Genomic DNA, 57,671 nt, shown 5'->3' with positions numbered 1-57,671 from the left:
GACACGCAGCGCGTCGTCGAGCGAGGGGTGTGTCATGCGGACCGGGCGACGCGGGGGATCGCCCGGTCCGTCGTGGCGCCCCGCCTCCCGACACGCGTCCGGGTTGCGGAACGCCGTGTCCGTCCGGGACGCCCGGGGACCTCCGGGGACGTCGCCGCAGGACCGGAGCGCGCGTGCCCGCGAAGGCGCCGGGGGTGCCGGCACGAGGCCGGCAGGCGCTCGTCAGGGCGCGTCCAGCCTTCTGAGGACCGGACCGCGCCGTTCGTACAACCCCACCGCCACGGCCGCCAGGCAGCCGCCCAGGAACCAGCCGCCGAGCACGTCCGAGAACCAGTGCACGCCCAGGTACACCCGGGTCAGGCCGACGCCGACGGTCGACACCGCCCCGACCACCACCACCGCCCGCACCGTCACGGCGCCGGCCGCCCGGGCCGCCACCCACCACAGGAGCCCCCACACGACGGCCGCCGTCATGGCGTGCCCGGACGGGAACGCCGCGAACTCCGCCGAGTCCACCGGGTCCGGCCACCGCGGCCGCTCCCGGCCCACCAGCGCCTTCAGCACCTGCTGCACCAGCGCGGCCGCGCCGCACACCAACAGCAGCCACCGGGCGACCCCCCGCTCACCGCGCCGCCACAGCGCGGCCACCACCGCGAAGAGCAGGAGCCGCAGCGTCCACGGGTCCCACACCCAGTCCGTCAGGACGCGCGCCAGCCGTACGGTCAGCGGGCTGCGCACCGCGTCGGCGTGCAGCCCCTCGGCGACCGCCCGGTCGACGGCCATCAGCGGCTCCCAGGCGACCGCCACCAGGACCAGCGCCACCACCGCGGCCACCCCGGACCCCGCCGCGACGGCGTGGAGCAGCGGTGGACGGACGGTCGACGGGGCGTTCGTGGAGGGACGCATGGGACGATCCTGCCCGGCGAACCGCCGGGCAGACGTGCCCCGCCCCGATCAGGTGAGCGCGCTCAGCCCCGGCGCCAGCGCCACCAGCAGGGGCGCCGCGGGTACCAGCGCGGCCGCCGCCGTCAGCCGCAGCCGCCGCCCGGGGGTGAGCCGCGGCGCGGCGGTCAGCAGCCGGTTCACCCGCTGCGGCACGTGCGTGTGGTGAGGCGTCGGACAGGGGCCGAAGACGCCCCGGTCCTCGTTGAGCCCGACCAGGGCCAGCGCGATCGTCAGCCGGCCGAACCGCTTCGACGCCGAATCGTCGGCGGCCAGCTCCACCAGCCGGTGCATCTCCGCCCGGAACGCCGCGAACACCGGGACGCGCGGGAATCCCTCGGCCAGCGCGGCGGCGCAGTGCAGCAGCCAGTCGTGGCGCGCGCGGGCGTGCCCCTGCTCGTGGGCGAGCACCGCGTCCAGCTGACGGCCCTTCAGTCGCCGCAACGCCGCCGTCGTGATCAGCAGTTGGGGTCGCGCGCCCGGCAGCCACCAGGCGCCCGGCCGGTCGCCCTCCAGCAGGACCAGCGGCCCCGTGCCCGTCTCCTCGCCGGGCAGCAGCGGCGCCCGCACGAGGAGTTCCGCGCGCTGCCGCCGCCGGCGCGTCCACGCGCCGCGCACCTCGCGGGTCAGCATCGCACCGGTCCACAGCCCGCCGCACGCCAGCAGCACCGCGAGTGTGCCCGCCCAGGGGCCGAGCGCTCCCAGCGCGTACGCCTCCACCACCGCCGCCGGCACCGGGGCGAACACCCGGCCCCGCACCGCCTGCCACGCGGCGGCCGCGCTGAACGTCATCGACAGCGCGAAGCTCAACAGCACCGCCGCCACCGCGCACTGCCACACCCACAGCGCCACGATCGGTTCCCGCTCGGGCCAGTCGGCCCGCGCGAGCAGGCGCGGGGCCACGACGGCGATCAGGACACCGAGCGCGAGCAACGCGAGGGAGACCCACATGCCGTCAGCCTATGAGCGTGACGGCGCTCATCGGGTCGCGCCGGCGGTGAAGTGACGCACACCACGGTTTCGAGCGCCGCTCGACACGCCCCGGGTGCGCGCTGTTCCGCGCGCGGGGCACGTCGGCCCGGACCCGGGCCCCGCCGGGGCGGAACGGACACGGTCCCGGGACGATGCCCCGCCGGCGGCGGGGCGTACGCGGGCGCAGGGGCGTACGCGGGGGCGCGTTAGGCTCGGCGGGCGAAACCACGCACCGAGGGGAGACCGCTCACCATGGACACCGCCGCACCGCTCCAGGACGCACCGGAGACCTTCCGCGACGCCGTCGAGGCGGACGTCCCCGCGCTCGTCGCCCTCGTCGAGTCCGCCTACCGCGGCGACGCCAGCCGCGCCGGCTGGACCACGGAGGCCGACATCCTGGACGGACAGCGCACCGACCCCGAGGGCGTGCGCCAGGTCATCGCGGCACCCGGGTCGCGGCTCGTGCTCACCGAGCGCGGCGGCGAGCTCGTCGCCTGCTGCCAGCTGGAACACCGCGGGGACACCGCGTACTTCGGCATGTTCGCCGTCCGGCCCGGCCTCCAGGGCGGCGGGCTCGGCCGGCGCGTCCTCGGCGAGGCCGAGCGGCTGGCCCGCGAGGAGTGGGGCGCGCGCGAGATGCACATGACGGTGATCTCGGTGCGTGAGGAGCTCATCGCCTGGTACGAGCGGCGCGGCTACCGCCGTACGGGCCGGACGACCCCGTTCCCGTACGGCGACGAGCGCTTCGGCGTGCCGCGCCGCCCCGACCTCTGCTTCGAGCTGCTGGTCAAGGAGCTGGGCTGACCCCGTTCCCGCCACTGCCCCCGGCTCCGTCCGCTGGTCCGGTGGGCGTGGCGCCGGCGGCGGGCTCGGCGCGGAAGTCCAGCCGCCCGTCCGCGACGTCCACGGCGACCCGGCCGCCGGCCGAAAGCCGCCCGTCGAGCAGCAGCCGCGACAGCTCGTTGTCCACCTCGCGCTGGATCGTGCGGCGCAGCGGCCGGGCGCCGTACTCCGGCTCGTAGCCCCGCCGGGCCAGCCAGTCGACGGCCTCCGGGGCGAAGTCGACCGTCACGTGCTGGGCCCGCAGCCGGCGGCGGGTCTCCTCCAGCAGCAGGTCCGTGATCTGCCGCAGCTGCCCCTCCGCGAGGCGACGGAAGACGACGATCTCGTCGATGCGGTTGAGGAACTCGGGGCGGAAGTGCTCACGCAGCGGCCGTAGCACCCGGTCGCGGTCCACGCCGCCGTCGGACGACGCGTCCGTGCCGAACCCGAGGACGCCGCGGCCCGAGCCGATCGCCTCCGAGCCGAGGTTGCTCGTCATGACGATGACGGTGTTCTTGAAGTCGACCGTCCGGCCCTGCGCGTCGGTCAGCCGGCCGTCGTCGAGGACCTGGAGCAGGATGTTGAAGACGTCGGGGTGGGCCTTCTCCACCTCGTCGAGGAGGAGCAGGGAGTACGGGTGGCGGCGCACCGCCTCGGTGAGCTGCCCGGCCTCCTCGTGGCCGACGTACCCGGGCGGGGCGCCCACCAGCCGGCTGACGGTGTGCCGCTCCTGGAACTCGCTCATGTCCAGCCGCACCATGCGCTCGTCGCTGCCGAACAGGGCGTCCGCGAGGGCGCGGGCCAGCTCGGTCTTGCCGACGCCGGTCGGCCCGAGGAAGAGGAAGCTGCCGATCGGCCGGCGCGGGTCGGCGAGGCCCGCCCGGGAGCGCAGGACGGCCTCGGAGACCGCGGTCACCGCCTCGTCCTGGCCGATGACCCGCTCCCGCAGGTGCTCCTCCAGGCCGAGCAGCCGGTCCTTCTCCTCCTGCGTGAGCCGGCTGACCGGGATGCCCGTCTGGCGGCTGACGACCTGCGCGACGTCCTCGGCGGTGACCTCCAGCACACGGTCGTCGCGCATGACCGGCGCGTCGCGGCCCGCCTTGACGCGGGCCTGGAGCTCCTGGAGGCGGTCGCGCAGCTCCGTCGCCCGCTCGTACTGCTCGGCGGCGACGGCCTGGTCCTTGTCCCGGGTCAGCCGCTCGACCTCCCGCTCCAGGGCGCGCACGTCCGTGTCCTGGCTGCGCGAACGCAGCCGCACGCGGGCGCCCGCCTGGTCGATCAGGTCGATCGCCTTGTCGGGCAGGAAGCGCTCGGTGAGGTAGCGGTCCGACAGCTCGACCGCGGCGTCGAGGGCGTCGTCGGTGTAGCGGACCTGGTGGTGCGCCTCGTACCGGTCGCGCAGCCCGCGCAGGATCTCCACCGCGTCCTGTGGGCTCGGCTCGGGGACGAGGATGGGCTGGAAGCGCCGGGCGAGCGCCGCGTCCTTCTCGACGTACCGGCGGTACTCCTCCAACGTGGTCGCGCCGATGACGTGCAGCTCGCCGCGGGCCAGCGCGGGCTTGAGGATGTTGCCGGCGTCCATGGAGCCGCCCTCACCGCCCCCGCCCCCGCCGCCTGCCCCGACGGCGGTGTGCAGTTCGTCGATGAAGAGGACGAGTTCGCCGGAGTGCGTGCGGACCTCCTCGATGATCGCCGTCATGCGCTCCTCGAAGTCGCCGCGGTAGCGGGTGCCGGCGACGACGCTCGTCATGTCGAGGGCGACGACGCGGCGGCCGCGCAGCGAGTCGGGGACGTCGTCGTCGGCGATGCGCTGGGCGAGCCCCTCGACGACGGCGGTCTTGCCGACGCCCGCGTCACCGATGAGGACGGGGTTGTTCTTGCCGCGCCGGGAGAGCACCTCGACGGTCTGCTCGATCTCCTGTTCGCGGCCGATGACCGGGTCGATGCGGCCGGCCCGGGCGATGTCGGTGAGGTCGCGCCCGTACTTGTCGAGGGTCGGCGTCCCCCGCTGCGGAGCGGGGCGCTGGTCGGCGGCGGTGTTCTCCCATCCGCCGGACGGGCCGCCGGACGGGGAGGGGGAGCGCGACGGCGGGCCCGGGACCGACCCCGGGTCGAAGCGGGCGGCCCGCAGGATGCGGCCGGCGGCCGAGTCGGGGTTGGCGGCCAGCGCCGCGAGCACGTGCTCGGGCCCTATGTAGGAGGCGCCGATGTGCCGCGCCAGGTCGTGGGCGTCCAGCAGGGCGCGCTTGACGGCGGGCGTGACGGCGATCCGGGACTGCGGCGGCCCCTCCCCGGCGGTGCGGTCGATCTCCGCCGCGAGCTCGTCCGGGTCGGCGCCGGCCCGGACGACCAGGTCGCGTGTCGGCTCGGTCTCCAGCGCAGCCCGCAGCAGGTGCTCCGTCTCCAGGTCCGCGCTGCCGTGCTCGGCCGCGTAGGACGCCGCGTCGTCCACCATGCGGCGGGCCGGTTCGCTCATCATCCGGGCGATGTCGATGTACCGGGGGCCGCGGCGCGCCGCCGACGAGGCGGGGGTGCCCCCGAACAGGCGGCCGAGGAACTCGCTGAACGGGTCCGGGCCGAAGCCCTCGGGTCCGAGGAAACCGTTGCTCATGTGACCGCCCCTGTCGCGTCCGTCCGTGTGCGTCCCTGTCCTCTCGGGAGCTGCCGGGACCGGCAGAATCCAGCACGCGGGTTCCCCGGGGCATGCCGGTTACACCTGGGGCGGAAGTGGCCCGGGCGCCTCCGGGGGCGTGCCCGGCGGCGGGGCGCCACGACGGGGCGGTGGCAGGGGCGGTGGTGGGGAGGCGGCGGAGGTCAGGCGAGGAAGCGGCCCGTGCGCCGGATCTCCGGATAGTCCGTCGTCACGCCGTCCAGCTCCAGCGCGCGGGCCAGCCGGAGATGCTGCGGGGTGTTGACGACCCAGCCGATGAGCCGCAGGCCGGCGGCGCGGGCCAGGTCCGCCGTCTCCAGCGTGAGGCGGCGGATGTCCAGCGCGAGCGCGCCCGCGCCGGCCGCGCGGGCGCGCTCGGCGATGTCCGGCCCCCACTCCTCGGCGACGAGCACCGTCCGCGCGCCCGGCACCAGGCGGCCCACCTCCGCGACGGCGTCGTCGTGGAAGGACGACACCTCGACGCGGGCCGCCAGGTCGCGGCGGAGCATCAGCTCGGCCAGGACGCGGGCGGCGGCCACGTCCTTGATCTCCGCCTGGATCGGCGAGCGCACCGCGTCCAGCACCTCGTCGAGGACCGGGACGCGCTCGCCCCGCCCGGCGTCGAGGCCGCGCAGCTCGGCGAGCGTCAGGTCGGCGACCGGCCCGGTCCCGTCCGTGGTGCGGTCCACCTCCGCGTCGTGCATGACGACCAGCGCGCCGTCCTTGCTCAGGTGCAGGTCCAGTTCGATGGCGTCCATGCCCGCCCGCTCCGCGCGGACGAAGGACCTCAGGGTGTTCTCGGGCTCGACGCCCATCACTCCGCGATGACCGATGGTGAGGAAACTCAAGGTTCTCTCGCTTCCGTCGACGGCGGATCCCACGCGGATCGGCTGCCCGCGCGGCCCGTTCGCAGCGTAACCGCCCGGCTGCGCGGCGGAACCCTCCCCGCGCGGAACCGTCCGGCCCCCCACGACCCGGCTGCCGCCCTCCGGCCGCGACCGAACCGAGTGCACCGGCCACCCCGGACGGGAAAATTGGCGGCTCGGAGGGGGGTCGGGCAGGATAATTTACGTCAGGGCCCCTTGTGGGGGGTAAGCCCGGATGTATACGGTGCCTTGACGCGAGGTTCTCCTGTGGAGGAAGTGAAATGACGGAAATTCTTGTCCAGGACGTAGCCGGTGGAACGCCGGCCACCGACATGAGGGTGGTCGACCACCCCGCGTGGGCCGGGCTCAAGAATGCCGTGGAGGAGATCCGCGTCCTGCAGTCCGCGGACGGCTCCATCGACTTCAACGCCGAGGACGCCCCGGCCCGCGCGGACGCCGACACCGCGCTCGACCGGATCGTCACGGCCGTCGAGGAACTGTCCCCGCTGCTCCCGCACGGCGCCGACTACCACCGCGCCCTCGTCGCCGACCTGCGCAAGTGGGCCGCCGCCGGCTACGGCGTGCCGGACTTCCTCGACTCCCTGCTGGCGTTCCAGCCCGCCGCCGAGCGCGTCGACGGCCGGCAGCACCTCGTGGTGTTCCCGATGTACACGCAGAACGGCAACCCGGACCGCAACCTGGAAGCCGTCGTCCTGCGGATGGTCTGGCCCGAGTGGCTCGCCGAGCTGGAGGCCACCCGCTACGACAACCCGCTCTTCTGCGGCATCACCTTCGAGGACTTCACCGCCGGCTACGACACCAACTCCGCCGTCCTCTTCCCCGAGACCGTCGCCGTGCGCGAGGCCCCGGAGCGGTTCACGTGGGGCGGCATCTTCTGCGACCGCGAGGCCGCCCGCTTCCGCCGCGTCACCGAGGCCGCCGTCGACGTACTGGGCGTGGAGCTGCCCGAGGACATCCGGCGGATGCTCGGCGACCAGGCGCGCTGCGAGCAGGCGTTCGTCTTGTGGGACATGGTCCACGACCGCGCCCACAGCCACGGCGACCTGCCCTTCGACCCGTTCATGATCAAGCAGCGCCAGCCGTTCTGGATGTACGGCCTGGAGGAGCTGCGGTGCGACCTCACCGCCTTCAAGGAGGCCGTGCGCCTGGAGGCCGAGGGCAACCCCCACGGCCGCGACGTCCAGTACGCCGTGCTCTTCGACCGGATGTTCCGCTTCCCGGTCACCGGCGACCGCGTGCGCAACTACGACGGCCTCGGCGGCCAGCTGCTCTTCGCGTACCTGCACAAGAACGACGTGATCCGCTGGACCGACAACACCCTCCACATCGACTGGCGGCGCGCCCCCGAGGTCACCAACCGGCTCTGCGGCGAGATCGAGCAGCTGTACCGCGACGGCATCGACCGGCCCAAGCTGGTCCACTGGTTCGCCGCGTACGACTTCGTCTCCACCTACCTCGCCCCGCACCCCGGCTCCCGCTGGGCCAAGGGCCCGGACGCGCTGGACGTGACCCAGCCGCCGCGCCGCCTCGTCGACGACGTGCTGCCGGACGAGTTCCCGCTCAGCATGTTCTACGAGGCCCTCGCCAAGAAGCTGAAGTCCGTGATCGCCTCCACCAAGGGCATCACCGCCGCCGACGTCGAGGGGACCCCCGCGTGAGCGCGGACGGCACGCAGGGTAGGACCGGGACGTCCGGAACGCAGACGCAGGAGGCAGGGACCATGACCACTGACGGGAACGGCGCGGCGCTCGACGGAGCGGTCGTCGCGGTGGCCGGGGCGGCCGGCCCGGCCGGCCGCGCCGCCGTACTGCGGCTGGCCGCCGCCGGCGCGACCGTCGTCGCCGCCGACGCCGACGCCGGCCGCCTCGCGGAGGCCGTCGACGCGGCCCGGTCCGCGCACGGCGACGCCGCCGTCGCCGGTGAGACCGTCGACCTGCTCGACCCGGCGGCCACCCGCGCGTGGGCGGCGCGCACCGAGGAGGAGTTCGGGCGGATCGACGGGCTCGTCCACCTCGTCGGCGGATGGCGCGGCGGCAAGACCTTCGCCGACACCGACCTCGCCGACTGGGAGGTGCTGGACAAGCTCCTCGTCCGCACCGTGCAGCACACCTCCCTCGCCTTCCACGAGGCGCTCGGGCGCAGCGACCGCGGCCGGTTCGTCCTCGTGAGCCAGTCCGGCGCGAGCAACCCCACCGAGGGCAACGCCGCGTACGCCGCCGCCAAGGCCGCCGCCGAGGCGTGGACCCTCGCGCTCGGCGACGCCTTCCGCAAGGCGGGGGGCGAGGACGGCCCGACGGCCGCGGCTACGATCCTGGTGATCAAGGCACTGGTGCACGACGCCATGCGCGCCGAGCGCCCCAACGCGAAGTTCGCGGGCTTCACCGACGTCACGGACCTGGCCGATGCCATCGTCGGCGTCTGGGACCGGCCCGCCCAGGATGTGAATGGACAGCGCCTGTGGCTGACCCCCAAGCCGTGACCCCGGCCCTCCCGACCCGTACCGACGCGCGCCGCCACCACGACCCGTCCGTGCGCGGGTTCGCGAGCGACAACTACGCCGGGGCCCACCCGGAGGTTCTCGCCGCGATAGCCCTGGCCAACGGCGGCCACCAGGTCTCCTACGGCGAGGACGAGTACACCGACCACCTCCAGCGGGTCATCCACAGCCACTTCGGCCCCACAGCCGAGGCGTTCCCGGTGTTCAACGGCACCGGCGCCAACGTCACCGCCCTCCAGGCCCTCACCGACCGGTGGGGCGCGGTGGTCTGCGCCGAGAGCGCCCACATCAACGTGGACGAGGGCGGCGCGCCGGAGCGCATGGCCGGGCTCAAGCTGCTCACCGTGCCGACGCCGGACGGCAAGCTCACCCCCGAGCTGATCGACCGGCAGGCGTTCGGCTGGGACGACGAGCACCGCGCCATGCCGCAGGTGGTGTCCCTCGCGCAGAACAGCGAGCTGGGCACCGTCTACACGCCCGACGAGATCCGGGCCATCGTCGAGCACGCCCACGGGCTGGGCATGAAGGTGCACGTCGACGGCGCGCGGCTGGCGAACGCGGCCGCCTCGCTGAACATGCCGATGCGCGCGTTCACCAACGCGGTCGGCGTCGACGTGGTGTCCCTCGGCGGCACCAAGAACGGCATGCTCTTCGGCGAGGCCGTCATCGTCCTCGACCCCGAGGCCGGCCGGTACATGAAGCACCTGCGCAAGATGTCCATGCAGCTGGCCTCGAAGATGCGCTTCCTGTCGGTCCAGTTCGAGGCGCTGCTCGCCAAGGACCTGTGGCTGCGCAACGCCCGGCACGCCAACGCCATGGCGCAGCGGCTCGCGGAGGGCGTCCGCGCGGTCGACGGCGTGGAGATCCTCTACCCCGTCCAGGCCAACGCCGTCTTCGCGCGGCTGCCGCAGGAGGCGACCCTGCGCCTGCAGAAGCGCTTCCGGTTCTACTTCTGGAACGAGGCGGCCGGCGACGTGCGCTGGATGTGCTCCTTCGACACGACCGAGGACGACGTGGACGCGTTCGTCCTCGCGCTGAAGGAGGAGATGGCCCGCTAGGGCCGTTACCACCCGGCACGACGAGAGCGGCCGGCCGGGACGTCATTCGACGTCCCGGCCGGCCGCTCTCCGCCGTTCTAGCGCAGCTCCGCCGGGGAGGGCGCCGTGCCGCCGAGGTGCGCCGGGATCCACCAGGTGTCCTCCGCGTCCCGGGGGCGCACGGGGTAGGCGCGCTGCGCCGCCTCCAACAGCTCCTGCACCCGCTCGCGCAGCCGCCGCGTGAGGGCGCCGGCGTACTGGTCGGGCGAGGCCTCCAGCGGTGCGCCCACGCGGATGGTCACCGGGATGTGGCTGCGCTTGAAGTTGCGCGGGCGTCCCTTGGTCCACATCCGCTGCGTCCCCCACAACGCCATGGGGATCAACGGCACGCCGGCCTCCTGCGCCAGCCGCACCGCACCCGACTTGAAGCCCTTCAGCGTGAACGACTGGGAGATGGTCGCCTCGGGGAACACGCCCACGATCTCGCCGGAGCGCAGCGAGTCGAGCGCGTGCCGGTAGGCCGCCTCGCCCTGCTCGCGGTCGACCGGGATGTGCTTCATGCCCCGCATCAGCGGTCCGGAGATCTTGTGGCGGAACACCGAGTCCTTGGCCATGAACCGGACCAGGCGCTTCTGGGGGAGCGCGGCGAGGCCGGTGAAGATGAAGTCGAGGTAGCTGATGTGGTTGCTCACCAGCACCGCGCCGCCGGAGCGGGGGATGTTCTCCGAACCCTGTACGTCGATCTTGAGGTCGAGCGCCTTGAACATCGTGAGCGCGGCGCCGATGACCGGCCGATAGACGAGTTCTGCCATCGGGAGAACACCCTTCTCTTCATCTACGTCCGGGGAGGGTTCTCCCGGCGGAAGTTACGCAGCCGTAGGTTTTCGGCCCGGGGCCGATGCTGCCCCATGAGCAGCGCGCAGGCCAGCCCGGACGGGCGTCAAGGACCGTAAACCCGGCGAGATACTCGTCACGTCCCCGCCGCGCGGGCCGACGGCGGGAATCCGCCCGGCCGCACGGGTGCTGTACGGAGCCGTACGGGGGCGGAACGACACGACGGAGGCGGGCACGGTGGCGGTAGGGGACGACGCGCGGGAGCACGGCGGGCGGACGCCCGACGGGCGGGCCCTGGACGCCGCGGAGTTGGGCGCCCCGCTGGGGGAGCGGGCGACGCTCGTACAGTTCTCGACCGCCTTCTGCCAGCCCTGCCGGGCGACCCGGCGGGTCCTCGCCGACGTCGCCGGCATGGTCCCGGGAGTCGCCCACGTCGAGGTGGACGCCGAGCGGAACCTCGACCTCGTCCGCGAGCTGCGCATCACCGCCACCCCCACCGTGCTGGTCCTGGACGCCGTCGGCCGCGTCGTGCGCCGGGGCGCCGGGCAGCCGCGGCGGGCCGACGTGATCGCGGCCCTCGGCCGCGCCCTCGACGTACCCACCGACACACCGGCCGAACCCGCCGGGGACCCGACCGGTGCTTCGGATACCCCGGCCGGCTCCTCCGATGCCTCCGTCGGCACCAGCGCCGCCCCCGACGCCGTCGACGCCGCCCAGGCCGGTACCAGCGCCGCCCCCGACGCCGGGCCGAACGCCCCCGTTCCCGGTCTCGCCGACCTCGCCGCAGCCCCGGCCGACCCCGTCACCGGTCCCGCTGTCGGCTCCGCCGCCCCGGCCGGCCCCGTCACCGGTCCCGCTGTCGGCTCCGCCGCCCCGGCCGGCACCAGTGCCGACCCCGCCGCGCCGGCCGCCCCCGCCGCCGGTCCCGCCGACCCCGCTGACCGGCCGTGATGCACGTCCCATTGCCCCGCGCGGCCTTGACGGCGGCGGCCGCCGCTCGACAGGCTGGCGCCGTGGCGTACGAACTCCTTCTCCACGGGCGGGTCCACCTCGACCCGGCCCGCAACGCGAGCGCGCTCTGTCCCGGTGTCTGAGCGACGACAGACCACCGCCCGGCACGCACGCCCCCTGCAGAAGGACAACTCCATGACCGCCACTCCCGCTCCCGCCGCCACTCCCTCACGCACCGTGCCCTCCGCCCGCGCCGCCGCGCCTGACGGCGCCGCCGGTCCGGAGCTGCTGCGCTCGGCCTTCCGCCGGCACGCCGCGGGCGTCGCGGTGGTCACGGCCCCGGGTGGCGCGGCGCACGGCGGCGGCCCCGTCGGGTTCACCGCCAGCTCCCTGACCTCCGTCTCCGCCGATCCGCCGCTGCTGTCGTTCGGCATCGGCACCGGATCGTCGAGCTGGCCCGCCGTCCGCGCGGCGACCCACGTCGGCGTGCACCTGCTCCGTGAGCAGCAGCACGAGTTGGCCGCCACGTTCGCGCGCAGCGGCGCCGACCGCTTCGCCGCGCCGACCCGCTGGCGGACCGGACCCGAGGGCGTCCCGGTGCTGGACGGCGTCCTGGCGTGGCTGGTGTGCCGGATCGTGGGCCGCGTCCCGGCGGGGGACCACCGCATCGTCGTCGCGGAGGTCGTCACGGGCGACCCGGCGGCCAGCGCGGGCCGTCCCCTGCTGTACCACCACGGGCGCTTCAACGCTCTCCGGGACTGAGAAATCCCGGTTACTCAGCGTTGGCAAGGTCACAGTGCAAAGCGCTTGCTCAGGGGGAAGGCTCCCGGTGTACTGACGAGTAATATTTCGTTGCGGGGCGGCCGCCCCGAGCGGAAACCGCCCCATCAGGCGCCTATGCTGCGTGCAACAAGGCAGCCCAGTAATGACGATGCAGTAGGAGAGCCGGCGTGAGCTTGAGGATCGTTGTCTGTGTGAAGTACGTGCCCGACGCCACCGGCGACCGGCACTTCGCCGATGACCTGACCGTCGACCGCGACGACGTCGACGGCCTGCTCTCGGAACTGGACGAGTACGCCGTCGAGCAGGCCCTGCAGATCGCCGACGAGGCCGACGACGCGGAGGTCACCGTCCTCACCGTCGGTCCCGAGGACGCCAAGGACGCCCTGCGCAAGGCGCTGTCGATGGGCGCCGACAAGGCCGTCCACGTCGAGGACGACGACCTGCACGGCACCGACGTCATGGGCACCTCGCTGGTGCTCGCGAAGGCCATCGAGAAGACCGGTTACGACCTGGTCGTCTGCGGCATGGCCTCCACCGACGGCACCATGGGCGTCCTGCCGGCCCTGCTCGCCGAGCGCCTGGGCGTCCCGCAGGTGACCCTGCTCTCCGAGGTCTCCGTCGAGGGGGGCGCCGGTGGAACGGTCAAGGGCCGCCGCGACGGCGACGCCGCGACCGAGCAGCTGGAGGCGTCCCTCCCGGCCGTCGTGTCCGTGACCGACCAGTCGGGCGAGGCGCGCTACCCGTCCTTCAAGGGCATCATGGCCGCCAAGAAGAAGCCGGTGGAGTCCCTGGACCTGGGCGACCTGGACATCGACGCCGACGAGGTCGGCCTCGAAGGCGCCTGGACGAAGGTCGACTCCGCGACGGAGCGCCCGGCCCGCACGGCCGGCACGATCGTCAAGGACGAGGGCGAGGGCGGCAAGCAGCTGGCCGAGTTCCTCGCGGGCCAGAAGTTCATCTAGGGCTCGCGCAGAGCCAACTGACCGCCCCCTCAGACTTCGCATTCGCAGGAGAGCAATCCCATGGCTGAAGTTCTCGTCTACGTCGACCACGTGGACGGCTCCGTCCGCAAGCCCACCCTGGAGCTGCTGACGCTCGCGCGCCGCATCGGCGAGCCCGTCGCCGTCGCTCTCGGCGCCGGCGCCGAGGCCACCGCCGCCACGCTCGCCGAGCACGGCGCGACCCGCGTCCTCACGGCCGACGCCGCCGAGTTCGCCGACTACCTCGTCGTCCCGAAGGTGGACGCCCTCCAGGCCGCGTACGAGTCGGTGTCCGCCGCGGGTTCCCCGGCCGCCGTGCTCGTCCCGTCCTCCGCCGAGGGCAAGGAGGTCGCGGCGCGCCTCGCGGTCCGCATCGGCTCCGGCCTCATCACCGACGCCATCGACCTGGAGGCCGGTGACGAGGGCCCGGTCGCGACGCAGTCCGTGTTCGCCGCCGCGTTCACCACCAAGTCCCGCGTCAGCAAGGGCACCCCGGTCATCACGGTCAAGCCGAACTCGGCCCCCGTCGAGGCCGCCCCCGCCGCGGGCGCCGTGGAGGCCCTCTCGGTCTCCTTCTCCGAGAAGGCCACCGGCACCAAGGTCGTCTCCCGCACCCCGCGCGAGTCGACCGGCCGCCCCGAGCTGACCGAGGCCGCGATCGTGGTCTCCGGCGGCCGCGGCGTGAACGGCGCCGAGAACTTCGCCCTCATCGAGGGCCTGGCCGACTCCCTCGGCGCGGCCGTCGGCGCCTCCCGCGCCGCCGTCGACGCCGGCTGGTACCCGCACACCAGCCAGGTCGGCCAGACCGGCAAGTCGGTCTCGCCGCAGCTGTACGTCGCCACCGGCATCTCCGGCGCCATCCAGCACCGCGCCGGCATGCAGACCTCGAAGACCATCGTGGCCATCAACAAGGACCCCGAGGCCCCGATCTTCGACCTGGTCGACTACGGCGTGGTCGGCGACCTCTTCGAGGTCGTCCCGCAGCTGACCGAGGAGATCAAGTCCCGCAAGGGCTGAGCTGCCACGTCTTCACGGCCCGGGGCCGCGCGGTGTCCACCGCGCGGCCCCGCGCCGTTCCGGGAGACCATTGACGCAGCTCAGCCGCCCCGGATAACTTCACCATACGGATTGTTGATTCCGGGAAGCGGAAATTGCTCCGCAATCGGTCACGGTGGAGGGTCACGGGTCATGGGTCAGCAGGAGCAGGTGGCGACAAGCCTCGCCGGCGCGGTCAGCGAGGGCGTGAGTGCCTCCCTCGCCTCGGTGGACGCGGAGCTCGCGCGCCGCTACCCCGGCGACCCCGGCACCCGTCAGCCGGTCCACACCGTCTACGTCCCCGGCGACGCCCACACCGCCGACACCCTCCGCTCCTGGGGCGACCGGGCGCTCGCCGCGCTCGACGAGCACGCCCCCGACGCAGCCTCGCTCGCCGCCGTCCTCGGCCTGCCCGACGAGCTGGCCGGGCCCGTCCACGACCGCGTACGCGCCAAGCTGGAGCGCGAGCCCGTCGAGGACCTCCGCATCGACTTCGAGGACGGCTACGGCGGCCACACCGACGCCGACGAGGACCGCGACGCCGCCCGCGCCGCCCGGCTGGTCGCCGAGGCGTACGAGAACGGCACGGCCGCGCCCTACATGGGCATCCGCATGAAGTGCATGGAGGCCGCCGTACGCGACCGGGGCATCCGCACCCTCGACGTCTTCCTCACCGGCCTCATGGAGGCGGGCGGCCTGCCCGACGGTCTCGTCCTCACCCTCCCGAAGGTGACCTATCCCGAGCAGGTGGCGGCGATGGTGCGGCTGCTGGAGGAGTTCGAGAAGGCCCGCGGCCTGCGGCCCGGCCGCATCGGCTTCGAGATCCAGATCGAGACCAGCCAGGCCATCCTCGGCGCCGACGGCACCGCCACCGTCGCCCGCATGATCGACGCCGCCGGCGGCCGCGCCACCGGCCTCCACTACGGCACCTTCGACTACAGCGCCTGCCTCGGCGTCTCCGCCGCCCACCAGGCCAGCGACCACCCCGCCGCCGACCACGCGAAGGCGGTCATGCAGGTCGCGGCCGCCGGCACCGGCGTCCGCGTCTCCGACGGCTCCACCAACGTCCTGCCGGTGGGCAGCACCGAGAACGTCCACAACGCCTGGCGGCTGCACTACGGCCTCACCCGCCGCGCCCTGGCCCGCGCCTACTACCAGGGCTGGGACATGCACCCCGGGCACCTGCCCACCCGGTACGCCGCCGTCTTCGCCTTCTACCGCGAGGGGTACGAGCAGGCCGCCGCGCGCCTCGCCGCCTACGTCGGCCACGCGGGCGGTGAGGTCATGGACGAACCCGCCACCGCCAAGGCGCTCAGCTCGTACCTGCTGCGCGGCGTCGACTGCGGCGCCCTCGACGCCGCCGAGGTCGCCCGCCTCACCGGCCTCACCCGCGCGGACCTGGACCGCTTCGCCGCCCCGCGGCGCGGCGACCTCACGGCGACCGCCCCGCAGTGACCCGCTGGTGACGGACCCGTGGTGACCCGCCGGTGACGGACCCGCGGTGACCCGCCGGTGACGGACCCGCGGTGACCTGACGGTGACGGTCCCGCGCCGGGGCCGTCACCCCTGCCCCCGTAGCCTGTACGCGTCCACCACGCGACGAGGAACGGGGCAGCGGTTGTCTTCGGGGGAACACCAACTGATCGCCGGCCGGTACAGGCCGGTACGGCAGCTCGGGCGGGGCGGCATGGGCGTCGTCTGGCGCGCCGTCGACGAGGTGCTGGGCCGTGAGGTGGCCGTCAAGGAGCTCCGCACGTACACGGACTCGTCCGGCCCCGAACTGGCCGAACTGCGCGTGCGCATGCAGCGCGAGGCCCGCGCCGCCGCGCGCGTCCGCCACCCCGGGGTCATCGCCGTCCACGACATCGCCGACCACGAGGGCCGCCCGGTCATCGTCATGGAACTGGTCGACGGGCCCTCGCTCGCGGACGTGCTCGCCGAGCGCGGCACCATGGACCCCCGGGAGGCCGCCCGCGTCGGCGCGGAGGTCTCGGAGGCCCTCGCCGCCGCCCACCGGGTCGGCGTCCTGCACCGCGACGTCAAGCCCGGCAACGTCCTGCTCGACCGCACGGGCCGGGTCGTCCTCACGGACTTCGGCATCGCCGCCATGGAGGACCCCGACGACGGCGCCGCCACGCACCTCACGCGCAGCGGCGAGCTGGTCGGCTCCCTCGACTACCTGGCGCCCGAGCGCGCCCAGGGCCAGGACCCCGGCCCGGCCTCCGACGTGTGGGCGCTCGGCGCGACCCTCTACGCGGCGGTGGAGGGCGCCTCGCCCTTCCGCCGCACCTCGACGTGGTCGACGCTCACCGCCATCGTCGCCGAACCGCTGCCGGAGCCGCACGGCGCCGGCCCCCTCGCCCCGGTGTTGCGGCAGCTGATGGCCAAGGACCCGGCCCACCGCCCGGACGCCGCCACGGCCGCCCGCCTCCTCGCCGGGGTGGCGGACGGCGCGGGCGGGCCCGGGGCCTACGTACCGACGGAACACACGGCGCTGCCCCCGCAGGGCTTCGGCCCGCCGCCGCGGGCACCGCAGGGGGAGCAGGCACCGCAGGGGGAGCAGGCACCGCAGGGGCCGCACGGGTGGCAGGGCCACGCCGCGTCACACGGCCCGCCCGGGGCGCGGGGGTCGCAGGGGCACCCCACGGCGCAGGACAATGCCGGGAACGCCGCCGGGACCGGCCCCGGCGGCGGCTTCGGGGCCCCTGCGTCCGGTCACCCGGGAGCCGGTCACCCGGCGGCCGGACCGGCCGCGGCAGGCGCCCAGCCGGTGCCCGGCGTGGGAGCGGTACCCGGGACCGGAGCGGTACCCGGGGCGGACCGTCCCGGCTTCGGCGCTCCCGGCTTCGGCGCTCCCGCCTTCGGGGCGGCCCACGCCGGTGGGTTCGGCGGGCCCGCCCCCCTTCCCGGACAGGCCCCGGCGGCGTCCGGTGCGGACGGGACGAGCGGCGCCGGCACCTCCGACGGTGGCCGCGCCGCCACGCGCGCGGCGCGTTCCCGCTCCCGCGCCGGACGGTCGCGCGCCGTGGTCGCGGCGGCGGTGGCCGCCGTCGTCCTGGCGGGCGGCGGCGTGACGTACGCCCTGGTGGACCGCGAGGAGGCGCCCGAGGGCGGCCAGGTACTCACCGGCGGGCAGGTCACCGCCGAGCCGGCCCCCTCGGTCGACGACGACGGCATGCCGCTGGCCCCGGCCGCCGACGCGTCCCCGTCCACGAGCACCGTGCCGAGCACCGACCCGCGCCCTTCCCCGTCGCGGACCGGGGCGCCCTCCCCGTCACGGGCGGCGGCCGCGCCCGGCCCCGGCGGCGGGTCCGCAACCGGTGGCGCCGACGGCGGGACGACCGGCGGGACCACCGCGGGCGGGTCCACCGGCGGCACGACCGGCGGGTCCGCCACGGGAGAAGGCTCCGGCACCACCGGCGGAGGCGGCGCCCAGGCGCCGGCCTGCCACCCCATCGGCGGCGGCAAGTACAACTGCACCGTCTGGCGCACCGCCACCTCCTACCGGGGCGACGGCAGCCAGGCCGGCGTCCTCAACGCCGGTACCAACTACTTCTACTGCCAGTCCGACCTGGGCCGCCGAGAGACGCACGGCGAGTGGACCAACGTCTGGTGGGCGAAGACCGACGACGACAGCGGCAACACCGGTGTCTGGGTCAGCGACGTGTACGTCCGGGGCGGCGACAACGACGCCCCGCTGCCCGGCCTGCCGCACTGCTGACCGCCTGCCCGCCCGGTGTCCGCCCGCCCGGCGTCCGCCCGGCCGGGTCCGGTGGACTCCTCCCGTCGGGTGCGGCGGACCGTGGTCGAGCGCGGCGGGCTCAGGCGGGCTCAGGCGGGCGGGACCTCGCCCGAGCCGCGCGCGATCAGCGTCGTCGGCAGCTCGACCCGCGCGGGCGCCTCGGGCAGCCCTTCGAGGCGGCGGAACAGCCGTTCCGCCGCCGTGCGGCCCAGCGCGGCGGCGTCCTGGGCGACGACCGTGATCCCCAGCAGGTCCGCCAGCTCGATGTCGTCGAAGCCCACCAGGGCGACCGGCCGAGCACGTCCGGACAGCTCCCGCACGGCGGTCACCGTCACGCGGTTGTTGCCCGCGAAGAGGGCCGTGACCGGCTGCGGGCCGTCCACCATCGCTGCGACCGCATCGCGGACGCGCCCGGGATCGGTGGAGCCGAGCGACACCCACGCGTCGTCGACCGGGAGCCCCGCGTCCTCCATCGCCGCGCGGTAGCCGCGCAACCGCTCCACGGCGGTGTGGATCCGCGGCTGGTCGCCGATGAACCCGATGCGCCGGTGGCCGTGGGCGACGAGGTGCGCCACACCTCCGCGGGCGCCGCCGAAACTGTCTGTGAGCACCGCGTCGGCCTCGATCCGCCCCGCCGGCCGGTCCACGAAGACGGTGGCGACGCCCGCCCTCATCTCCGGCTCCAGGTAGCGGTGGTCGTCGCCCGCCGGGATCACGATGAGGCCGTCCACGCGGCGCGCGCACAGCGCCAGCGCCAGCTCCCGCTCCCGGTCCGGGTCCTCGGCGCTCGACCCGTTGATGAGCAGCGCGCCGTGGGCCCGGGCGACCTCCTCCACGGCCCGGCTCAGCGGCCCGTAGAAGGGGTCGGCGAGGTCCTCCAGGACCAGGCCGACCGAGGCCGTGCGACCCTTGCGCAGCACCCGCGCGCTGTCGTTGCGGCGGAACCCGAGCGCCTCGATGGCCTCCTGTACACGGCGCTCGGTGTCGGCGGTGACGCCCGGCTCGCCGTTCACCACCCGTGACACCGTCTTGAGCCCGACGCCCGCCCGGGAGGCGACGTCCTTCATGGTGGGCCGGTTGCCGTAGCGGTGGTCGGGGTGGCGGGTGGTCTCGGCCACGGTGCGCGGTTCCTGTCCGGTCGGGGGCGGGTCGGGGCGGTTCGGTGCCGGTCGGTCGTCGGGTCCGGGTCCGTGTCCGGGGTCCGGGGTCCGGGGTCACGGTGTGCGAGGGGTGTGGCGTCGAGCATATGCCCTGGACAACGTTGTCATCGCCCGTGAGACTGACAGAGCGGCAGAAGGGCCGCCGGTCCGGGACGTCACGGGGGAGAGCGACAGCCATGCACGTGGAACCGCGGCACCATGCCTCGACGGGACACTCGGCCGGATCTCCGAGCGCGTCCTCGGCCGAGTCTCCGAACGGTTCCCCGGCCGGGCTCCCCGCCGACCCACCGGGCGACCTCGTCGCCGCCCTGGACATCGGCGGCACGAAGATCGCGGGGGCCCTGGTCGACGGCGGTGGCCGGATCCTCGTCCGGGCGCGCCGCCCCACCCCCGCCCGCGAGGACGGCGAGACCGTGATGGCGGCCGTCGCCGACGTGCTGGCGGAACTCGCGGGGTCGCCGCTGTGGGCGCGGGCCGGCGCGGTGGGCATCGGCAGCGCCGGCCCGGTGGACGCGTCGGCGGGCACCGTCAGTCCGGTCAACGTGCCCGGCTGGCGCGGGTACCCGCTCGTCGAGCGGGTCCGCGCGGCCGGCGGCGGCCTTCCGGTCGAGCTGGTCGGCGACGGCGTCGCCATGACGGCCGCCGAGCACTGGCAGGGCGCTGCCCGGGGCCACGACGACGCCCTGTGCCTCGTCGTGTCGACCGGCGTGGGTGGCGGCCTCGTCCTCGGCGGACGCCTGCACCCCGGCCCGACCGGCAACGCCGGTCACATCGGCCACATCAGCGTCGACCTGGACGGGGACCCCTGCCCCTGCGGGGGACGCGGCTGCGTCGAGCGCATCGCCAGCGGACCGAACATCGCGCGCCGCGCCCTCGGGCTCGGCTGGCGCCCCGGGCCGGACGGCGACGCCACGGCGACCGGTGTCGCCGCCGCCGCCCGCGCGGGAGACCCGGTGGCCAGGGCCTCCTACGAGCGGGCCGCGCGGGCCCTGGCGGCGGGGATCGCGGCGACGGCGGCGCTGGTGGAGGTGCGCATCGCGGTGGTCGGCGGGGGAGTGGCGGGCGCGGGCGACGTGCTGTTCGCGCCGCTGCGGCGGTCGCTGCGGGAGTACGCGACGCTGTCCTTCGTCCGTGACCTGGTGGTGGTTCCCGCCTCGACCGGTACGGACGCGGGACTGCTGGGCGCGGCGGCGGCTGCGTTCGGCACCCGGCCACGGGGCACGGCCCTGCGCTGAGCGGCGCGGGCCCGACACCCGCGCGCTGTGCCGAGCGGCGCGGGGCCGCCCCGCGCGCAATGCCGAGCGGCGCGGGGCCGACTGCGCCCGGCGCCGAGCGGTGCGCGCCCGGGTGGCGAGGCACCGTGCCGTGCGCCCGGAGCCGCGGGCCCCTGACGCGTGCCGGGAGCGGCGCGGGCCCGGGGCCGCGCCGGTCAGGGGCGCAGCGCCCGGTGGTGCGGCTCCGCGGGCCGCTCGCTCACGCGCCGGGGAAGCGCCGCACGTACCGCTTCTGCCACGGGGTCTCCACCGCGCGCGGGTGGTACCACCGCCGTACGAACTCCACCGCCCGCTCCGGTGGGACGCCGTCCAGGACCGCCAGGCAGGCCAGTGCCGTACCGGTCCTCCCGCGGCCCCCACCGCAGGCCACCTCCACGCGCTCGGCCTCCGCACGTGCCCACGCCTCGGCGAGCACGTCACGCGCCTCCGCCCGGTCGGCGGGCAACCGGAAGTCGGGCCACCGCAGCCACCGGGTTTCCCACGGTGTCTCCGGCGGGCGCTCGCCGAGGAGGTACACGCCGAACCGGGGCGCCGGCCCGTCGGGCAGCGGCCGGCGCAGCGCCCGCCCGCGCACCAACCGACCGGAGGGGAGCCGCAGCACACCAGGCCCACCGTCCTCCCACGCCCCGTCGACCCCGCCGGCGCCGCTCACGCCGCGCGACCCGTCCATACCCCTCGCCCCCTCCTCCACCGGACAACGCCGCACGCGCCCGGGCCGCCGCGACCGCCGCACCCGCGAGACCGCCGCACCCGCCGCCGCGCGACCGCCGCATCCGCCGGGCCGGCCGTATCCGTCGCGACCGTACCGCGCCGCCCGCCCCCGTCGTCCGGCAACGACGGGACGCGCACGCCCCAGCCGTCCCCCGCCCCCCCCCACGGTCCCGGGCACCCCGGCCGTCGCTGTCGCCCCGCCTCCCTCTCTGTGCTGCACTGGAGTGAGGCAGGGAGTCGGACCGTTGGACACGTCGCGCGCGCGAGGACCGTTCGGCGTCGCCATCGCCGCGGTGGCGGCCGTCGCGGTCGTCCTCGCCCTGGTACTCGCCGGCTGCGGCACCGGCGACCGGAACGGCCCGGCGCCCACGACCACCCCGCCCGCGCCGACCTCGTCGGTGCCCTCCGCCCCCGCCGTCTCGCCGTTCACCGGTCTGCCCGGGCGGACCGGGCCCGTCCTCGCCGTGAAGATCGACAACGTGGGCGCCGCCCGTCCCCACACCGGGCTCGGCGCCGCCGACCTCGTCTACGTCGAGCAGGTGGAGGCCGGGCTCACCCGGTTCCTCGCGGTGTACGCCTCGCAGCAGCCGCCCAGGATCGGGCCGGTGCGCAGCGCGCGCGAGTCGGACGTGGAGCTGCTGCGCCAGTTCGGGCGCCCGGCGCTGGCGTACTCCGGGGTCCGCAGCGCCCTGAAAGGGTTCCTCCGGGAGGCGCCGTTGTACGCGCTGCCTCCCGAGCGGGCCCCCGCCGCGTACACGCGAGCCCCGGACCGCCCGGCGCCGCACAACCTCTACATCGACGCCGAACGGGCCCTCGCCGCCGCCCCGTCGGCCGGTACCGCGCGGGACATCGGCTTCCGCTTCGGCCCCGCGCCGGCCGGCGGGCGCCCCGTGGACCGGCACACCGTCCGCTTCCCCGCCGCCCGGTACGCCTTCGACTGGTCCGCCGCCGAGCAGCGCTGGCTGGTCTCCATGGACGGCGCCCCCGCCCGGACGACGGACGACGGACGCGTCGGGGCGAAGACGGTCGTCGTCCAGTACGTCGGCATCCGTCCCTCGACGTTCCGGGACCGCGGCGGGAACGTCACCCCCTACACCGAGACCGTCGGCTCCGGCTCCGCGCTGGTCCTGCGCGATGGCAAGGGGTACGACGCCCGCTGGAGCCGCCCGTCCGCCACCGGCGGCACGACCTTCACGACACCCGCCGGCGACCCGCTCGCCTTCGCGCCCGGCCCCGTATGGATCGTGCTGGCCGCCCGCTGACAGGACCGCCGACCGGCCCCGCGCGATCCGGACGGATCCACCGGATCCGGCCAACTCGGCGGCGTTCGCGGGACGCGCCGGTGTACGTCCCCGCCGGGAAGGCCCGCGGGCCCCGGACCGTTACGGCCACGCGCCCGGCGGCCGCGGGTTTCCGTGGCAGGGTGTTGCGGGCAAGCCACTGGGGGCCAACGGAAGAGGGGGAACCGTGATCGTCTGGATCAACGGTGCGTTCGGCGCCGGCAAGACCAGTGCCGCGCGCGAACTGGTCGACCTGATACCGAACAGCACCCTGTACGACCCGGAGCCGATCGGCGGGGCGCTGACGCTGCTGCTCCCGCCCGACCGGCTCGCCACCGTCGGGGACCACCAGGACCTGGCCATCTGGCGCCGCCTGGTCGTGGACGCCGCGGCGGCGCTGTACGCCGAGGTCGGCGGCGTCCTCGTCGTACCGATGACCGTGCTGCGTCAGGAGTACCGCGACGAGATCTTCGGCGGCCTGGCGGCCCGCCGGATCCCCGTCCACCACGTGGTGCTGACCCAAGACGAAACGATCCTGCGCGGGCGGATCGAGGGGCGCGCCGACCGTCCCGACGATCCGGACGCGGACGAACGGGTCCGCAAGTGGTGCCACGAGCACGTCGCGGCGTTCCGCGCCGCGCTCGACGGGTGGCTGGGGGCCGACGCGTACGCCGTCGACGACGGTGCGCTGACCCCCGAGGCCACGGCGAAGGTCATCGCGGACGCCGTCCGCACCGGTGCGGCGGGGACGTGCGGCATCGTGCAGACGCCGGAGCCGACGGGCGAGACGCTCGCGGCGGGGGTGCTGCTCTTCGACGACGCCGACCGCGTCCTGCTCGTGGACCCCACGTACAAGCCGGGGTGGGAGTTCCCCGGCGGCGTCGTCGAACGCGGGGAGGCGCCCGCGCGCGCGGCGATGCGGGAGGTCGCCGAGGAGACCGGCCTGGAGCTCGCCGCCGTCCCGAGGCTCCTCGTCGTCGACTGGGAGCCGCCCCGGCCACCCGGCTACGGCGGGCTCCGGCTCCTCTTCGACGGCGGTCGGCTCAGTGGCGCCCAGACCGACCGCGTGCTGCTGCCCGGCGCGGAACTGCGCGGCTGGCGCTTCGCCAGCGAGAAGGAGGCGGCCGACATGCTGCCCCCGGTCCGCTACGAACGCCTGCGCTGGGCACTGCGCGCCCGCGAACGGGGCACGGTCCTCAACCTGGAGGCCGGCGTCCCCGTCGGCTGACCCCGGGCCGCGCCCCCGCCGGCGGGGTCCGCCCGGCCGCACCCGGCGCCGGCCGGGCCCACCCGGTCCGGACCCGTCGGCCGCCCCGGCCGCCCCTGCCGGCCGGCGCCCGCGGGAGATCCGCCCGCCGCTCCCGACGTCACGCCGACGTACGCCGGGCCGGGAACCGCGCCGCCGGACCGCCCCGCACCACGCCCGGCGGGCGGTCCCGGTCCGGCGCCGGCCCCGTACGCCGGGCGCAGCCGAGCCGTACGGGAGGCCCGTGCGGCTCCGTGCGGCGGGCCACCCCGGGGCGGCTGCCGTGCCGGGCCGAGCTTCCTCCGGCCGGGGCGGCGGGGGTCGGTGGGGGAGGCAGGGGCCCCGGTGCGACAGGACCGGCGGGGCCGGCAGGGGCGCCCGTCACGGAGGGCGGGGCGAAGCGGCACGGGTGACGGGCGAGGGGGCGGGGTTCGGGGCCGGGTCATGGCTCCGACGCCACGGGGGCGGCCCGCCCGGACCGCCCCCGCCACGCTCTGTGTGAGTTGCGCCGGGAACTCAACCCCGCTTCGACGCCGCGTAGTTGACGAGGAACAGCGCCTCCGCCACGGACATCCGCTCCAGCTCCTCCGGCGACACGCTCTCGTTCACCGCGTGGATCTGCGCCTCCGGCTCGCTCAGGCCGATCAGCAGGATCTCCGCCTCCGGGTACAGCCCGCCCAGCGTGTTGCACAGCGGGATCGAGCCGCCCATGCCCGCCGCCTGCATCTCCTCGCCCGGGTAGGCCGCCGCCAGGGCGTCGGCCATCGACGTGTACGCCGGGCTCGCGACGTCCGCCTGGAACGGCTGGCCCTGACCGATCTGCTCCACGCTCACGCGCGCCCCCCACGGGGTGTGCGCCCGGAGGTGCGCCGTGAGCAGCTTCGTCGCCTCGGCGGCGTCCTGGCCGGGCGGCACCCGCAGGCTGATCTGGGCGCGGGCCGTGGCCTGGACGGACGGGGTGGCCCCGACGACCGGCGGGCAGTCGATGCCGATCACCGTGACCGCCGGGCGCGCCCAGAGCCGGTCGGCGATGCTGCCGGAACCGATCAGTTCCACGCCCTCCAGCACCTTCGCGTCCCGCCGGAAGTCCTCCTCCGCGTACTCCAGCCCCTGCCACTCGGCGTCGGCGGCGAGGCCGTCGACGGTCGTCGAGCCGTCCTCGGCGCGCAGCGAGTCCAGGACGCGGATCAGCGCGGCCAGGGCGTCCGGCGCGGCGCCGCCGAACTGGCCCGAGTGCAGGTTGCCCCCGAGGGTGTCCACCCGGACCCGCAGCATGGTCATCCCGCGCAGGGACGCGGTGACCGTGGGCAGGCCGACGCGGAAGTTGCCGGTGTCGCCGATCACGATCGCGTCGGCGGCCAGCAGCTCGGGGTGGGCCTCGGCGTACCGCTCCAGACCGCCCGTGCCCTGCTCCTCCGAGCCCTCGACGACGACCTTGACGCCGACGGGTATGCCCCCGTTCGCCTTCAGGGCCCGCAGCGCGAGCAGGTGCATGATGAACCCGCCCTTGCAGTCCGCCGCGCCCCGCCCGTACCAGCGGCCGTCGCGCTCGGTCAGCTCGAAGGGCGGCGTGTCCCAGCCGGCCGGGTCCAGCGGCGGCTGCACGTCGTAGTGCGCGTACAGCAGCACGGTCGGGGCACCGGCGGGACCGGGCAGGTACCCGTACACGGACTGGCTGCCGTCCGGGGTGTCCAGGAGGGCGACCTCGGTGAAGCCCTCGGCGCGCAGCGCGTCCGCCACCCAGGCGGCGGCGGCCTCGCACTCGCTCGGGGGGAACTGCGCGGGGTCCGCCACGGACTGGAACGCCACCAGCTCCGAGAGCTCCGCCTTGGCGCGGGGCATCAGCGAGGCGACGGTGGCGGCGATCGGCTCGGCGATCGGCTGGGCGGTCATGGCACGCTCCTGTGGGTGCGACAGCGGTACGTCGGGCGTCGCGGCGGTGTGTGCGGCGAACGCGCGTCCGATCCTCGCACAGGAGGGTCGGGGCGATGCCCCGTAGGATGCGGACGAGAGCTTGGATCACGGGTCGGGACCGGGAGCGTAAGCACATCGTGAGCAGCGAGAACGTGTGGGATGTCGTCGTGGTCGGCGCAGGGCCGGCAGGAGCGTCCGCGGCCTATGCCGCGGCAGTCGCGGGCCGTCGCGTGCTGCTCCTGGAGAAGGCCGAACTGCCCCGCTACAAGACGTGCGGCGGCGGCATCATCGGCCCGTCGCGCGACGCCCTGCCGCCCGGCTTCGAACTGCCCCTGCGCGACCGCGTGCACGCCGTCACCTTCTCGCTGGACGGCCGCTTCACCCGTACCCGCCGCTCGAAGCGGATGCTGTTCGGCCTCGTCGACCGGTCCGAGTTCGACGCCCGGCTGGTGGAGCACGCGCGGGCGGCCGGCGCCGAGGTGCGCACCGGCGTCGCGGTGGCGCGGGTGGAGCAGCACGGCGCCGCGGTACCGGACCGGCGTACCGTCGCCGTCGTCCTGGCCGACGGCGGGACGGTCCTCACGCGGGCCGTGGTCGGGGCCGACGGCAGCGCCAGCCGCATAGGGGCGCACGTCGGGGTCAAGCTCGACCAGGTGGACCTGGGCCTGGAGGCGGAGATCCCCGTGCCGTCCTCCGTGGCGGAGGACTGGGCGGGGCGGGTCCTGATCGACTGGGGGCCGATGCCCGGCAGTTACGGCTGGGTCTTCCCGAAGGGCGACACCCTGACCGTCGGCGTGATCGCGGCGCGCGGCGACGGCGCCGCCACCAAGCGGTACCTGGACGACTTCGTCGCCCGGCTCGGCCTCGCCGGTTTCGAGCCGGCCGTCTCGTCGGGCCACCTGACCCGCTGCCGCAGCGACGACTCCCCGCTCTCCCGCGGCCGGGTCATCGTCTGCGGCGACGCGGCCGGCCTGCTGGAGCCGTGGACCCGCGAGGGCATCTCCTTCGCGCTGCGCTCGGGACGGCTCGCGGGAGAGTGGGCGGCCCGCATCGCCGAGGCGCACGACGCGGTCGACGCGCGCAGACAGGCCCTGAACTACGCGTTCGCCATCAAGGCGGGGCTCGGCGTCGAGATGGCGGTCGGGCGCCGGATGCTCGCCGCCTTCGAACGCCGCCCCGGCCTGCTGCACACGGCGGTGACCGGGCTTCGGCCCGCGTGGCGGGCGTTCACCGACATCACGCGCGGTGCGACGACGCTGGCCGGGGTGGCGCGCACCAACACCCTGGCGCGCCGCGTCCTCGACGCGCTGGACCGACGCCACCCGCCCACGGGCCCGGAACGCCCGGACACCACGACGGACACAGCGGACCCGGCCGGCCGGTAGGAGCCCGCCGCCGGGCACGGGCCGCCGGCGCCACGGGCCGGGGGAGGCCTCCGCCCGCACCACGGTGCGGGTGGCCGGGACGGAGCAGGCGGGGCCAAGCGTCAGGCCGGGTCAGGCGTCAGGCCGGGCCGAGGACGCAGAACTCGTTGCCTTCCGGGTCGGTCAGCACCTGCCACGGGAAGCCGCCCCGGCCCGCGTCGGCGGGCGTCGCGCCGAGGGCCTCGAGCCGGGCCACCTCGGCCGCGTGGGCGTCACGGTCGAAGGGGTGGGGCGCCAGGTCGAGATGGGCGCGGTGCCGCAGGTCCTTCAGATGGGGCGTGCGGAGGAACTCGAGGTACGGGCCGACACCCTCGGCGGAGCGCAGCAGCGCGTGGTCGTCGGTCACCTCGTGCACAGTCCAGTGCATCGCCTCGCCCCAGAAGCGGGCCATGGCCCCGGGATCCGCGCAGTCGACGACCACCGCGGCGATCGGCCCGGTGTCCCGGTGGGTCTCCCGGGGCTCCAGGACGCAGAACACGTTGCCCTCCGGATCGGCCAGCACGGTCCGCGGGGCGTCACCCCTGCCCGTGTCGGCGGGCGTCGCGCCGAGCCCTCTCAGGCGCGCGACCAACTCCGCGTGATGGGCCGCGGAGGTGGTGGCGAGCTCGATGTGCGCGCGGTCCCGCACGGTTTCGGGGTCGGGGACGGCGACGACGTCGACGCGGACGGCGGCCGGGTCCGGCCAGGCGGAGTCCACGGGCGCGACGCTCGTCGCACCGGGTCCCCCGCTGGAGACGCTCCAGCCGAGCGCCTGCCCCCAGAACCGGCCCAGCGCGGAGTCGTCCCGGGCTTTGAGGTTCACCTCGAAGAGTCGCAGCGCCATGGCGACGACCCTAGCGCCCGGGCCCGGCGCAGCCCCCGCCACGCCGCGGAGCCGTGCCCTCCGCCCGGTACGCCGAGCCGTGCGGCCCCTCGTCCGGGCGTCCCCGCCGCGGGTGCCGGCGGCCGAAGCGCCACAGCACCCGGACCGCCCGTACCGCGAACGCCAGCCCCGCCGCCGACGAGGCGGCGACCAGCAGGCCGCGCTGCACCGCGCGTGACGGCTCCAGCAGCAGCACCGGCGAGGCGACCAGGCAGAACACCGCCGCCGCCAGAAGGGCCCCGGTCACCACGGCGTACCCGATCTCCACCGTCACCGCGTCCCGCCGCATCTGATCCGGCGTCACCCGCGTCGCCTCCGCTCCGGCCGCGGGACGCCCGGCGGTGCCTGCGTCGCCCGCGTCGCCAAAGTCATAGGCGTCGCCCGCGGCACGGGCGTCACCACGTCACCGCCGACGTCTCGCGCCACACCCGTGCCAGGCGGTCGTCCCCGGAGAGCGCGACGGCGGGCGAGCCGGCCGGGATGCGGTTCCACAGCGTCAGGTACAGGGCCTCCGCCGGGCCGCTCAGTTCGCACTCGGCGGGCCCTTCCGCGTCACGCGTGGTGCGCGGCGCGTCGGCGGACAGGTGGACGGTCCACACGTCGCCGGTGTCCGTGGCGCGCACGCGCAGTGCCCCCGGCCGGTCCGTGCGGACGCGGCTGCCCTCCCGTCCGTGGAAGCCGCACAGGAGCTCGTCGACACCGTCGGCGGCCAGGGCGGGGCCGACGGGGGAGCGGCCGGCGACCAGGCCGAGGGCGGACTCGGCGTCGACCCGGTGCACGGTCGTCTCGTGCGCCTGGCGGCGCGCCCAGAACGCGGGCGCGGAGGGCGCGGGCAGGAACGTCCAGCACGCGAGGGCGTCCGGGGCCTCGACCAGCGCGGCGACCAGCCGCTCGTGGCCCTCCCGGTACCAGTCGAGCAGCGCGTCGCCGTCGAGGTCGGGCTCGCCGCCGCCGGGCCTGTAGGCGGTGAGGCCCTCGGCGACGAACGCGGTCGCCCAGCGGTGCACCATGCCCGTGTGCCGCACGAGGTCGCGCACCCGCCAGCCCGGACAGGTGGGCACCTCCGCGTCCGAACCCGCCTCCGCGGCGGCGTCGGCCAGCAACTGGCCCTCACGCACGAGGTACTTGATGTGCTCGGCAGTGTCCATGGCGGAATTCTGCCAGGCCGGTCCCCGCAGACCGCCCGTCTCGCACGGGTACGGTCACCGGGGGCGGTCCGGCGCCACGGCGCCGCGCACCACGTACCCGATCACGGCCGCGCCGGCGGCGAGCACCGCCACGGTCGTCAGCGCGACCGGCAGCGAGAACCACTCCGCCAGGAAGCCGATCACGGGCGGCCCCAGCAGCATGCCGCCGTACCCGAGGGTCGACGCGGCCGCCACCCCGGCCGGGCCCGCGAGGGCGCCGGCCCTGGCCACCGCCACCGGGAAGATGTTCGCCAGGCCGAGCCCGGTGATCGCGAACCCCAGGAGCGCCGCCCACACGTCCGGTGCCAGCGCGCCCAGCAGCATGCCCGCCGAGGCCGTCGCGCCGCCCGCGACGAGCGTCCTCGTCTGGCCGAGCCGTTCCAGCAGGGCCGTACCGGAGAGCCGCCCGGCCGTCATCGCCAGGGCGAACAGGGAGTACCCGGCGGCCGCGACGCCCGGGTGGGCGTGCAGGTCCTGCGACAGGTGCAGGGCGCCCCAGTCGGCGAGGGCGCCCTCGCCGTACGCCGTGCACAGCGCGATCACGCCGAAGACGGTGACCAGGCGGCGCGAACGGCGTTCCGGGAGCCGGCCGTCCGCCGCGCCGCCCGTACCGGCCGGCCCGGACAGGGACTCGGGCGGCGCGGGGGAGGGGTGGCGCAGCAGGACGGGTCCGGCGGCCGAGGTCAGGAGGAGGCCGGTGACGGTGAGGGCGAGCAGGTGGGCGGCGGGGGAGAGGCCGCCCGCGACCAGGCCGCCCAGGCCGGCGCCGAGCATGCCGCCCAGGCTGAAGGCGGCGTGGAAGGACGGCATCACCGGCCGCCGCAGGGCCGCGACCAGGTCCACGGCCGCGCTGTTCATCGCGACGTTGACGGCGCCATAGCCGGTGCCGAAGACCAGCAGGACGAGCCCGAGGGCGAGCGCCGAGTGGGTGAGCCCCGGCAGCGCGATGCTCAGCGAGAGCAGGACGGCCGAGGCGACGGTCACGGGGTGGCTGCCGAAGCGCCGGCAGAGCCGTCCGGTGAGCGTCATGGTGACGACCGCACCGGCGGAGACGCCGAGGAGGGCCAGCCCCAGGTCGCTCGCGGAGGATCCGGTCTGCTGCTTGATCGCGGGGATGCGCACGACCCAGCCGGCGAAGAGGAATCCGTCGAGGGCGAAGAAGAGGGTGAGGGCGGTGCGGAGTCGGGACAGGGAGCCGGGGGCGCGGTCTTTGCCGAGGGCTCCGTGGGAGGCGGTCGCTAGTTTGTTTAGTTGCGGCACAAACTCAGGATAGGGGTCTGGCGGACGGAGCCACAAGCGCTTTGCGCGCGGCCTGCGCGCCGGCCGTGCGCGCGTCCCCGCCGGCGCTCGCCCGCCCTACGCGTCGACGAGGGGCCGAAACCGCGCACCCGGCCGGTCGGGAGCCGGGATCATGGGAGACTCGCCCCCATGAACGGCAAGGCGACGACGACCCGTACACGGCTGGACCGGGGCCGCAGCGCGCTCGGCCCGGCCCTGGAACTGGTGCACACGGGCCGGGCCCCCACGCGTGCCGTCCTCACCGCGGAGCTCGGCGTCACGCGCGCCACCGCCGGCGCCGTCGCCGCCGAACTGGAGGCGCTCGGGCTGATCCGCGTCGACTCCCGCCCGGGGGCCGCGGCCGGTTCGCAGGGCCGCCCCTCGCACCGCCTCACCGTCGACGAGGACGGGCCCGTCGCCCTGGCCGCCCAGATCCACGCCGACGGGTTCCGCGCCGCGCTGGTCGGCCTCGGCGGCCGCATCGTCGCGACGGCCCCGGGGTGCGTCGAGGTCGCCGCGGACCCCGCCCAGGTCCTCGCCGCCGTGGTCGAGGCCGGCGCCGGGCTCCTGCGCGACAGCGGCCGCCGCTGCGTCGGCGCCGGCCTGGCCGTCCCGTCCGCCGTCGCCGAGCCGGAGGGCACCGCCCTCAACCCGATCCACGTCGCCTGGCCGGCCGGCGCGCCCGTCCGCGACGTCTTCGCCGACCTGGTGCGCGCCGCCGGCATCGACGGCCCGGCCTTCACCGGCAACGACGTCAACCTCGCCGCCCTCGCCGAGCACCGGCACGGCGCGGGCCGGGGCGCGCAGCACCTGCTGTGCGTCGCCACCGGCCACCGCGGGGTCGGCGGCGCACTCGTCCTCGACGGGCGCCTCCACACCGGCAGCTCCGGCCTGGCCCTGGAGGTCGGGCACCTCACCGTCAACCCGGGCGGACGCCCCTGCCACTGCGGCAGCCGCGGCTGCCTGGACATCGAGACCGACCCGCTGGCCTTCCTCACCGCCGCGGGCCGCGTGCCCGGCCCCGAGGTGTCCCTGCTCCAGCAGTCCCGTGACCTGCTCCGCGAGGAGCCGGACGACCCGGGCGTGCGCGCCGCCACCGAGGAGCTGGTCGACCGGCTGGGGCTGGGCCTCGCGGGGCTGGTGAACATCCTCAACCCCGACCGGATCATCCTGGGCGGCCTCCACCGCGAACTCCTCGCGAACGCGCCCGAGCGCCTGCGTGCCGTCGTCGCCGACCGGAGCCTGTGGGGCCGCAGCGGAGGCGTCCCGATCCTCGGCTGCACCCTGGACCACAACAGCCTCGCCGGCGCCGCCGAACTGGCGTGGCAGCCGGTCCTGGACGATCCGACGACCGCCCTGGGCCGCACGATGGTGTGACGGGGCGGCGCCGAGCCCTCGTGGCCGGCCTTCACCGGACACGGCACGGGGGCCGGCCAGGACCCCGGACCGGCGCCGACCGGACGTGATGCCGGCCGGGCGCGGTGGGCGCGGGTGCCGGGCGGACGTCCTGCCGGGCGGGCGCGGAGCGCCGGCGTGGCCGACTGTGGCGCCGCCCGGTCACGGGCCGGGCGGAAAACCGGGTTCCCGGCGGCCGTGGCGGACGTAGGGTGCCGAACCATGACCGCAACCGATCTTCCCCCCCGTCTCACCCACCTCACCTTCCACGGGCCGCTCTCCGAGGAGCGTGCCGAGCGGCTCGTGGGCGAGCTGGCCGCGACACGCCCCTCGACCGTGCTCGACATCGGCTGCGGCTGGGGCGAGTTCCTGCTGCGGGTCCTCGACGCCGCCCCCCGGGCGACCGGTGTCGGCCTGGACGTCCAGGAGGACGACCTCGCCCGCGGCCGGCGCATCGCCGGTGAGCGGGGTCTCGGCGAGCGCGTCGCGTTCGTCGCGGAGTCCGCGCTCGGCACCCGGCGCGGCCCGGCGGACGTCGTCCTGTGCCTGGGCTCCAGCCAGGCGCTGTGCGACCCCGAGGGGCCGCACGACGTCGCCGCCGCCCTGGCCGAACTGCGGCGCCTGGTCACCCCCGGCGGTCGGGTCCTCATCGGTGAGGGGTTCTGGCAGCGGGTGCCCGCGCCGGAGGAGCTCGCGCGCATGTGGCCCGGCGCCCACGAGGGCGACCACCTCCTCCTCGGCGCCCTCGTCGACGAGGCCGTCGAGGCGGGCTTCCGTCCCGTGAGGATCGAGACGGCGACGGGGCAGGAGTGGGAGGACTTCGAGTCCGCCTACCGCTCCGACGTCGAACTCTGGCTGGCCGCGCACCCCGACCACCCCGCCGCGGGGGAGACCCGCGCGCGCGTCGACCGGCAGCGCTCCACCTGGCTGAACGGGTACCGCGACATCCTGGGCATGGCGTATCTGACCCTGGTCCCCGTCGGCTGAGACCCCGGCGGTCGGCGGGTCCCGCCGCCCGCCGGTCACGGGACGCCGGTCACGGGACGCCGGTGCCGCGGCCGCCCGCCCGCGACGGCACGCCGGGCCGGCCCGTCACCGGTGTCGGCCGCGCCGCGGCGCCGCGCGCTCCGGCACCCGCCGACAGGCACGGAAGGCCACCCTCCGCGCGGCCCCGCGAGGCTCGCGCGGCTCCGGCGCGGTCAGCCCGCCACGGCCGACCGGACGGCGGTGTGGGCGCGCGCGGCGTCCACCACCTCGGCGCCGTCGCAGAACGCCACGGGCTCCCTGAAGGGCCCGCCGCCGACCGTCCCGTAGGCCGGGACGGCGGGGATGCCCACCGGGGTGGCCGAGGGAGCCGGCAGCGTGAACCACACGACCTTCCCCGCGTCGCCCTGCGGTCGGGCCCCCCAACTCTCGCTCACCGCCTCGATCAAGGCGAGGCCCCGCCCCGACGTCGCGAGCGGGTCCGGCCCACCCGGGGGCGGGGCCACGGCGGGCAGCCGGGGGTCGTGGTCGTGGACGGAGACGGTCAGCCGGCCGAGCAGGAACTCGATCTCGACCGTGCACACCTTGTCCGGTTTGGCGTGCTGGTGGACGTTGGTGAGGAGCTCGGTGACACCGAGCGCCGCCTTCTCGATCAGACAATCGAGATTCCAGTAGCGCAGTTGCGCCGACACGATTCTGCGGACCTGACCGATCCGCGACGGCAGGGCTTGGAGCTCTACCGTGCACTGCCTGCTGCTTGCCTGGCTGATCACGGCTGCGACTCCCCGAAGTAGGTCCGGAAGAAGACGAGGATCGGATCCAGTAGATGGCTGGCTCGTTGTCCGACGGGCTGGATCGCAGCGTCACCGCCGGTTCACCCTGAGTGATGAGTGATGTCAATCCAGCGTGGACCAGACGTGACCGCTCCGCAACTCGCGGCGACCGACGCCCCGTCAGTCCCGCCGGCCCCCGGCCCTGCGCACGACCTCCAGGAAACGGCCGGACAGTGCCGTGCCGGCGTCCGGCCGGCCCTCGCGCTGCCCCATCGTCAACCGGTACCGGGCGCCGTTCAGGGTCGCCACGGCCGAGCCCGGCGACGCGAACCACGGCTTGCCCGCCCGCACCGCGTCGACCGGCGCACTGTCGATCTCCCGGCCGTTGCTCGTCAGCAGGGCCAGCCGGCCGTCCTCGATGCGGACCTCCCCGGCGCGCGTCAGCGCGCGCGGCCACCGCTCGATGCGCACCCCCGTGGCGCTGAATTCGGGTTCAGTCAAGGCTTCGCCGCCCCCTTCGCACCAGTTCCAGGACGGACAGTCTGCACAACGACCCGCTTCCGCACCAGTGCACCTTCCGAGCCGCCCCGCAAGGACCGCCTATGGGTCGTCAAAGTCATCGTTTGCCCAGGTCGGGGAGGTATGTTCGGTCCCGGGACCCCTGGGGATCCATGGGGCGGAAGACGCGGAATGACGAGGAGTGGCACGCGTGACGACCGTTGAGCAACCCGAGCCGGCCGGATCGAGCACCGGCGCGGTCGCGCCGGGCTCCGTGCCCGCCGCGACCATCGACGTGGACCGTACTGATCCGGCCTACCGGGCCTGGCTGAAAGAAGCCGTGCGCAAGGTGCAGGCGGACGCCAACCGGTCCGCCGACACGCACCTCCTGCACTTCCCGCTGCCCGAACGGTGGGGCATCGACCTGTACCTGAAGGACGAGTCGACCCATCCCACCGGCAGCCTCAAGCACCGGCTCGCGCGCTCCCTGTTCCTGTACGGCCTGTGCAACGGCTGGATCCGCCCCGGCAAGCCGGTCATCGAGGCGTCCAGCGGCTCGACGGCCGTCTCCGAGGCGTACTTCGCGAAGCTCGTCGGCGTGCCGTTCATCGCCGTCATGCCGCGCACCACCAGCGCCGAGAAGATCCGCCTCATCGAATTCCACGGCGGCAGCTGCCACTTCACCGACGACCCGCGCCGCATGTACGAGGTGGCCGCCGCCCTCGCCGCCGACACGGGCGGCCACTACATGGACCAGTTCACGTACGCGGAGCGCGCCACCGACTGGCGGGGCAACAACAACATCGCCGAGTCCGTCTACCAGCAGCTGCGCCTGGAGCGGTACCCGGAACCCGCCTGGATCGTCGCCACGGCCGGCACCGGCGGCACCTCGGCGACCATCGCCCGGTACGTGCACTACATGCAGTACGACACCCGCGTCTGCGTCCCCGACCCGGAGAACTCCTGCTTCTTCGAGGGCTGGACGCGCGACGACCCGCAGGCCGCCAGCGACTGCGGCTCCCGCATCGAGGGCATCGGCCGCCCCCGGATGGAACCCAGCTTCGTGCCGGGCGCCATCGACCGCATGATGAAGGTGCCCGACGCGGCCAGCGTCGCCGCCGTGCGCGCGCTGGAGAAGGCCATCGGCCGCAAGGCGGGCGGGTCCACCGGGACCGGACTCTGGTCCGCCCTGAAGATCGTCTCGGAGATGGTGGCGCAGGGGCGGACGGGCAGCGTCGTCACGCTGATCTGCGACCCGGGCGAGCGGTATCTGGACAAGTACTACTCCGACGCGTGGCTGGCGGAGCAGGGTCTCGACATCGCCCCGTACACCGCGACGCTCGACGAGTTCTTCGCCACCGGGGTCTGGCGCGGCTGACCCCGCACCGGCCGGCGCCACCCGCCCCGCCACCGGCGCCACCCGCCCGCCCCACCGGGCCCGCCCACCCTCGTCCGCCCCGCCGGCCCCGTCCGTCCGGACCCGTCCGTCCCGTCCGCCCCGCCGGGCCCGCACGCCCACCGGGGCGGGCCGGGTCAGCCGGGCGGCGGGCGGGGTCAGGCCGGGCGGGCCGGGTCAGGCCGGGCGGCGGGCCGACGGGCCCAGGAGCCGGTCCAGCTCCCGGCCGAACACCCGGCGGCCCGCCCACGACAGCAGCGGGTCGCACACACGCGGCACGCCGAACACCCGCAGCTCCTCGACCCACTCCACCCGGGCCCCCGGCCCGTCCGCGGCGACGGTGATCTCGGCCCAGCCGCGCACCACCCGACCGTACTTCTCCAGCCGGCACACCCCCCGTGGCCGGTCCGCGCCCGGCGGCTCCCAGCGCACCACCCGCATCGGGTCGTCGAAGCCGAGCCTCCCCACCCCGGTACGGGCGCTGAACCGCGTACCGACGCCCGGCGGGCCCGGCGTCAGCACGACCACGCGCGTCAGCGGCACGTCCGCGCCGTGCGCCGGCCAGTCGGTGACCCGGCGCCACGCCTCGGCGGCCGACAGCCCCGTGCGCCGCCGGAGCCGGAAGACGCTCACGCCCCGTCCTCCCGCGCCGACTCGCCGGCGTCCGCCCCCCGGCCCGCGACGACGAGACCGGGCAGGTGCTCCGCCATCTCGTCGCGGACCCGCGGCGGCACCCCCGCGTCCGTGACGAGCGTGTCCACGTCCTCCAGGCGCGCGAAGGAACTCAGCGCCACCGTGCCCCACTTGGTGTGGTCGGCGACCACCACGACCCGGCGGGCCGACCGGACCAGCCGCCGGTTCGTCTCCGCCTCCGCGAGGTTCGGCGTGGAGAGCCCGGCCTCGACCGACACCCCGTGCACCCCGAGGAACAGCACGTCGAAGTGGAGCGACCCGATCGCCTGGTCCGCCACCGGCCCCACCAGCGCGTCCGACGGCGTCCGCACCCCACCCGTCAGCACCACCGTCGGCGCCCCCGGCCGCGGGCCGCCGCCCGGCAGGGCGCCCGCCGCCGCGTGGAACACGTCCGCCACCCGCACCGAGTTCGTGACGACCGTCAGCCCCGGCACCTCCAGCAGCCGCCGGGCCACCGCGTACGTCGTCGTCCCGCCGGACAGCGCGATGGCACTGCCCGGCGCCACCATGGCGGCCGCCGCGCGCGCGATGTCCTCCTTCGCGCCCGGCTCCAGCGCCGACTTCGCCTCGAAGCCCGGCTCGTGCGTGCGCGCCTCCGTCACCGGCACCGCGCCGCCGTGCACCTTCTCGATGACGCCCTGCCGCGCCAGCGCGTCCAGATCGCGGCGCACCGTCATATCGGAGACGTTGAGCCTGCGGGTGAGTTCGTTGACCCGGGCCCCGCCGCGCCGCCTGACCTCGTCGAGGATCAGGGCGCGCCGCTGCTCCGCCAGGAGGTTCTGGTTGTCGCTCACCGCAGTGGCCGGTCCTTCCGGGATCGTGGGACATCGGTCGTGGGTCGTGGGGAACGGGTCGCAGCGGCTCGTGGGGCATGTGGGCCGTGCGCCGCCCGGTCCGCCGTCCACGGTGGCCCGCCGGGCAGCTCATCCTGCCACGCGCTTCGCACCGGTGGACCGCGGGGAGATTACGTGAGAAGCGTGCGGCGCGCCGCCCCGACGGGCCACGCTGGTCCCCGCTCCGCCGCGCACCCCCGCCGCACACCCCTGCCGCAGGAAGCGAGCACCGAAGTGTCCCCACCCACCCCGGAACCGGCTCCGCCCGCCGCGGCGGAGCGGACGCAGCCCGGCGCCGCGCTCGAACTGCTCGTCCACGGCGTCGGCGGCGCCACCCCGTGCGACATGCTGGGCGACCCGCGCACCGTCCGCGTCAGCGGCGACGGCACCGCCGCCATGCACCGCCGGGCCGACGACGTGCGCGCCGAGACCGACCCGGACCGCTTCCGCGACGGCCCGGTCCCCGAGGCGTACTGCTGGTCCAACCTCACCTCCGGCAACGGCACCCGCGCCCTGTGGCTGCTGCTCCTGCCCTTCATGGTGGTCAACCTCGCCCACTGGATGCGCCCGCCCTCGTCGGGCGCCGGCCGCGGCCCGGCCCGCCTGTACGGCGTCCTCGTCCGGCTCGTCGCCCTCTCCCTCACCGTGCTGCTCACGGCCGCCGCCTGCGAGGTCGCCCTCGACCTGACGGCGTGGCAGTGCGCGGGCACCGCCTCCTGCGTGGAGAGCCGGTCCTGGCTCGGCTTCCTCTCCGCGGCGGAGGGCGGCTGGTGGTCCCAGCCGGGCCGCCGGCTCGCGCTCGCCGCCCTCGTCCCCACCGCCCTCGTCGCCCTGCTGTGGTACCTCTCGCACCGCACCTGGTCCGCCTACGAGGCACAGCGCCCGCCGCGCGGGGAGGACGAGCAGGACGGCCGCCCCGCCCTCGGCCGCCCCGGCTTCTGGTACGGCCGGCGCCTGGTCGCCCGGCTGCGGGCCGCGCACACCGCCGCGGGGCTGCTCACCGTCGCCGCGGCCGTCGCCGGCGCCGCCGCGCGCCACGACCGCGGCGGCGACACCGCCGGCGCCGCCGTCGGCTGGGGTATCGAGGGGGCCCTCGCCCTGTGCGGGCTCGTCGTCGTCGGCGTCGTGTGCCGGCGCGGCCGCAGCGAACGGCGCCTCGACAACCGGATCGACCGGGCGCTCGTGGCGTGGCTGCCCGGCTCCGCCGCGGCGCTCCTCGCCCTCGCCGCCCTGTACGCGTCCTGGTCCCGGCCCGAGTGGCGGTCCGCGGGCTCCCTCCCCGGCGACGCCGCGTTCGGCGTGATCACCCTCGGGCAGGGCACCCTCATCCTGCTCCTCGCCGCCGTCGCCGTCCGCCTGCACCGCCGCGCCCCCGACCCGCGCACCGCCCTGCACGGCCTCGCCGGACCGGCCGTCGCCATGCTGGCGTGCGCGCTCGGCGGGGTCATGGCGGGAGGCGTCGCCCAGCGCGTCGCCGACTGGCTGGACGGCCCGGGCACGCCGGGCACCGGCCGCGGCCCCCTCGCCGGGCCGCCCGTCCTGCTCAGCTGGCAGGCCGCGGTCATCCCGGTCCTGCTCGTCCTGCTGCTGGTCCCGACGGTCTTCCTCGTCACCCGGACCGCGCACACCGCGCGGCGCCTCGCACCCGTCGTCGAGGCCGAGTACGCGGGGGAGGACCCCGACCGCGTCCGTACCCGCCGCATCGCGGGCGTCCGCGCCGCCGCCGGGCTCACCGACGCGGCACCGGCCCTCGTCGGGCTGGTCTCCGGCGCCACGCTGCTGCTCGGCGCCGGGGCCCTCGCGGGCGCCTGGGCCACCGGCGAGGTACCGGGGGAGGCCTTCTCCGGGGCGCCCGCGTTCGTCGACGGCGTCGCCGAGGGCGCCCAGGCGCTCGGCTCCTGGCTGGTCGGCCTCGGCTTCATCCTGTTCGTCACCTGGGGCCGCCGTGCCTACCGCGACGCCTCCGCCCGGCGGACCATCGGCATCCTGTGGGACGTCGGCACCTTCTGGCCGCGCGCGGCCCACCCGTTCGCCCCGCCCTGCTACGCCGAGCGCGCCGTGCCGGACCTGGCGTGGCGGATGTCGTCGTGGACGGGCCGCACGGGCGGGCGCCTCGTCATCTCCGGCCACTCGCAGGGCAGCGTCCTCGCCGCCGCCGCGGTCTGGCAGTTACCCGCCGGCACCCGCCGCCGGGTCGCCCTCCTCACCTACGGCTCCCCACTGGAGCGGCTCTACGGACGCTGGTTCCCCGCCTACTTCGGGCGCGTCCCGCTCGCCGACCTCCACCGCGAGGTGCACTGCTGGCGCAACCTGTGGCGCCGTACCGACCCCATCGGGGGTCCGGTCCGGCTGCCCGCCGAGGGCGGCAAGCCGGAGGTCGACCACCCGCCCCTGCGCGACCCCGTCGTCTACGGCCGCACCCACGACCACCCGTTGCCGGAGCCGATCCTCGGCCACTCCGACTACCAGGCCGACCCGACGTTCGCCCGGGAGCGCACGGTCCTCCTCGACCGCCTCCCGCCCGCCCTGCCCCTGCCGGTGCCCCAGCAGCGCACGGACGGCCCGGACGACGCCGACGACGACCCCGCCTAGGGGGCACCGGGCCGATCAGGTCGGGCTCGCCGTGCCCGGCACGCGCCCTCGCGGCGTCGTCGTCGGTCGCCATGGCCCCGCCGTGACTCCCTCTTCACCGCGCGACCGCAGGAACCGGGCACCGCTCCCTGATCCGACCCGAGCGGCACGGCACCCCCTACGGCAGCTCCGGCAGGTCCTCCGGGTAGAGCAGGCTCAGGTCGTCCGTGCTCGCGCTGGCGAGCACGGCGACCCGGCCCGCGTGGCGCTCCACCATCGACTCGAACGTCTGCCGCGCGGTGCGGCCGTTGCCGAACGCCGGACCCTTCGGCAGCGCGTCGAAGTACTTCACCAGCCCCTCGGCCGTACCCGGCGCGAGCCGGTACTCGTGCTCCTCCGCCTGCTGCTCCACGATGCGCAGCAGCTCCTCAGCCGTGTAGTCGGGAAAGCTGATGGTCCGTGAGAAGCGGGACGCGACACCCGGGTTGACGGTGAGGAACCGCTCCATCTCCGCCGTGTACCCGGCCACGATCACCACCACCGCGTCCCGGTGGTCCTCCATCAGCTTCACGAGCGTGTCGATCGCCTCCCGGCCGAAGTCCCGGCCCGAGTCCTCCGGCGACAGCGCGTACGCCTCGTCGACGAAGAGCACCCCGCCGCGCGCCCGGTCGAACGCCTCCTGCGTGCGGATCGCCGTCGAGCCGATGTGCTCCCCGACCAGGTCCACCCGGGACACCTCCACCAGGTGGCCCCGGTCCAGCACCCCGAGGGACGCCAGGATCTCCCCGTAGAGCCGCGCCACCGTCGTCTTGCCCGTGCCGGGGTTGCCGGTGAACGCCAGGTGGCGGCGGACGGACGCCGCCTTCAACCCCGCCTCCTGCCGCCTGCGCCCCACCTCGATCATGTTGGTGAGCGTGCGGACCTCCCGCTTGACGCTCTCCAACCCCACCAGCGCGTCCAGTTCGCCCAGCACGTCGTCGGGGGCGCGGGCCGGCGCGGGAGCGGCGGCCGCCACCGGCGCGGCCCCGGCCGCGGGGGCCTGCGCGGGCACCGTACCGAGCACCCCGCCCACGGCGAGCGTGCCCACCGCCGGCGCGCCCACCGCGGGGGCGCCGACCGCGCCGGCGGTGACGCCCGCGCGGCCGGCCACGCCGCTCTCGTCGCTCGCGCACTCCTCCACCAGGGGCCCGTCCTCGCCGAACTCGTAACCACCGCGCGCGCACCGCTCCGTGCGGCACCGGCGCAGCGTCGTCCGGCACCCGTCCGTCACGTGGAAGCCGAAACCGCCGCTGCCCGTGACGCGGCAGCCGAGGAACGTGCCGCGGCCCTCCGCCGACACGTAGAAACCGGCCTCGGACGGGGAGGTGACCGTGCACCGCTCCACCGCCGGGTCGGCGCCCTTGCTCACGATGACACCGGTCCGCACCCCGTCGAAGGTGCAGCCGGAGAGCGTGCCGCCGCTGCCGTGGTCGCGGAACCAGGCGCCCGTCGCGGCGTCCCGTACCCGGCAGTCGTCGAGCTGGGCGGTCGCCCCGTCGCTGACCGACACGGCGGTGTTGCGCACCTGCGACAGGTCGCTGTCCACCACGTCGACCCGCGAGCCGCGGTCCAGGACGAACAGCGCGTCCGGCACGCCGTGGACGCGGCAGGCGTCCAGCACGGCCGTCGCCCCGTCGCTCACCCACACCGCGGGGTAGTCGCCGGTGCTGTCGTGGATCTCGCACTGGTTGGCGTCGACGCGCGTTCCCGGGTCCCACACCGACAGGCCGTTGCGCCCGAACCGCCGAACCTTCGACCGGGTCAGCGTCAGCACCGAGCGGGACCGCAGGTCGATCGCGTTCTCCGGCACGTCGTGGATGTCGCAGTCCGACAGCGTCAACACCGCGTCGGTGTCCAGCGTCACCCCGTCCGCCGACGTGCGGTGCACGCTGGAGTCCGTCAGGTGGGCGACGGCGCGCCCGCCGATCCGCACGCCGCTGCCCCGGATCTCGTACACCTCGCAGCCGACGGCCTCCAGCCCGCTGTCCTCCCCGGTCACAGAGACGCCCGCCCCCGACGCGTGGTGGATGCGGCACCGCTCGACGCGGGGGTGGGCGCCGCCGGTCACCGACAGGCCCGCCTGGCCCGCCGAGACGACCTCGCAGTCCTCGAACACCCCGCCCGCGCCGTCCAGGACGCCGATGCCGACGCCCGCGGGGTTGTCGACGGTGCAGCGGCGCACGGTCGGCCGGGCCGCGCCCCGCACCTCCACGCCGACCGCCGAGCGGGTCACGATCCGCAGGTCGAGCAGTTCCGGGGTGCCGTCCTCGACGAGCAGCGCGGGCGCCGCGGCGTCCTGGCCCTCCAGGTGCAGGTCCCGTACGGTCGCGGAGGCGCGCACGGTCAGCGGTACGCCGTCGGCCGGGGCGATGCGCACCGGGCCGACCGCCCCGTCCGCGCCCCGCAGCGTCACCGCTCGCCGCAGGACGAGGTTCTCCCGGTAGGTGCCCGGGGCGACGGTCAGGACGTCGCCGTCGGCCGCGGCCTCCAGGGCCGCCGCGAGGGAGGTGTACTCGCCGGTGCGCCGCCGCCACCGCGACGTACCGCTGTGCGTCACCTGGACCGTGCCCTGTGCCATGGTGCTGCTCTGCCCCCACCTCGTGCGCTCGTGGCCGTCCGCCGCCCGACCCGTCGCACCACCGTAGCGCGCACGGGCACGGTGAGTTGCCCGCTCGCCCCGGGAGCCGGCCGGCCCCGGCGCGGGGCCGCCGGCGTGGTGCCACGGGTCGTCAGGCCGTCGGCGCGTCCCGCGTGGCGAGGATCCGCACCGGGTCGCCGACGCGCAGGGTGCCGGTCGTCTCGGGGACGAGGTTCTGCCCGAAGACCAGCTTCCTGCCGAACCTCCGGTGCCGGGTGAGGGTGCGCAGCGGCTCCCGGCCGCGCACACCGGTGCGCTGGTCGGTGGTGGTCACGACGCAGCGGCCGCACGGCTTGGCGACGCGGAAGGTGACGTCCCCGATGGCGATGCGCGCCCACCGGTCCTCCTCCCACGCCTCGGTGCCGTCGACGACGACGTTCGGCCGGAACCGCTCCATGGGCAGCGGCCCCTCCTCGGGGTGCTCACCCGCGGCGATGAGGGCGTTGAGCGCGTCGAGGGACGCCGTGGTGGTGACCAGGAGCGGGTAGCCGTCGGCGAAGCTGACGGTCTCGCCGGGCAGCGCGTACTCCGGGTCGACGGGGCGGCGTCGGGCCGGGTCGTCCATGTGCACGAGCCGTACCTCGGCGTCGAGGTACGCGCCGAACCAGGCGTCGGCGTCGGGGCCGGCGGGCACGGCGTCGACCGCGGTGCCGAAGACGTCCACGACGACCGTGCCGACCGCCGGGTCGGGCACCCGCACCGTGAGCGGCGCACGGCCGGGCGCGGTGAGCCGGACCCCGCCGTCGGGCAGGGCCTCGGCGGACGCGAGGGCCAGCCGGGCGTACTGACGCTGCGTCACGGCCTTGCCGCCCGCGCCGGCCACCATCCAGCGGCGGTCACCGGCGAGGCCCCAGGGCTCCACGACCGCCTGGGCGGGGGAGGAGCGACCGAGGGCCTTGACGGGATGGACGTGCAGGGAACTCAGGGCGGGTCGGGGCGTGACCTCGTGACTCGGCATGGCCTCATCCTGCCAGCGGCTCCCGGCCCGCCTCCGGCCGGTCCCCCGCCCCGCCCTCTTCCGTCAGTAACCGCCGCCCTGGTACGTCCGGTACGGGTCGTCGTACGGGGCGGGCGCGGGCGCCGGGGCGGGGCGGGCCGCGGCGGGGCGCATCGCCTCGTACCCCGTGGTCGCCGGGGCGACCGGGCGCATCGGCTGGGGACCCTGCGGGCCCGGGTAGCCGTAGCCGCGCGGCGCGGCGGTCTGCTGGGGGACGTAGGAGGCGGGCGTCTGGTGCGCCGGTGCGTGGTGCGGGGCGGCGGCCTGCTGGGGGTAGCCGTAGCCGTAACCGCCGTAGGTGGCGGCGGGCTGGGGGGAGGGGGCCGCCGGGAGGGCGGGGAGGGCCGCGGGCAGCGCCGGCAGGTACGCGCTGCCGGTGTCGTACGCGGCGGGCACTCGGATCGGGGCGATCTGAGGCGTGCCCCGCTCTGCGACGAGGGAGTCGTAGATCGGGGTGTCCGGGAACGACGGCGCGTGATAGTACGCACCGCCGTACGAGGCACGGGGGGAGGTCATGGCCCTAAGTTAAGCCCCCGGTGTGCCGGGTGGAAGGCCGATAAGCGGGTTGTTTGACGCGTCTTGTGCGGCTGCGGAACACCAATGCGACGAACCGGGGGAAATCGGTCACGGAGCGGCGTAATGATCGTGTAAAGCCCGAGCTGGCGAGGGGTTACCGACGAGTCTGCCCAACGGGGCGCCGCCGCTGCGCCTAACGTGGCCCGTACACACGTCACGAGGGGCTCGACAGACGATGGGGGCGGGCATGTCCATGCTTAAGGGAGCCAACGTTCCGGTGCCGGCCCGGCCGCTCCGGGTCGAACTGGGCTGGGAGGCGGGGCCGGGGGTCCCGGATGTCGACGCCTCGGCGCTCCTGCTCGCGTCGGGCAAGGTGCGCTCCGACGCGGACTTCGTCTTCTACAACCAGCCGGCGCACCCCTCCGGTGCCGTGCGCCACGACGGCAAGCGCACCGCCGGCGCGTCGGTGACCGACGCCCTCACCGTCGACCTCCCGCGCGTGGAGCCCGGCGTGGAGCGCGTCGTCCTCACCGCGTCCGCCGACGGCGGCACCTTCCGCCAGGTGCCCGGCCTGTACGTGCGGGTCCTCGACGCCGCGGACGGCACGGAGGTCGCACGGTACGAGAGCCGGGACGCCACCGTGGAGACCGCCTACATCATGGGCGAGCTGTACCGGCGGCAGGGCGCGTGGAAGTTCCGCGCCGTCGGCCAGGGGTACGGCACCGGACTCGAAGGGCTGGCGCGGGACTTCGGCATCACCGTGGACGACCCCCAGCCCGCCATGCCCCCGCCCCGCCACGCCGGTGCGGCGCCCACCGCCCCCACCCCGCCCGCCCGGCCCGTGACGCCCACACCCGTACCGCCCCCGCCGCCCGCGCCCACACCGCCCCCGGCGCCCACTCCGGTGTCCCTCTCCAAGGTCACCCTGACCAAGGAGGCGCCCACCGTCTCCCTCGCCAAGCAGGGCGGCACCTCCGGCGCACTGCGCGTGAACCTCAACTGGGAGGTGCGCAAGCAGTTCCGCGGGTGGGGCGCCAAGCGCGGCCGCGCCGTCGCCCACCACTCCGACCTCGACCTCGACCTGTGCGCCCTGTTCGAACTGTCGGACGGCAGCAAGGGCGTCGTCCAGGCCCTCGGCAACACCTTCGGCGACCTGCGCCGGCCCCCGTACATCCACCTCGACGGCGACGACCGCACCGGCGCGGTGGCGACCGGCGAGAACCTCACCGTCAACCTCGACCACCGGGACGCGTTCCGCCGGATCCTCGTCTTCGTCACCATCTACGAGGGCGCGCGCAGCTTCGCCGACCTGAACGCGACGGTCACCCTCACACCGCAGCACGGCGCCCCCGTCGAGTTCTTCCTCGACGAGTGCACCGTCCCCTCCACGGTCTGCGCCCTCGCCCTGATCACCCGCCACGGGGACGACCTGGTCGTCCAGCGCGAGGCCCGCTACCTCGTCCCGGAGCGCGGCGTCAGCCCCCAGCGGACCATCGACCACGCCTACGGCTGGGGCATGAACTGGACACCGGGCCGCAAGTGAACCGCTACCGCTCCGAAACGGCCTGCGGCGCGCCGTACGTACGCCCCTTCCAGGCCGCGCCCCGCCCACGGTGGTGCCGCAGCGCCGAGTCCACCGTCATCAGCAGGTAGAGGAAGGCCGTCACCGGCAGCAGCACGGCCCCCCGCAGCGGCTGCCGGTAGTAGCGCAGCATCGGCACGTACGTCCCCGCCATCACGGCCCACGCGGCGCCGCCCGCCCACGCCGCCACCGCGTCACCACCCGCGACCCCCGCCGCCAGACACAGCGGGGGCGCCAGGTACACCAGGGCCAGGCCCGCGACGGTGCAGGCCAGCACGGCCACGCTGTGCCGCAGCTGCGCGTACGCGCTGCGCGCCACCATCCGCCACAGGTCCGCGAGCCGCGGGTAGGGCCGCACGCTGTCGACGTGGTCGGCCAGCCCCAGCCAGATCCGCCCGCCCGAGCGGCGCACCGCCCGCGCCAGGGCGACGTCGTCGATCACCGCGCCCCGGATCGCCCCGGGCACCCCGGCCCGTTCGGCCGCCGCCGTCCGCAGCAGCACGCAGCCGCCCGCCGCGGCCGACGCGCGGGCGCGGTTGACCCACCGGAACGGGTACAGCTGGCAGAAGAAGTAGACGAAGGCCGGGACGACGAGCCGCTCCCACCCGCCCGCCACCCGCAGCCGCGCCATCTGCGACACCAGGTCGAGACGGTGCGAGGTGGCGGCCGCCACCAGGCGGCGCAGGCTGTCCGGCGCGTGCGCGATGTCGGCGTCCGTCAGCAGCAGGAAGTCCGTACCGCCCTCCCCGTGCCCGCGCGCCACCGCGATGCCGTGCCGCACCGCCCACAGCTTGCCCGTCCAACCGCGCTCCGGCGGCCCGGGGCTGACCACGTTCAGCGGCAGCCCGCCCCCGTGCCGCCACGCGCACCGCTCCGCCAGAGCCCGCGCCAGCTCCCCCGTCCCGTCCGTGCTGCCGTCGTCGACGAGGACGATCTCCGCCCGGCCCGGGTAGTCCTGGCGCAGCAGTGAGGTCAGGCTCACCGGCAGCACCTCCGCCTCGTCCCGGGCCGGGACGACGACGGCCACCGAAGGCCAGGCGACGGGCTCGACGGAGCCGCGGGGGAGCCGCTGGTCGGTACGCCAGAACAGGCCCTGCCCGAGGAGCAGCCACGCCCACGCGACGCACGAAACAAGGGCGATCCACGCAATCAAACTCATTCGCGGCAGTCTGCCCCACATCGGGGCGCGCGTGAGGGCGGTCGGCTAGGGTGACCGGGTGAAGATCGCGCTCATGGACTCCGGGATCGGCCTGCTGGCGGCGGCCGCCGTGGTGCGCCGGCTGCGGCCGGACGCCGAGCTCGTGCTCTCCTCCGACCCGGACGGCCTCCCCTGGGGGCCCCGTACCCCCGAGGACGTCACCACGCGCGCGCTGGCCGTGGCCCGTGCCGCCGCCGCCCACGCGCCCGACGCCCTCGTGGTCGCCTGCAACACCGCCTCCGTCCACGCCCTGCCCGCCCTGCGCGCCGAGCTGGAGCCGGGCATCCCCGTCATCGGCACCGTACCGGCGATCAAGCCGGCCGCCGCGGGCGGCGGGCCCGTCGCCATCTGGGCCACCCCGGCCACCACCGGCAGCGCCTACCAGCGGCGGCTGATCGCGGAGTTCGCGTCCGGTGTGGACGTCACCGAGGTGCCCTGCCCGGGCCTCGCGGACGCCGTGCAGTACGCCGACGAGCGGCGCATCGACGCGGCGGTCGCCGCGGCGGCCGCCCTCACGCCGGCCGGCGTCACCAGCGTCGTCCTCGGCTGCACCCACTACGAGCTGGTCGAGGAGCGCATCCGCGCGGCACTGCGCCCCGTCACCGGCCGGGACGTCGCCCTGTACGGCTCCGCGCATGCCGTCGCCGCGCAGGCCCTGCGCCGCGTGGGCGCCGACCCACGGCCGGACGCCGCCCCGGCCGGGTACACCGGCCCCGCGCTCACGGTGCTCCTCAGCGGTCGCCCCTCCGCCCTGCCCCCGGAGGCCCTCGCCTACCCGGAGGGCCGCCTGCTGCTGGCACCCACGGCGGCGGCCTGACGACCACCTCACCCGGACGCCCCGGACCGTGGGCCACGCCGGACCCGGCTCGGTAGGCTCCGCACCATGAGGGAGCCCCGGGACCCGGAGACGACCCCGCCCCGCGCCGAGCGCCCCTCCCCGGACTTCGTGCCGGCCGTGCCGGAGACCTGGAAGGGACGGGCGACCAACCGCGTGCAGTGGCTGCTCGCCGCGGGCGGAGCCGCCTGTCTCGCCCTCGGCGTCGCGCTCGCGTTCGGCGCCGCGTGGACCGCGGGCGTCACCGCCGTACTGATGGCCGTCGTCGGCTGCGTCACCGTCGGGCTCCTCGTCCTCTTCGGGACCCTCGCCTTCGTCCACGTCGAACTCATCGTGGACCGGCACGCCCTGGAGGTGCGCTGCGGCCACATGGGGCTGCCGCGCCGCCGGATCCCGCTCGACCACGTGGTCGGCGCGGAGTTCGACCCCCGCGTCACCCCCCGGCACTGGGGCGGCTGGGGCTACCGGTGGCGCCCGGAGCAGGGCACGGCCGTCGTCGTACGCCGCGGCGAGGGCCTGGTCCTCACCCTCGGGGACGGCCGCAGCTTCACCGTGACCGTCGACGACGCCGAGACCGCGGTCCGGGTCATCCGCCACCGCCTGCACCTGCGCCGCGGACCAGACCCGCCACCGCTCCGCAAGGGCGCCGGGTAACGGCCCACGGCGAGTGGCGGGGCCGTGGTGGGTCGCCCCCGCAGGGGTCGGCGACAGCGGGTCCACGTCGGCGGTACCCGAGGCCGCCGACCCCGAGGAGGTGACCCGCCGCGGCCCCGCCCCACCCGCCGCGGCCCCGCCCCACCCGCCGCGGCCCCGCCCCACCCGCCGCGGCCCCGCCCCACCCGCCGCGGCCCCGCCCCACCCACCGTCCCGCCCGCTCGTCGTCCCGTCCCCCGGGAACCCGACACCGGCGCCGCGCCGGCCCACGCCCCGACGGCCCCGGACCCACCGCCCCACCCACCCACCGCCAGACGGTCCGGGCCCAGCGGTCCCCCTCCCCGGCGGCCGGCGACGCGCCGTAGACTCCGGCAGGTGAGCGCCACCATGACCCCCCTCGCCGTACCCGGTCCCCCCGAGCAGGGGGAGCCCCGCCGAGGGCGGTGGCCGCGGCGGCTCGTGCGGCCGGGAGCGGCGCTGCTGGCCGGGGTCGTGCTCTTCCTGAGCTTCCCGCCACGCCCCCTGTGGTGGCTCGCGCCCCTCGCCTTCGCCCTCCTCGGGTGGACCCTGCGCGGGCGCCGCCTGCGGGCCGGGTTCGGCTTCGGGTTCCTGACGGGGCTCGGCTTCCTGCTGCCGCTGCTGAGGTGGACCGGCGAGGAGGTGGGACCCGTGCCGTGGCTGGCGCTCGTCACCGTCGAGTCGCTCTTCGTCGCCGCCACCGGTCTCGGTGTCGCCGCCGTCACGCGGCTGCCCGCCTGGCCGGTCTGGGCCGCCGCCGTGTGGGTGGCCGGGGAGGGGTTGCGCGCTCGGGTACCGTTCGGCGGCTTCCCCTGGGGGAAGATCGCGTTCGGCCAGGCGGACGGGGTGTTCCTGCCGCTCGCCGCGGTCGGCGGCACGCCGGTCCTGGGCTTCGCCGTCGCCCTGTGCGGCTTCGGCCTGTACGAGGCGGTCCGCGCGGCCCGTCTCCGCCGCGCCTCCGGCCGGCTCCCGCGCGCTCCGCTCGCCGTGGCCGCGCTCTCCATGCTGGTCCCCGTGACCGGCGCGGCCGCCGCCCGGCCGCTGGTCTCCACGGCGGCCGAGGACGGCACCGCCACGGTCGCCGCCATCCAGGGCAACGTGCCCCGCCTGGGCCTCGACTTCAACGCCCAGCGCCGTGCGGTCCTCGACAACCACGCGCGCCGCACCGAACAGCTCGCCGCCGACGTCGCCGCCGGCAAGGCCGCGCGGCCCGACTTCGTCCTGTGGCCGGAGAACTCCTCCGACCTCGACCCGTACCGCAACCCCGACGCCCGCGAGGCCATCGACCGGGCCGTCCGGGCGATCGGGGTGCCCACGGTCGTCGGCGCCGTCCTCACCCCTGAGACGGGCACGCTGCGCAACACGCTCGTGCAGTGGGAGCCGGGGCGGGGCCCCGTCGCCACGTACGACAAGCGGCACGTGCAGCCGTTCGGCGAGTACATCCCGATGCGTTCCGTCGTCCGCCTCTTCAACGAGGACGTGGACCGGGTCAGCCGCGACTTCGGCCCCGGCACCGAGGTCGGTGTCTTCGACCTCGCCGGCACCCGCGTCGGCCTCGCCACCTGCTACGAGGCGGCGTTCGACTGGGCGGTCCGCGACACCGTCACGCACGGCGCGCGGTTGATCTCCGTACCCAGCAACAACGCGACCTTCGGACGCACCGAGATGACCTACCAGCAGCTCGCGATGGACCGTGTGCGGGCGGTCGAGCACAGCCGCACCGTGGTCGTCCCCGTCACCAGCGGCGTCAGCGCGATCATCCTGCCGGACGGCGGGGTCGTCCGGCAGTCGCGGCTGTTCACACCGGACGCCCTGGTGGCCGAGGTGCCGCTGCGTTCCTCGCTCACTCCGGCGACCCGTCTGGGCGTCTGGCCGGAGGCGGCGCTCGCCGCGCTCGCCCTGGGCGGTCTCGGCTGGGTGGCGGTCCGTGCCCGGGCCGCGCGCCGGGGGAGGACCGCACCGAACCAGTAGGGTCGTTCGTATGGGGACCCCCGATTTCATCAAGGCTCTCAGGGCGTCCGCCGGGCACCAGCTCCTGCTGCTGCCCGGCGTCACCGCCGTGGTCCTGGACGACGAGGACCGGGTGTTGCTGATGCGACGCGTCGACGACGGCAAGTGGGCGTTGATCGGCGGCATCGCCGAGCCGGGGGAGCAGCCGGCCGTCACCGCGGTCCGCGAGGTGTACGAGGAGACCGGCGTCGAGTGCGTCGCGGAGCGCGTCGTCATGGTGGCCGCGCAGCCGGAGCCCGTCACGTACCCGAACGGTGACCAGTGCCAGTACATGGACATCGTCTTCCGGTGCCGCGCCACGGGCGGGGAGGCCCGTGTCCACGACGACGAGGCGCTGGAGGTCGGCTGGTTCCGCGTGGACGCGCTGCCCCGGCTGCACGAGAGTCAGCTGTTCCGCATCAAGCAGGCGCGCACCGACGCCCCCACATGGTTCGCCACCACCCCTGCTGACTGAAGTATGGCCGCCGCCCACATCAGCGAACGAACACCGGCTCCGTACGGTGCGAACCATGACGACGCCACTCCCACCCACCGCGCCACCCCCGCCCACGGCCCCGGCTCCACCTACTGCCCCACCCACCGCCCCGCCCACGGTCCCGACTCCACCCCCGGCCCCGACTCCGCCCCCAGCCCCGGCCCCGCCCGCGGCCCGGATCCCACCCCCTTCCCCGAGCCCGGCCCCGTCCACGGCCACGACTCCGCCCCGCCCGGTCGGGCTCGACCTGGCGGGCCGCACCGCGCTGGTCACCGGCGCCGCCGCCGGCATCGGCCGCGCCTGCGCGCTGCGGCTCGCGGCCGCCGGTGCCCGGGTACGGGCCGTCGACCGGGACGCGGACGGCCTGCGCGCGCTGGAGGCCCAGGCGCGTGAACTGCCCGGTACGGTCCGGCCGCAGGTGCTCGACCTGACGGACCTGGACGCGGCCGAGGCGGCGGCCGCCGGCGTCGACGTCCTCGTCAACAACGCCGGGCTGCAACACGTGCGGCCCCTGGAGGACTTCCCGCCCGAGGTCTTCCACACGGTGCTCACCGTCATGCTGGAGGCTCCGTTCCGGCTGATCAGGGGCGCCTTGCCGCACATGTACGGCCAGGGTTGGGGCCGTATCGTCAACATCTCCTCCGTCCATGGGGTGCGCGCCTCTGCCTTCAAGTCCGCCTATGTGGCGGCCAAACATGGTCTGGAGGGGTTGTCCAAGACAGCCGCGCTGGAGGGCGCGCCCCACGGGGTCACGTCCAACTGCGTGAGCCCCGGGTACGTGCGCACGGCGCTCGTGGAGCGGCAGATCGCCGATCAGGCGGCGGCCCACGGCATCCCGCCCGAGCGCGTCCTGTCCGAGGTGCTGCTCAGGGACACGCCCCTCAAGCGGCTGGCGGAACCGGAGGAGGTGGCCGAGGCCGTCGCCTACCTCTGCACGCCGTCGGCGGCCTTCGTCACCGGCACGTCCCTGACCCTCGACGGCGGCTGGACGGCCCACTGACCCCGCACGACTCGGTGACCGGAACCCGGGCCGGACCGTCGTCCACAGGTCTGGTGCACCCCGACACACGGCAGGTATCCCTGTGACCATGTCCGAGGACCAGCACCCGCTACCCGACCCCCGCCCGCCCGCTCACCCCCGCCCGCCCGCTCACCCTCGCCCGCCCGCTCACCCAGGCCCGCCCGCTCACCCAGGCCCCGACGCACGCCCCGGCTCCGCTCACTCCCACCCCCACCCCGAGCCGGACGCCTACCTGGAGCTGCTGGCGCGGGGCGCGGCCGCGGAGGCGTACGACCGCCCGGTGCTCCTGGCCCGGGCGGGCGGCGCGGACGCCGCCGCGCTCGCCGAACTGGAGCGCGCCAAGCAGCTCGCGCTGCGCGTGCGCGCCGAGTTGGAGGGGCGCCGACGCCGCGAAGCGGAGCTGTCCGCCCTGTTCGAGACGGCCCACGACCTGGCGGGCCTGCGGGACCTCGACGCGGTGCTCCGCGCCATCGTGCAGCGCGCCCGCTCCCTCCTCGGTACCGAGGTCGCCTACCTCAGCCTCAACGACCCGGTCGCGGGCGACACGTACATGCGCGTCACCGACGGCTCGGTGTCGGCGCGTTTCCAGCAGCTCCGCCTCGCGATGGGGGAGGGTCTCGGCGGGCTGGTCGCGCAGACGGCCCGCCCGTACGTGACGGACGACTACTTCGACGACGACCGGTTCCGGCACACGCGGACCATCGACGCGGGCGTGCGCGACGAGGGCCTGGTCGCCATCCTCGGGGTGCCGCTGACGCTGGGCAGTCAGGTGATCGGCGTCCTGTTCGCCGCGGACCGCCGCGCGCGGGTCTTCGAACGCGAACAGGTCGCCCTGCTCGGCTCGTTCGCCGCCCACGCCGCGGTCGCCATCGACACGGCGAACCTCCTGTCGGAGACCCGCGCGGCCCTCACCGAGCTGGAGCGCGCCAACGGCATCATCCGGGACCGCAGCGGCGTCATCGAGCGGGCGTCGGAGGTCCACGACCGGCTGACGGAGCTGGTGCTGCGCGGCGGTGGCGTCCAGGACGTGGTGGACGCGGTGTCGGAGGTCCTCGGCGGCACGGTCGAGTTCACCGAGGCGCCGCGGCACCGGGCGTCCGCCGACGGCCGTGCGGTGCTGCGCGGAGCGGACGTCACCGCCGCGGTGTCGGCGGGCGGCGAGGTGTTCGGCGCGCTGGTCCTCCGGGGCAACGCCCGGCTCGACCCTGTCGACCGGCGGACCCTGGAGCGCGCCGCCATGGTCACGTCCCTGCTGCTCCTCGCCCGCCGCTCCGCCGGCGAGGCGGAACAGCGGGTCCGGGGCGAGCTGCTGGACGACCTGATCGACACGCCGGACCGCGACCGGGGGCTCCTGGAGGAGCGGGCGGCCCGGCTGAGCGCCGACTTCGACGTACCGCACGTGGTCCTCGCCGCGCGGGTGGACCGCCCGGCAGCGGAGGAGCACGCCCGTGCCGACCGGCGGCGGTTGTGGTCCGCGGCCTCCCACCTCGCCGCCACCCACCGGGGCCTGGCCTCCACCCGGGACGGCGGTACGGTCCTGCTGCTGCCGCTGCGCCCGGGGGACACCGCGGCGGCGGTCGCCCGCCGTACCGCCCTCGACCTGGGCCGCACCCTGCGCGAGCCGGTGACGGTCGGCGCGTCGTGCGCGGTGGAGGCGCCCGCCACCCGCCCGGGCGCCATCGCCCCGGCCTACGCGGAGGCCCGCCGCTGTCTGGACGCACTGGCGCTGCTCGGCCGCACGGGCGAGGGCGCCGCCGTGGAGGAACTCGGCTTCCTCGGTCTGCTCCTGGCGGACACCCGCGACATCGACGGCTTCGTCGACCGTACGATCGGGCAGGTCATCGCCTACGACCGGCGCCGGGGCACCGACCTGGTCGGCACGTTGGACGCGTACTTCGCGAGCGGCATGAGTCCCGCCCGCACCAAGGACCGCCTGCACGTCCATGTGAACACCGTGGCGCAGCGCCTGGAGCGGGTGGCGCGGCTCCTGGGCGACGACTGGCAGTCCCCCGACCGGTCCTTCGAGGTCCGGCTCGCCCTGCGCCTGCACCTGATGGCCCCCGCGCTCACGCGGTGAGGGGCCCGGGCGTCCACGCGCCCCGGCCCCTCACGGCGTCCACGCCTCCCGACCGGACGCCCCCGTACACCTCCGCCTCCGCCTCCACTCACCCGTTCCGCGCCGCTGTGGCGCCGGTGCGGGGTGGGTCGTGCCGGAGCGGGCTGGGAGAGTGGGAGGTATGAACATCGTTCGTCGGAAGAGCGGCGCGGTCACCGGTGACCCGCGGGGGCCGGTGGTGGTGCCGGCCCACGGGGTGGGTGGTGATCAGAACTTTCGGCGCCTGACGTTGCCCGCCCCGGTGGAGGACTACCGGGTGGGGTTCGACTACGTGGGCTCCCGCCGCTCGGACCCGTCCGCCTTCGCGGAGGAGCATCACGCCTCCTTGTCGGGGTACACCCGGGACGTGGTGGAGGTGTGCGAGGCGCTCGACCTGCGCGACGCGGTGTTCGTGGGGCACCCCGTCAGCGCGATGAGCGGCGTGCCGGCCGCCGGCATGGCCGCGGAGCGCGTCGGCGCGAGCACCGACTTCCCGGCGCGCCGGCCATGATGTGCCGCACCGGGCAGCAGCCCGACCCGCAGGGCCGCAAGACGGCGAACGCGACGTTCGCCGCGCTGCTGGAGGACAGCGCCGAGGAACTGTACGACGGCGCTCCGTGCGGGTACCTGTCCACATTGATGGACGGCACCATCGCGAAGATCAACACCCGGCTGCTGGGCTGGCTCGGTCTGGAGCGGGAGGCGGTGGTGGGCCGGATGCGGTTCACCGACCTGCTGACCGTGGGCGGCAGGTTGTACCACGAGACGCACTACGCGCCGCTGCTGCGGATGCGGGGCGAGATCAACGGCATCGCCCTGGAGGTCAGGCAGGCCGGTGGCGGCCGGATGCCGGTCCTGGTCTCCTCCGTCGTCAAGCACGGCAGTACCGGCGACCCGCTGCTGATCCGCACCACCGTCTTCGACGCCCGGGACCGCCGTGCCTACGAAGAGGAACTCCTGCGCGCCCGGCAAGCGGCTGACGGAGCACGCAAGCAGGCGGAGGCCGACCGGGCCCGGCTGCAGGACGTCCTCGCCGTGCTCCAGCAGTCACTGCTGCCCGCCACCCTGGCGCGGGTACCCGGCGTGGAGACGGCCGCCCACTACCGCACGGCCTCCCCGGACCAGCTCGGGGGCGACTTCTACGACCTCTTCCCCGTCGACGGCACGCGCTCCGCCTTCTTCCTCGGTGACGTGTGCGGCAAGGGCCCCGAAGCCGCTTCGGTCACCTCCCTGACCCGCTACACCCTGCGCGCCGCCGCCCTGCACGACCCTGACCCCGTCTCCGCCCTGTCCACCCTCAACCAGGTGCTCCTCGAGCGTTACACCGGGAGCGACCCGCGCTACTGCACCGCCGTCTTCGGCGTCCTCGAGCCCGACCCCGCCACCGGACGGGTCCACGTCCGCCTCGCCTCGGGCGGCCACCCCTCGGCCCTCATCCTGCGCGCCGACGGCACGGCCGACTTCCTGCCCACCCCCGGTGGCCTCCTCGTCGGCATCCTCCCCGCCGCCCCCTTCACCACCGCCACCACCACCCTCACCCCCGGCGACACCCTGCTGCTCTACACCGACGGCCTCACCGAAGCCCGTACCGGTGAGGATCGCACCAGCCTGTACGGGGAGGAGGCCCTGCGCGACTTCGTCGCGGGCCACGCCGGCGAGCCGCCCCAAGCCGTCATCGAGGCGCTGACCGGCCTCCTGGACGGTTTCGGTGACGGCCTCGACGACGACACCGCCCTGCTCGCCCTCGGCGTGCCGGGCCACGCCGCCGCCCCCGAGACGAGGACCGCCGGATGAGCGCGCTGAAGGTCACCACCCGGGACGCCCCGACCGGCCCGGTCCTGAAGATCGTCGGCGATCTCGACTACCACACCGCCGGCGAGCTGCGGGCACGGATCACCACGCTCACCCTCCAGCCGGGCCGGCGCCTCGTTGTGGACCTCGGCGACATGGAGTACTGCGACTCCAGCGGCATCACCGCCCTGATCGTCGTCCGCAACCACGCCCTCGCCGCCGACGCCGACGTCGCGCTCGCCGCGGTCCCCGACCACACCCTGCGCGTCCTGCGCATCGTGGGCCTGGACCAGATCTTCGCCCTCCACCCCCGACCGCGACGCCGCCGGCCGCCTCTGACGGCCGGCTCCGGGGCGCGGGACCGGCGGGTCCGGCCGCGCAGGCAGGCCGGGGCCCTGACGGGTGAACCCCCTCCGCCGTCCGGGCGGAGGAATCCCGCGTCCAGGAAGACCGCGCCACCGCGCGCGGCCGCGTACCGCCCGTACGACGGCCGGCGCGGCGGGCGCCCCCGTGCGTCCAGCGCACGTCGAATCCGTGACGGTCCCCTCGGGGCGGTGTGCGATGCGTCCTTCCCCCACCGCTCCCCTCCCGGGGTCGCCGGCCCCCACGCCCGGGCGCTCCCGGCGCCGCCGCTCGGCACGGGGGCCGGTCCGCTCCCAGGCCGGTGGACCGCGGCCACCGTCACCGCCCGCCGATGCCCCGGGTGGCATGTCTCGACCCGCGTCACCGGGGTACCCGTGCGGGCCCGTACCCGCACCGTCCACCGGAGCGACCTGCCGGGAGTGTGGTCATGACCAGCGCCGTACCCAGCCGGAGCAAGCCGATCGTCGTCGGTGTGGACGAGGGGTCGGGCCAGGAGCGTCTCGTCCTGTTCGCCGCGCGGGAAGCGGCGCTCCGCGGCTGCCCCCTCCAGGTCGCCCATGCCATCCGGTCGCCGCTGACCGGTACGCGCGGCGACGAACCCGTCGAGCACGACGGGGGCTCGGCGGCGAGCGAGGGGGCACGCCTCCTGCGCCGGTACGAGGACCTCGCGCGGTCCGAGTTCCCCGAGGTGGCCGTCGCGGGCGAGCTGCCCTTCGGACACGCGGCGGCCGTACTGGTCGAGTGGTCCCGGGACGCGGAGATGATCGTGGTCGGCCATCGCGGCAGCGGCGGCTTCCCGCGGCTCCCGCTGGGTTCGGTCAGCTGGCAGGTCGCCACCCACGCGCACTGCCCGGTGGTCGTGGTGCGTCCCGGCGTGACCGCGGAGCCCCGGGAGGGCCGCGTCGTGGTCGGCGTGGACACGGGGGACACCTCCCTGGAGGCCCTGGACCTCGCGTACGTGGAGGCCGACCTGCGCGGAGCCCGCCTGGAGCTGGTCCACGGCGCCTTCAGCCCCGGGATGGTCCCCACCGGCCCGATCGGCATGGTGCCCCCAGACTTCGCGGTCCTGGACCAGGGGGCGCGTGACTTCCTCACGAAGGAGATCGACCGACGGCGCGACCGCCACCCCGCCGTGCGGGCCGACCTGCGCATCGAGCACACGCGCCCGGCCACGCTGCTCGCCGAGGCCTCACGTGACGCGTCCCTGCTCGTCGTCGGATCCCACGGCCGCACCGGCCTGCGCAGGCTGATCCTCGGGTCCGTCAGCGCGGAGGTCCTGCACACGGCCGAGTGCCCCGTCGCCGTCACGCCGGCCCCGGGCGCCCCGAACGCCGACTGAACCACTTCCCCGTGCCGGGACGGCGGCGGCCGGCGCACGGCTCCCGGAGGAAGGGTGGCCGCATGAGCACACCACGAGAGCACCCCAAGCCGATCATGGTGGGGGTGGCGGACGGCCCCGTCCCGCACGCGGTCGTACGGTTCGCGGCCCATGAGGCCGCCTTGCGCCACGCGGAACTGCGGATCGTCCACGCCCTGCCGCTCCTGGCCCCGGCCGACGACCACGTTCGTTCGCCGGAGTCCGCGGCGCGCGGCGCCGCGGTCGTGGAGGGCGTCGAGGAACTCGTCCGCCTGCAGTACCCCGACGTCACGGTCACCTGTGCGCTGCCCATCGGGCACCCGGCCGGCATGCTCGTCGACCTCTCCGCGGAGGCCGCACTCGTCGTGCTGGGCCACCGGGGCAGCGGCGGCTTCCCGCGCCTGCCCCTGGGTTCGGTCAGCCGGCAGGTCGCCACGCACGCGCACTGCCCCGTGGTCGTCATCCGGCCGG

47 protein-coding genes and 3 pseudogenes (1 of these 50 running past the window's edge) are annotated in these 57,671 nt (G+C 75.7%); 30 read left to right on the top strand and 20 right to left on the bottom strand.

The features are described from left to right. Positions 1–222: 222 nt before the first annotated feature. A complete protein-coding gene (locus tag NRO40_RS02945) occupies positions 223–906 on the bottom strand; it encodes a phosphatase PAP2 family protein (RefSeq protein WP_058940386.1) in 684 nt (227 codons plus the stop codon). Positions 907–954: 48 nt separating this feature from the next. Next, positions 955–1,893, bottom strand: coding sequence for a M56 family metallopeptidase (locus tag NRO40_RS02940; protein WP_058940385.1), 939 nt, complete (start codon positions 1,891–1,893; stop codon positions 955–957). A 273-nt stretch (positions 1,894–2,166) separates the two neighbouring features. Here NRO40_RS02940 and NRO40_RS02935 point away from each other — a divergent pair, with 273 nt between their 5' ends. Further along, the gene (locus NRO40_RS02935) at positions 2,167–2,718 is read left to right on the top strand and encodes a GNAT family N-acetyltransferase (protein WP_058940384.1); all 552 of its coding nucleotides are present in this window, start codon (positions 2,167–2,169) and stop codon (positions 2,716–2,718) included. On the opposite strand, the gene NRO40_RS02930 is transcribed toward NRO40_RS02935, so the two are convergent. Together NRO40_RS02930 and NRO40_RS02925 are read right to left on the bottom strand one after the other, a co-directional pair. Beyond that, complete coding sequence (locus NRO40_RS02930; RefSeq protein WP_058940383.1) at positions 2,702–5,347, bottom strand: ATP-dependent Clp protease ATP-binding subunit; 2,646 nt, start codon at positions 5,345–5,347, stop codon at positions 2,702–2,704. The genes NRO40_RS02935 and NRO40_RS02930 overlap by 17 nt on opposite strands. A 203-nt stretch (positions 5,348–5,550) precedes the next feature. Next, positions 5,551–6,234: a glycerophosphodiester phosphodiesterase gene (locus tag NRO40_RS02925; protein WP_079046784.1), complete on the bottom strand. Its 684-nt coding sequence runs from the start codon at positions 6,232–6,234 to the stop codon at positions 5,551–5,553. A 299-nt stretch (positions 6,235–6,533) separates the two neighbouring features. Between NRO40_RS02925 and NRO40_RS02920 the strand changes: the two genes are divergently transcribed. From NRO40_RS02920 to NRO40_RS02910, 3 genes are all read left to right on the top strand, one after another. Beyond that, the gene (locus tag NRO40_RS02920; RefSeq protein ID WP_058940381.1) at positions 6,534–7,931 is read left to right on the top strand and encodes a DUF6421 family protein; all 1,398 of its coding nucleotides are present in this window, start codon (positions 6,534–6,536) and stop codon (positions 7,929–7,931) included. Between the two features lie 62 nt (positions 7,932–7,993). After that, positions 7,994–8,752, top strand: coding sequence for an SDR family NAD(P)-dependent oxidoreductase (locus NRO40_RS02915; protein WP_058940380.1), 759 nt, complete (start codon positions 7,994–7,996; stop codon positions 8,750–8,752). Next, a complete protein-coding gene (locus NRO40_RS02910) occupies positions 8,749–9,828 on the top strand; it encodes a threonine aldolase family protein (RefSeq protein WP_058940379.1) in 1,080 nt (359 codons plus the stop codon). The genes NRO40_RS02915 and NRO40_RS02910 overlap by 4 nt, the downstream gene beginning before the upstream one ends. Positions 9,829–9,905: 77 nt before the next feature. Here NRO40_RS02910 and NRO40_RS02905 read toward each other — a convergent pair whose 3' ends face one another. Continuing rightward, complete coding sequence (locus NRO40_RS02905; RefSeq protein ID WP_058940378.1) at positions 9,906–10,619, bottom strand: lysophospholipid acyltransferase family protein; 714 nt, start codon at positions 10,617–10,619, stop codon at positions 9,906–9,908. A 259-nt stretch (positions 10,620–10,878) separates the two neighbouring features. Between NRO40_RS02905 and NRO40_RS02900 the strand changes: the two are divergent. The 6 genes and pseudogenes from NRO40_RS02900 to NRO40_RS02875 form a co-directional block, all read left to right on the top strand. Continuing rightward, positions 10,879–11,232, top strand: a pseudogene (locus NRO40_RS02900) (TlpA family protein disulfide reductase); the annotation flags it as partial. A 555-nt stretch (positions 11,233–11,787) separates the two neighbouring features. Next, a complete protein-coding gene (locus NRO40_RS02895) occupies positions 11,788–12,354 on the top strand; it encodes a flavin reductase family protein (RefSeq protein ID WP_058940377.1) in 567 nt (188 codons plus the stop codon). Between the two features lie 188 nt (positions 12,355–12,542). Next, positions 12,543–13,337, top strand: a complete 795-nt coding sequence (locus NRO40_RS02890) for an electron transfer flavoprotein subunit beta/FixA family protein (RefSeq protein WP_058940376.1) — start codon at positions 12,543–12,545, stop codon at positions 13,335–13,337. A 60-nt stretch (positions 13,338–13,397) separates the two neighbouring features. Then, entirely contained in the window at positions 13,398–14,372 is a 975-nt protein-coding gene (locus tag NRO40_RS02885; protein ID WP_058940375.1) for an electron transfer flavoprotein subunit alpha/FixB family protein, read from the top strand. A 171-nt stretch (positions 14,373–14,543) separates the two neighbouring features. Beyond that, positions 14,544–15,845, top strand: coding sequence for a DUF6986 family protein (locus tag NRO40_RS02880; RefSeq protein WP_058940374.1), 1,302 nt, complete (start codon positions 14,544–14,546; stop codon positions 15,843–15,845). A 163-nt stretch (positions 15,846–16,008) separates the two neighbouring features. Further along, positions 16,009–18,111, top strand: coding sequence for a serine/threonine-protein kinase (locus NRO40_RS02875; protein ID WP_058940373.1), 2,103 nt, complete (start codon positions 16,009–16,011; stop codon positions 18,109–18,111). A 110-nt stretch (positions 18,112–18,221) separates the two neighbouring features. On the opposite strand, the gene NRO40_RS02870 is transcribed toward NRO40_RS02875, so the two are convergent. Then, positions 18,222–19,250, bottom strand: a complete 1,029-nt coding sequence (locus NRO40_RS02870) for a LacI family DNA-binding transcriptional regulator (RefSeq protein ID WP_058940372.1) — start codon at positions 19,248–19,250, stop codon at positions 18,222–18,224. A 218-nt stretch (positions 19,251–19,468) separates the two neighbouring features. Here NRO40_RS02870 and NRO40_RS02865 point away from each other — a divergent pair, with 218 nt between their 5' ends. Beyond that, complete coding sequence (locus NRO40_RS02865; protein ID WP_079046783.1) at positions 19,469–20,527, top strand: ROK family protein; 1,059 nt, start codon at positions 19,469–19,471, stop codon at positions 20,525–20,527. Positions 20,528–20,765: 238 nt separating this feature from the next. Here the strand turns inward: NRO40_RS02865 and NRO40_RS02860 are convergent, their stop codons facing one another. Then, positions 20,766–21,236 carry a phosphatase domain-containing protein gene (locus NRO40_RS02860; protein WP_058940371.1) on the bottom strand — a complete coding sequence of 157 codons (471 nt, stop codon included), beginning with the start codon at positions 21,234–21,236 and terminating at the stop codon, positions 20,766–20,768. A gap of 286 nt (positions 21,237–21,522) precedes the next feature. On the opposite strand from NRO40_RS02860, the gene NRO40_RS02855 reads away from it, so the two are divergent. Both NRO40_RS02855 and NRO40_RS02850 read left to right on the top strand, forming a co-directional pair. Continuing rightward, positions 21,523–22,539, top strand: coding sequence for a DUF3048 domain-containing protein (locus NRO40_RS02855; protein WP_058940370.1), 1,017 nt, complete (start codon positions 21,523–21,525; stop codon positions 22,537–22,539). Between the two features lie 205 nt (positions 22,540–22,744). Beyond that, positions 22,745–23,785, top strand: coding sequence for an NUDIX hydrolase (locus NRO40_RS02850; protein ID WP_058940369.1), 1,041 nt, complete (start codon positions 22,745–22,747; stop codon positions 23,783–23,785). A gap of 534 nt (positions 23,786–24,319) precedes the next feature. Here the strand turns inward: NRO40_RS02850 and NRO40_RS02845 are convergent. Further along, a complete protein-coding gene (locus tag NRO40_RS02845) occupies positions 24,320–25,696 on the bottom strand; it encodes a dipeptidase (RefSeq protein WP_058940368.1) in 1,377 nt (458 codons plus the stop codon). A 158-nt stretch (positions 25,697–25,854) separates the two neighbouring features. On the opposite strand from NRO40_RS02845, the gene NRO40_RS02840 reads away from it, so the two are divergent. After that, positions 25,855–27,102: a geranylgeranyl reductase family protein gene (locus NRO40_RS02840; RefSeq protein ID WP_058940367.1), complete on the top strand. Its 1,248-nt coding sequence runs from the start codon at positions 25,855–25,857 to the stop codon at positions 27,100–27,102. A gap of 118 nt (positions 27,103–27,220) precedes the next feature. Here NRO40_RS02840 and NRO40_RS02835 read toward each other — a convergent pair whose 3' ends face one another. The 4 genes from NRO40_RS02835 to NRO40_RS02820 form a co-directional block, all read right to left on the bottom strand. Continuing rightward, entirely contained in the window at positions 27,221–27,964 is a 744-nt protein-coding gene (locus tag NRO40_RS02835) for a VOC family protein (RefSeq protein ID WP_058940366.1), read from the bottom strand. Positions 27,965–27,974: 10 nt separating this feature from the next. Next, a complete protein-coding gene (locus tag NRO40_RS02830; protein WP_198549247.1) occupies positions 27,975–28,307 on the bottom strand; it encodes a DUF6332 family protein in 333 nt (110 codons plus the stop codon). A 91-nt stretch (positions 28,308–28,398) separates the two neighbouring features. Continuing rightward, positions 28,399–29,151 carry a maleylpyruvate isomerase family mycothiol-dependent enzyme gene (locus tag NRO40_RS02825; protein ID WP_058940365.1) on the bottom strand — a complete coding sequence of 251 codons (753 nt, stop codon included), beginning with the start codon at positions 29,149–29,151 and terminating at the stop codon, positions 28,399–28,401. Positions 29,152–29,205: 54 nt separating this feature from the next. After that, the gene (locus NRO40_RS02820; protein ID WP_058940364.1) at positions 29,206–30,450 is read right to left on the bottom strand and encodes an MFS transporter; all 1,245 of its coding nucleotides are present in this window, start codon (positions 30,448–30,450) and stop codon (positions 29,206–29,208) included. Positions 30,451–30,618: 168 nt separating this feature from the next. On the opposite strand from NRO40_RS02820, the gene NRO40_RS02815 reads away from it, so the two are divergent. Together NRO40_RS02815 and NRO40_RS02810 are read left to right on the top strand one after the other, a co-directional pair. After that, positions 30,619–31,845, top strand: coding sequence for an ROK family protein (locus tag NRO40_RS02815; RefSeq protein WP_058940363.1), 1,227 nt, complete (start codon positions 30,619–30,621; stop codon positions 31,843–31,845). A 240-nt stretch (positions 31,846–32,085) separates the two neighbouring features. Beyond that, the gene (locus NRO40_RS02810; protein ID WP_058940362.1) at positions 32,086–32,850 is read left to right on the top strand and encodes a class I SAM-dependent methyltransferase; all 765 of its coding nucleotides are present in this window, start codon (positions 32,086–32,088) and stop codon (positions 32,848–32,850) included. A 212-nt stretch (positions 32,851–33,062) separates the two neighbouring features. Here the strand turns inward: NRO40_RS02810 and NRO40_RS02805 are convergent, their stop codons facing one another. Continuing rightward, positions 33,063–33,617 (bottom strand): ATP-binding protein, encoded by a 555-nt coding sequence (locus tag NRO40_RS02805; protein ID WP_408057071.1) that lies wholly within the window; start codon positions 33,615–33,617, stop codon positions 33,063–33,065. Between the two features lie 183 nt (positions 33,618–33,800). Beyond that, positions 33,801–34,121, bottom strand: coding sequence for a hypothetical protein (locus tag NRO40_RS02800; protein WP_058940360.1), 321 nt, complete (start codon positions 34,119–34,121; stop codon positions 33,801–33,803). A gap of 271 nt (positions 34,122–34,392) precedes the next feature. Between NRO40_RS02800 and NRO40_RS02795 the strand changes: the two genes are divergently transcribed. After that, on the top strand, positions 34,393–35,496 hold the full coding sequence (locus tag NRO40_RS02795) for a PLP-dependent cysteine synthase family protein (RefSeq protein ID WP_058940420.1): 1,104 nt from the start codon (positions 34,393–34,395) through the stop codon (positions 35,494–35,496). Positions 35,497–35,691: 195 nt separating this feature from the next. Here NRO40_RS02795 and NRO40_RS02790 read toward each other — a convergent pair whose 3' ends face one another. Both NRO40_RS02790 and NRO40_RS02785 read right to left on the bottom strand, forming a co-directional pair. Then, the gene (locus NRO40_RS02790) at positions 35,692–36,147 is read right to left on the bottom strand and encodes an SRPBCC family protein (protein WP_058940359.1); all 456 of its coding nucleotides are present in this window, start codon (positions 36,145–36,147) and stop codon (positions 35,692–35,694) included. Beyond that, on the bottom strand, positions 36,144–37,001 hold the full coding sequence (locus NRO40_RS02785) for a DeoR/GlpR family DNA-binding transcription regulator (RefSeq protein WP_058940358.1): 858 nt from the start codon (positions 36,999–37,001) through the stop codon (positions 36,144–36,146). The genes NRO40_RS02790 and NRO40_RS02785 overlap by 4 nt, the downstream gene beginning before the upstream one ends. Positions 37,002–37,274: 273 nt before the next feature. On the opposite strand from NRO40_RS02785, the gene NRO40_RS02780 reads away from it, so the two are divergent. Further along, complete coding sequence (locus NRO40_RS02780; RefSeq protein WP_058940357.1) at positions 37,275–39,632, top strand: hypothetical protein; 2,358 nt, start codon at positions 37,275–37,277, stop codon at positions 39,630–39,632. Positions 39,633–39,789: 157 nt separating this feature from the next. On the opposite strand, the gene NRO40_RS02775 is transcribed toward NRO40_RS02780, so the two are convergent. The 3 genes from NRO40_RS02775 to NRO40_RS02765 form a co-directional block, all read right to left on the bottom strand. Further along, on the bottom strand, positions 39,790–42,228 hold the full coding sequence (locus NRO40_RS02775; RefSeq protein ID WP_058940356.1) for a right-handed parallel beta-helix repeat-containing protein: 2,439 nt from the start codon (positions 42,226–42,228) through the stop codon (positions 39,790–39,792). Between the two features lie 151 nt (positions 42,229–42,379). Then, positions 42,380–43,246, bottom strand: coding sequence for an MOSC domain-containing protein (locus NRO40_RS02770; protein WP_058940355.1), 867 nt, complete (start codon positions 43,244–43,246; stop codon positions 42,380–42,382). 63 nt (positions 43,247–43,309) lie between these two features. Next, positions 43,310–43,801 carry a DUF6643 family protein gene (locus tag NRO40_RS02765; RefSeq protein ID WP_058940354.1) on the bottom strand — a complete coding sequence of 164 codons (492 nt, stop codon included), beginning with the start codon at positions 43,799–43,801 and terminating at the stop codon, positions 43,310–43,312. A gap of 247 nt (positions 43,802–44,048) precedes the next feature. On the opposite strand from NRO40_RS02765, the gene NRO40_RS02760 reads away from it, so the two are divergent. Next, positions 44,049–45,344 carry a TerD family protein gene (locus tag NRO40_RS02760; RefSeq protein WP_232790933.1) on the top strand — a complete coding sequence of 432 codons (1,296 nt, stop codon included), beginning with the start codon at positions 44,049–44,051 and terminating at the stop codon, positions 45,342–45,344. Between the two features lie 4 nt (positions 45,345–45,348). Here the strand turns inward: NRO40_RS02760 and NRO40_RS02755 are convergent, their stop codons facing one another. After that, positions 45,349–46,542: a glycosyltransferase gene (locus tag NRO40_RS02755; protein WP_257375321.1), complete on the bottom strand. Its 1,194-nt coding sequence runs from the start codon at positions 46,540–46,542 to the stop codon at positions 45,349–45,351. A gap of 58 nt (positions 46,543–46,600) precedes the next feature. Here NRO40_RS02755 and NRO40_RS02750 point away from each other — a divergent pair, with 58 nt between their 5' ends. The 11 genes and pseudogenes from NRO40_RS02750 to NRO40_RS02700 form a co-directional block, all read left to right on the top strand. Then, positions 46,601–47,398: a glutamate racemase gene (locus tag NRO40_RS02750; protein WP_058940351.1), complete on the top strand. Its 798-nt coding sequence runs from the start codon at positions 46,601–46,603 to the stop codon at positions 47,396–47,398. A 66-nt stretch (positions 47,399–47,464) separates the two neighbouring features. Further along, on the top strand, positions 47,465–48,070 hold the full coding sequence (locus tag NRO40_RS02745) for a hypothetical protein (RefSeq protein ID WP_058940350.1): 606 nt from the start codon (positions 47,465–47,467) through the stop codon (positions 48,068–48,070). A gap of 375 nt (positions 48,071–48,445) precedes the next feature. Further along, positions 48,446–50,059 (top strand): apolipoprotein N-acyltransferase, encoded by a 1,614-nt coding sequence (gene lnt / locus NRO40_RS02740; protein WP_232790932.1) that lies wholly within the window; start codon positions 48,446–48,448, stop codon positions 50,057–50,059. Positions 50,060–50,069: 10 nt separating this feature from the next. After that, positions 50,070–50,552 carry an NUDIX hydrolase gene (locus NRO40_RS02735; protein WP_058940348.1) on the top strand — a complete coding sequence of 161 codons (483 nt, stop codon included), beginning with the start codon at positions 50,070–50,072 and terminating at the stop codon, positions 50,550–50,552. Between the two features lie 199 nt (positions 50,553–50,751). Then, positions 50,752–51,573: a 3-hydroxybutyrate dehydrogenase gene (locus NRO40_RS02730; RefSeq protein WP_079046792.1), complete on the top strand. Its 822-nt coding sequence runs from the start codon at positions 50,752–50,754 to the stop codon at positions 51,571–51,573. Between the two features lie 88 nt (positions 51,574–51,661). Further along, positions 51,662–53,671: a helix-turn-helix domain-containing protein gene (locus NRO40_RS02725; RefSeq protein ID WP_079046791.1), complete on the top strand. Its 2,010-nt coding sequence runs from the start codon at positions 51,662–51,664 to the stop codon at positions 53,669–53,671. A gap of 160 nt (positions 53,672–53,831) precedes the next feature. After that, a pseudogene (locus tag NRO40_RS02720) lies at positions 53,832–54,170 on the top strand (alpha/beta fold hydrolase); the annotation flags it as partial. A 29-nt stretch (positions 54,171–54,199) separates the two neighbouring features. Further along, positions 54,200–55,483, top strand: a complete 1,284-nt coding sequence (locus NRO40_RS02715; protein ID WP_058940346.1) for a PP2C family protein-serine/threonine phosphatase — start codon at positions 54,200–54,202, stop codon at positions 55,481–55,483. Further along, a pseudogene (locus NRO40_RS02710) lies at positions 55,480–55,791 on the top strand (STAS domain-containing protein); the annotation flags it as partial. The gene NRO40_RS02715 and the pseudogene NRO40_RS02710, both read left to right, overlap by 4 nt. 479 nt (positions 55,792–56,270) lie before the next feature. Next, positions 56,271–57,182, top strand: a complete 912-nt coding sequence (locus NRO40_RS02705) for a universal stress protein (protein WP_058940345.1) — start codon at positions 56,271–56,273, stop codon at positions 57,180–57,182. 62 nt (positions 57,183–57,244) lie between these two features. After that, positions 57,245–57,671: the 5' portion of a universal stress protein gene (locus NRO40_RS02700; protein ID WP_079046779.1), read on the top strand. 497 nt of this gene lie beyond the right edge of the window; only the first 427 of its 924 coding nucleotides appear in the window; it begins with the start codon at positions 57,245–57,247; its stop codon lies beyond the right edge, outside the window.

Origin of the sequence: Streptomyces changanensis (genome assembly GCF_024600715.1) — a bacterium.
Taxonomy (GTDB): domain Bacteria; phylum Actinomycetota; class Actinomycetes; order Streptomycetales; family Streptomycetaceae; genus Streptomyces; species Streptomyces changanensis.
The sequence above is the reverse complement of the archived record's forward strand: the minus strand, read 5'-3'. Positions and strand labels throughout refer to the sequence as shown.

Excerpts from the sequence above, each read along its gene's own strand:
- NRO40_RS02760 (WP_232790933.1), top strand. The coding sequence starts at position 44,049 with ATGTCCATGCTTAAGGGAGCCAACGTTCCGGTGCCGGCCCGGCCGCTC.
- NRO40_RS02835 (WP_058940366.1), bottom strand. The coding sequence starts at position 27,964 with ATGGCGCTGCGACTCTTCGAGGTGAACCTCAAAGCCCGGGACGACTCC.
- NRO40_RS02810 (WP_058940362.1), top strand. The coding sequence starts at position 32,086 with ATGACCGCAACCGATCTTCCCCCCCGTCTCACCCACCTCACCTTCCAC.
- NRO40_RS02895 (WP_058940377.1), top strand. The coding sequence starts at position 11,788 with ATGACCGCCACTCCCGCTCCCGCCGCCACTCCCTCACGCACCGTGCCC.
- NRO40_RS02735 (WP_058940348.1), top strand. The coding sequence starts at position 50,070 with ATGGGGACCCCCGATTTCATCAAGGCTCTCAGGGCGTCCGCCGGGCAC.
- NRO40_RS02825 (WP_058940365.1), bottom strand. The coding sequence starts at position 29,151 with ATGGACACTGCCGAGCACATCAAGTACCTCGTGCGTGAGGGCCAGTTG.
- NRO40_RS02770 (WP_058940355.1), bottom strand. The coding sequence starts at position 43,246 with ATGCCGAGTCACGAGGTCACGCCCCGACCCGCCCTGAGTTCCCTGCAC.
- NRO40_RS02885 (WP_058940375.1), top strand. The coding sequence starts at position 13,398 with ATGGCTGAAGTTCTCGTCTACGTCGACCACGTGGACGGCTCCGTCCGC.
- NRO40_RS02815 (WP_058940363.1), top strand. The coding sequence starts at position 30,619 with ATGAACGGCAAGGCGACGACGACCCGTACACGGCTGGACCGGGGCCGC.
- NRO40_RS02905 (WP_058940378.1), bottom strand. The coding sequence starts at position 10,619 with ATGGCAGAACTCGTCTATCGGCCGGTCATCGGCGCCGCGCTCACGATG.
- NRO40_RS02860 (WP_058940371.1), bottom strand. The coding sequence starts at position 21,236 with ATGGACGGGTCGCGCGGCGTGAGCGGCGCCGGCGGGGTCGACGGGGCG.
- NRO40_RS02725 (WP_079046791.1), top strand. The coding sequence starts at position 51,662 with ATGTCCGAGGACCAGCACCCGCTACCCGACCCCCGCCCGCCCGCTCAC.
- NRO40_RS02705 (WP_058940345.1), top strand. The coding sequence starts at position 56,271 with ATGACCAGCGCCGTACCCAGCCGGAGCAAGCCGATCGTCGTCGGTGTG.
- NRO40_RS02915 (WP_058940380.1), top strand. The coding sequence starts at position 7,994 with ATGACCACTGACGGGAACGGCGCGGCGCTCGACGGAGCGGTCGTCGCG.
- NRO40_RS02935 (WP_058940384.1), top strand. The coding sequence starts at position 2,167 with ATGGACACCGCCGCACCGCTCCAGGACGCACCGGAGACCTTCCGCGAC.
- NRO40_RS02920 (WP_058940381.1), top strand. The coding sequence starts at position 6,534 with ATGACGGAAATTCTTGTCCAGGACGTAGCCGGTGGAACGCCGGCCACC.
- NRO40_RS02930 (WP_058940383.1), bottom strand. The coding sequence starts at position 5,347 with ATGAGCAACGGTTTCCTCGGACCCGAGGGCTTCGGCCCGGACCCGTTC.
- NRO40_RS02715 (WP_058940346.1), top strand. The coding sequence starts at position 54,200 with ATGTGCCGCACCGGGCAGCAGCCCGACCCGCAGGGCCGCAAGACGGCG.
- NRO40_RS02755 (WP_257375321.1), bottom strand. The coding sequence starts at position 46,542 with ATGAGTTTGATTGCGTGGATCGCCCTTGTTTCGTGCGTCGCGTGGGCG.
- NRO40_RS02775 (WP_058940356.1), bottom strand. The coding sequence starts at position 42,228 with ATGGCACAGGGCACGGTCCAGGTGACGCACAGCGGTACGTCGCGGTGG.
- NRO40_RS02765 (WP_058940354.1), bottom strand. The coding sequence starts at position 43,801 with ATGACCTCCCCCCGTGCCTCGTACGGCGGTGCGTACTATCACGCGCCG.
- NRO40_RS02945 (WP_058940386.1), bottom strand. The coding sequence starts at position 906 with ATGCGTCCCTCCACGAACGCCCCGTCGACCGTCCGTCCACCGCTGCTC.
- NRO40_RS02745 (WP_058940350.1), top strand. The coding sequence starts at position 47,465 with ATGAGGGAGCCCCGGGACCCGGAGACGACCCCGCCCCGCGCCGAGCGC.
- NRO40_RS02880 (WP_058940374.1), top strand. The coding sequence starts at position 14,544 with ATGGGTCAGCAGGAGCAGGTGGCGACAAGCCTCGCCGGCGCGGTCAGC.
- NRO40_RS02940 (WP_058940385.1), bottom strand. The coding sequence starts at position 1,893 with ATGTGGGTCTCCCTCGCGTTGCTCGCGCTCGGTGTCCTGATCGCCGTC.
- NRO40_RS02845 (WP_058940368.1), bottom strand. The coding sequence starts at position 25,696 with ATGACCGCCCAGCCGATCGCCGAGCCGATCGCCGCCACCGTCGCCTCG.
- NRO40_RS02865 (WP_079046783.1), top strand. The coding sequence starts at position 19,469 with ATGCACGTGGAACCGCGGCACCATGCCTCGACGGGACACTCGGCCGGA.